The organism is Roseibium suaedae (assembly GCF_900142725.1).
Classification (GTDB): Bacteria; Pseudomonadota; Alphaproteobacteria; order Rhizobiales; family Stappiaceae; genus Roseibium; species Roseibium suaedae.
This window is the reverse complement of the sequence record NZ_FRBW01000002.1, coordinates 679,091-736,761: the sequence shown is the minus strand read 5'-3', so window position 1 is coordinate 736,761 and position 57,671 is coordinate 679,091. Positions and strand designations below refer to the sequence as shown.

Annotated in this window: 46 protein-coding genes and 1 other RNA gene (2 of these 47 running past the window's edge); 32 read left to right on the top strand and 15 right to left on the bottom strand. The window is 60.4% G+C overall.

Annotated features, from left to right (window positions below; genetic code table 11):
• From BUA94_RS10455 to recN, 15 genes are all read left to right on the top strand, one after another.
• A protein-coding gene (locus tag BUA94_RS10455; protein WP_073012715.1) for a UDP-N-acetylmuramoyl-L-alanyl-D-glutamate--2,6-diaminopimelate ligase crosses the window boundary here: on the top strand, positions 1–183 show its 3' portion. 1,302 nt of this gene lie to the left of the window's left edge; the window shows 183 of its 1,485 coding nt (coding positions 1,303–1,485); the start codon falls outside the window, past its left edge; its stop codon occupies positions 181–183.
• On the top strand, positions 180–1,610 hold the full coding sequence (locus BUA94_RS10450; RefSeq protein WP_073012711.1) for a UDP-N-acetylmuramoylalanyl-D-glutamyl-2,6-diaminopimelate--D-alanyl-D-alanine ligase: 1,431 nt from the start codon (positions 180–182) through the stop codon (positions 1,608–1,610). The genes BUA94_RS10455 and BUA94_RS10450 overlap by 4 nt, the downstream gene beginning before the upstream one ends.
• A gap of 9 nt (positions 1,611–1,619) precedes the next feature.
• On the top strand, positions 1,620–2,702 hold the full coding sequence (gene mraY, locus BUA94_RS10445) for a phospho-N-acetylmuramoyl-pentapeptide-transferase (protein WP_073012707.1): 1,083 nt from the start codon (positions 1,620–1,622) through the stop codon (positions 2,700–2,702).
• A gap of 7 nt (positions 2,703–2,709) precedes the next feature.
• Positions 2,710–4,110 (top strand): UDP-N-acetylmuramoyl-L-alanine--D-glutamate ligase, encoded by a 1,401-nt coding sequence (gene murD, locus BUA94_RS10440; RefSeq protein ID WP_073012704.1) that lies wholly within the window; start codon positions 2,710–2,712, stop codon positions 4,108–4,110.
• Entirely contained in the window at positions 4,110–5,267 is a 1,158-nt protein-coding gene (locus tag BUA94_RS10435; RefSeq protein ID WP_073012702.1) for an FtsW/RodA/SpoVE family cell cycle protein, read from the top strand. Before murD ends, BUA94_RS10435 begins: the two co-directional genes overlap by 1 nt.
• Before the next feature lie 19 nt (positions 5,268–5,286).
• Positions 5,287–6,405 carry an undecaprenyldiphospho-muramoylpentapeptide beta-N-acetylglucosaminyltransferase gene (gene murG, locus BUA94_RS10430; protein ID WP_073012700.1) on the top strand — a complete coding sequence of 373 codons (1,119 nt, stop codon included), beginning with the start codon at positions 5,287–5,289 and terminating at the stop codon, positions 6,403–6,405.
• Complete coding sequence (gene murC, locus BUA94_RS10425) at positions 6,402–7,817, top strand: UDP-N-acetylmuramate--L-alanine ligase (protein WP_073012698.1); 1,416 nt, start codon at positions 6,402–6,404, stop codon at positions 7,815–7,817. Before murG ends, murC begins: the two co-directional genes overlap by 4 nt.
• Positions 7,814–8,785 (top strand): UDP-N-acetylmuramate dehydrogenase, encoded by a 972-nt coding sequence (gene murB / locus BUA94_RS10420; protein WP_073012696.1) that lies wholly within the window; start codon positions 7,814–7,816, stop codon positions 8,783–8,785. The genes murC and murB overlap by 4 nt, the downstream gene beginning before the upstream one ends.
• Positions 8,785–9,711 carry a D-alanine--D-alanine ligase gene (locus BUA94_RS10415; RefSeq protein ID WP_073012694.1) on the top strand — a complete coding sequence of 309 codons (927 nt, stop codon included), beginning with the start codon at positions 8,785–8,787 and terminating at the stop codon, positions 9,709–9,711. The genes murB and BUA94_RS10415 overlap by 1 nt, the downstream gene beginning before the upstream one ends.
• Before the next feature lie 32 nt (positions 9,712–9,743).
• A complete protein-coding gene (locus BUA94_RS10410; RefSeq protein WP_235860572.1) occupies positions 9,744–10,610 on the top strand; it encodes a cell division protein FtsQ/DivIB in 867 nt (288 codons plus the stop codon).
• Positions 10,607–11,929 carry a cell division protein FtsA gene (ftsA, locus tag BUA94_RS10405; protein WP_073012688.1) on the top strand — a complete coding sequence of 441 codons (1,323 nt, stop codon included), beginning with the start codon at positions 10,607–10,609 and terminating at the stop codon, positions 11,927–11,929. Before BUA94_RS10410 ends, ftsA begins: the two co-directional genes overlap by 4 nt.
• Positions 11,930–12,029: 100 nt before the next feature.
• The gene (gene ftsZ / locus BUA94_RS10400) at positions 12,030–13,826 is read left to right on the top strand and encodes a cell division protein FtsZ (protein WP_073013815.1); all 1,797 of its coding nucleotides are present in this window, start codon (positions 12,030–12,032) and stop codon (positions 13,824–13,826) included.
• A 244-nt stretch (positions 13,827–14,070) separates the two neighbouring features.
• On the top strand, positions 14,071–15,012 hold the full coding sequence (lpxC, locus tag BUA94_RS10395; protein ID WP_073012685.1) for a UDP-3-O-acyl-N-acetylglucosamine deacetylase: 942 nt from the start codon (positions 14,071–14,073) through the stop codon (positions 15,010–15,012).
• A 227-nt stretch (positions 15,013–15,239) separates the two neighbouring features.
• Positions 15,240–16,097, top strand: coding sequence for an outer membrane protein assembly factor BamD (locus BUA94_RS10390; protein WP_073012682.1), 858 nt, complete (start codon positions 15,240–15,242; stop codon positions 16,095–16,097).
• A gap of 23 nt (positions 16,098–16,120) precedes the next feature.
• Entirely contained in the window at positions 16,121–17,791 is a 1,671-nt protein-coding gene (recN, locus tag BUA94_RS10385; RefSeq protein WP_073012679.1) for a DNA repair protein RecN, read from the top strand.
• A 163-nt stretch (positions 17,792–17,954) separates the two neighbouring features.
• Here the strand turns inward: recN and BUA94_RS10380 are convergent, their stop codons facing one another.
• Positions 17,955–18,140 (bottom strand): hypothetical protein, encoded by a 186-nt coding sequence (locus BUA94_RS10380; protein ID WP_073012676.1) that lies wholly within the window; start codon positions 18,138–18,140, stop codon positions 17,955–17,957.
• Positions 18,141–18,305: 165 nt separating this feature from the next.
• Here BUA94_RS10380 and ligA point away from each other — a divergent pair, with 165 nt between their 5' ends.
• The gene (gene ligA / locus BUA94_RS10375; RefSeq protein WP_073013814.1) at positions 18,306–20,459 is read left to right on the top strand and encodes an NAD-dependent DNA ligase LigA; all 2,154 of its coding nucleotides are present in this window, start codon (positions 18,306–18,308) and stop codon (positions 20,457–20,459) included.
• Between the two features lie 79 nt (positions 20,460–20,538).
• Here the strand turns inward: ligA and BUA94_RS10370 are convergent, their stop codons facing one another.
• A complete protein-coding gene (locus BUA94_RS10370; RefSeq protein ID WP_073012673.1) occupies positions 20,539–21,192 on the bottom strand; it encodes a type II toxin-antitoxin system death-on-curing family toxin in 654 nt (217 codons plus the stop codon).
• Between the two features lie 579 nt (positions 21,193–21,771).
• Here BUA94_RS10370 and BUA94_RS10365 point away from each other — a divergent pair.
• From BUA94_RS10365 to BUA94_RS10350, 4 genes are all read left to right on the top strand, one after another.
• Positions 21,772–23,637: a flavin monoamine oxidase family protein gene (locus BUA94_RS10365; RefSeq protein WP_235860529.1), complete on the top strand. Its 1,866-nt coding sequence runs from the start codon at positions 21,772–21,774 to the stop codon at positions 23,635–23,637.
• A 192-nt stretch (positions 23,638–23,829) separates the two neighbouring features.
• Complete coding sequence (locus BUA94_RS10360) at positions 23,830–24,096, top strand: GIY-YIG nuclease family protein (RefSeq protein WP_073012666.1); 267 nt, start codon at positions 23,830–23,832, stop codon at positions 24,094–24,096.
• Positions 24,097–24,282: 186 nt separating this feature from the next.
• Positions 24,283–26,787 carry an ATP-dependent helicase gene (locus BUA94_RS10355; RefSeq protein ID WP_073012663.1) on the top strand — a complete coding sequence of 835 codons (2,505 nt, stop codon included), beginning with the start codon at positions 24,283–24,285 and terminating at the stop codon, positions 26,785–26,787.
• Between the two features lie 71 nt (positions 26,788–26,858).
• Complete coding sequence (locus BUA94_RS10350; protein WP_073012660.1) at positions 26,859–28,424, top strand: cryptochrome/photolyase family protein; 1,566 nt, start codon at positions 26,859–26,861, stop codon at positions 28,422–28,424.
• An 86-nt stretch (positions 28,425–28,510) separates the two neighbouring features.
• Here the strand turns inward: BUA94_RS10350 and BUA94_RS10345 are convergent, their stop codons facing one another.
• Complete coding sequence (locus tag BUA94_RS10345; protein WP_073013813.1) at positions 28,511–29,011, bottom strand: hypothetical protein; 501 nt, start codon at positions 29,009–29,011, stop codon at positions 28,511–28,513.
• A gap of 185 nt (positions 29,012–29,196) precedes the next feature.
• Between BUA94_RS10345 and BUA94_RS10340 the strand changes: the two genes are divergently transcribed.
• The 3 genes from BUA94_RS10340 (at position 29,197) to BUA94_RS10330 (ending at position 32,227) form a co-directional block, all read left to right on the top strand.
• Positions 29,197–29,916: a response regulator gene (locus BUA94_RS10340; protein WP_073013812.1), complete on the top strand. Its 720-nt coding sequence runs from the start codon at positions 29,197–29,199 to the stop codon at positions 29,914–29,916.
• Positions 29,913–31,265, top strand: coding sequence for an ATP-binding protein (locus BUA94_RS10335; protein WP_073012657.1), 1,353 nt, complete (start codon positions 29,913–29,915; stop codon positions 31,263–31,265). The genes BUA94_RS10340 and BUA94_RS10335 overlap by 4 nt, the downstream gene beginning before the upstream one ends.
• Positions 31,266–31,336: 71 nt before the next feature.
• On the top strand, positions 31,337–32,227 hold the full coding sequence (locus BUA94_RS10330) for a 50S ribosomal protein L11 methyltransferase (protein ID WP_073012654.1): 891 nt from the start codon (positions 31,337–31,339) through the stop codon (positions 32,225–32,227).
• A gap of 108 nt (positions 32,228–32,335) precedes the next feature.
• On the opposite strand, the gene BUA94_RS10325 is transcribed toward BUA94_RS10330, so the two are convergent.
• A complete protein-coding gene (locus BUA94_RS10325) occupies positions 32,336–32,548 on the bottom strand; it encodes a hypothetical protein (RefSeq protein ID WP_139251081.1) in 213 nt (70 codons plus the stop codon).
• 244 nt (positions 32,549–32,792) lie between these two features.
• Here BUA94_RS10325 and BUA94_RS10320 point away from each other — a divergent pair, with 244 nt between their 5' ends.
• Both BUA94_RS10320 and BUA94_RS10315 read left to right on the top strand, forming a co-directional pair.
• Positions 32,793–34,607, top strand: coding sequence for an aminopeptidase P family protein (locus tag BUA94_RS10320; RefSeq protein ID WP_073012648.1), 1,815 nt, complete (start codon positions 32,793–32,795; stop codon positions 34,605–34,607).
• A 29-nt stretch (positions 34,608–34,636) separates the two neighbouring features.
• The gene (locus BUA94_RS10315; protein WP_073012645.1) at positions 34,637–35,677 is read left to right on the top strand and encodes a phytanoyl-CoA dioxygenase family protein; all 1,041 of its coding nucleotides are present in this window, start codon (positions 34,637–34,639) and stop codon (positions 35,675–35,677) included.
• A gap of 15 nt (positions 35,678–35,692) precedes the next feature.
• Here the strand turns inward: BUA94_RS10315 and BUA94_RS10310 are convergent, their stop codons facing one another.
• Complete coding sequence (locus tag BUA94_RS10310) at positions 35,693–37,357, bottom strand: chloride channel protein (RefSeq protein WP_073012641.1); 1,665 nt, start codon at positions 37,355–37,357, stop codon at positions 35,693–35,695.
• A 267-nt stretch (positions 37,358–37,624) separates the two neighbouring features.
• Between BUA94_RS10310 and BUA94_RS10305 the strand changes: the two genes are divergently transcribed.
• The 4 genes from BUA94_RS10305 to BUA94_RS10290 all read left to right on the top strand — a co-directional run bounded on the left by BUA94_RS10305 (position 37,625) and on the right by BUA94_RS10290 (position 48,226).
• Positions 37,625–39,433, top strand: a complete 1,809-nt coding sequence (locus BUA94_RS10305; RefSeq protein ID WP_073012639.1) for a chloride channel protein — start codon at positions 37,625–37,627, stop codon at positions 39,431–39,433.
• 224 nt (positions 39,434–39,657) lie between these two features.
• A complete protein-coding gene (locus tag BUA94_RS10300) occupies positions 39,658–42,414 on the top strand; it encodes a M16 family metallopeptidase (protein WP_073012636.1) in 2,757 nt (918 codons plus the stop codon).
• 133 nt (positions 42,415–42,547) lie between these two features.
• Positions 42,548–43,963 carry an FAD-binding oxidoreductase gene (locus BUA94_RS10295; RefSeq protein ID WP_073012633.1) on the top strand — a complete coding sequence of 472 codons (1,416 nt, stop codon included), beginning with the start codon at positions 42,548–42,550 and terminating at the stop codon, positions 43,961–43,963.
• Between the two features lie 114 nt (positions 43,964–44,077).
• Positions 44,078–48,226 (top strand): AsmA family protein, encoded by a 4,149-nt coding sequence (locus tag BUA94_RS10290; protein ID WP_073012630.1) that lies wholly within the window; start codon positions 44,078–44,080, stop codon positions 48,224–48,226.
• 6 nt (positions 48,227–48,232) lie between these two features.
• Here BUA94_RS10290 and BUA94_RS10285 read toward each other — a convergent pair whose 3' ends face one another.
• From BUA94_RS10285 to BUA94_RS10245, 9 genes are all read right to left on the bottom strand, one after another.
• A complete protein-coding gene (locus BUA94_RS10285; RefSeq protein ID WP_139251080.1) occupies positions 48,233–48,670 on the bottom strand; it encodes a hypothetical protein in 438 nt (145 codons plus the stop codon).
• 77 nt (positions 48,671–48,747) lie between these two features.
• Entirely contained in the window at positions 48,748–48,975 is a 228-nt protein-coding gene (locus BUA94_RS10280; RefSeq protein WP_073012623.1) for a ribbon-helix-helix domain-containing protein, read from the bottom strand.
• 24 nt (positions 48,976–48,999) lie between these two features.
• Positions 49,000–49,242 carry a DUF4169 family protein gene (locus BUA94_RS10275; RefSeq protein WP_073012620.1) on the bottom strand — a complete coding sequence of 81 codons (243 nt, stop codon included), beginning with the start codon at positions 49,240–49,242 and terminating at the stop codon, positions 49,000–49,002.
• 34 nt (positions 49,243–49,276) lie between these two features.
• Complete coding sequence (locus BUA94_RS10270) at positions 49,277–49,831, bottom strand: SspB family protein (protein ID WP_073012617.1); 555 nt, start codon at positions 49,829–49,831, stop codon at positions 49,277–49,279.
• Between the two features lie 214 nt (positions 49,832–50,045).
• Positions 50,046–50,408, bottom strand: a transfer-messenger RNA (tmRNA) gene (gene ssrA / locus BUA94_RS10265).
• A gap of 100 nt (positions 50,409–50,508) precedes the next feature.
• Positions 50,509–52,293: a flotillin family protein gene (locus tag BUA94_RS10260; protein WP_208980046.1), complete on the bottom strand. Its 1,785-nt coding sequence runs from the start codon at positions 52,291–52,293 to the stop codon at positions 50,509–50,511.
• Positions 52,294–52,330: 37 nt separating this feature from the next.
• A complete protein-coding gene (locus tag BUA94_RS10255; RefSeq protein WP_073012611.1) occupies positions 52,331–53,020 on the bottom strand; it encodes a YqiJ family protein in 690 nt (229 codons plus the stop codon).
• 6 nt (positions 53,021–53,026) lie between these two features.
• On the bottom strand, positions 53,027–53,704 hold the full coding sequence (locus tag BUA94_RS10250) for a PspA/IM30 family protein (protein WP_073012607.1): 678 nt from the start codon (positions 53,702–53,704) through the stop codon (positions 53,027–53,029).
• Positions 53,697–54,224: a hypothetical protein gene (locus BUA94_RS10245; RefSeq protein WP_139251079.1), complete on the bottom strand. Its 528-nt coding sequence runs from the start codon at positions 54,222–54,224 to the stop codon at positions 53,697–53,699. The genes BUA94_RS10250 and BUA94_RS10245 overlap by 8 nt, the downstream gene beginning before the upstream one ends.
• 175 nt (positions 54,225–54,399) lie before the next feature.
• Between BUA94_RS10245 and BUA94_RS10240 the strand changes: the two genes are divergently transcribed.
• Both BUA94_RS10240 and BUA94_RS10235 read left to right on the top strand, forming a co-directional pair.
• Positions 54,400–55,194 carry a thymidylate synthase gene (locus BUA94_RS10240; protein WP_073012601.1) on the top strand — a complete coding sequence of 265 codons (795 nt, stop codon included), beginning with the start codon at positions 54,400–54,402 and terminating at the stop codon, positions 55,192–55,194.
• A 57-nt stretch (positions 55,195–55,251) separates the two neighbouring features.
• A complete protein-coding gene (locus tag BUA94_RS10235) occupies positions 55,252–56,154 on the top strand; it encodes a DMT family transporter (RefSeq protein WP_208980045.1) in 903 nt (300 codons plus the stop codon).
• 3 nt (positions 56,155–56,157) lie between these two features.
• Here BUA94_RS10235 and BUA94_RS10230 read toward each other — a convergent pair whose 3' ends face one another.
• Entirely contained in the window at positions 56,158–57,069 is a 912-nt protein-coding gene (locus tag BUA94_RS10230; protein WP_073012597.1) for a LysR family transcriptional regulator, read from the bottom strand.
• A gap of 90 nt (positions 57,070–57,159) precedes the next feature.
• Here BUA94_RS10230 and BUA94_RS10225 point away from each other — a divergent pair, with 90 nt between their 5' ends.
• On the top strand, positions 57,160–57,671 hold the start of the coding sequence (locus tag BUA94_RS10225) for an MFS transporter (RefSeq protein WP_073012594.1). The gene runs 760 nt beyond the window's last position; only the first 512 of its 1,272 coding nucleotides appear in the window; its start codon is at positions 57,160–57,162; its stop codon lies off the right edge, out of view.

The window sequence follows — 57,671 nt, the reverse complement described above, 5'->3', positions numbered from 1 at the left end:
GACCGCGCTGAGGCCATCCGTGAAGGTGTCCGCCAGCTCAAGGCGGGTGATATTCTGTGTGTTGCCGGCAAGGGCCATGAAACGGGCCAGATTGTCGGCAACAGGGTGCTTCCCTTTTCAGACCATGACGCAGTTGCCGAGGCAATTGCGGAGCAGGAAAGTGCCATGGAGACCGGCGCATGAGCGAGCCGCTTTGGACCCGAGACGCATTTGTGGAAGCCACGGGCGGTGAGATCCGCGGTGAGGTCGCAGACCTCGTCACCGGCATTTCCATTGATAGCCGGACACTGCAGCCGGGCGATGCCTTCGTTGCAATTCTTGGCGACCGGTTTGACGGACATGATTTTACTGCGGCGGCTCTGGACGCGGGGGCGTCTCTTGCGCTTGTCGCAGCCGACCGGGTCAAGGATCTGCCGGAAGATGGCCGCTATGTGATCGTGGATGATCCGCTGGACGCCTTGCGCAAGCTTGGCGTGGCAGCCCGTGCCCGAACCCATGCGCGGATCGTTGCGGTCACCGGCTCCGTCGGCAAGACCAGCACCAAGGAAGCGCTGCGCCTGTGCCTTGAGCGGTCCGGCAAGGTCCATGCCTCTGTTGCCTCCTTCAACAATCACTGGGGCGTGCCCCTGACCCTGGCGCGGATGCCTGCGGACACGGAATATGGCGTGTTTGAAATCGGCATGAACCATGCCGGCGAGATCACGCCACTGGTGAAGATGGTGCGCCCGCATGTGGCGATCATCACCACGGTTCAGGCGGTGCATCTGGAGTTCTTTGGCTCGGTGGAGAAGATCGCAAAGGCCAAGGCCGAGATCTTTGACGGACTTGAGCCGGAAGGCGTTGCCATTTTGAACCGGGACAATGTCCAGTTCGATCTGCTCTGTTTCCTGGCCTCCGTCGCAGGCGTGCGCAATATCCGCACGTTCGGTGAGCGTCCGGGTGCCGATAGCGTAGCGGAAAAGGTCTCGCTTCAGCCGGGCAACTCCAGCGTTCAGGCGCAGATCCTGGGACAGGAACTGACCTACAAGATCGGCGCGGCCGGACGGCATCACGTCAAAAACACGCTTGCTGTGCTGACGGCTGTGGTCGAACTCGGCGCGGATCTGGCTCTTGCCGGATTGGCACTTGCCGACATGCGCTCGCCCAAAGGCCGCGGCGAGGTGACCGAACTGGAGGTCCAGGGCGGCACCATCAATCTCATCGATGAGAGCTACAACGCCAATCCGGCGTCCATGCGGGCGGCGCTTGCGGTCGTTGGTGAAGCGCCGGTCAAGCGTCCGGGACGCCGGGTCGCGGTTCTTGGCGACATGCGCGAGCTTGGCGAGGATTCCGAGCGGCTGCATGCGGAGCTGATCGATCCGGTCAAGCAGGCGGCAGTGGATGTCGTCTACTGCGCCGGTCCCTTCATGCATGCGCTATGGGATCAACTGCCCAAGGCGATCCGTGGAGCCTACAGCGACGAAGCCAAGGGCCTGACGGAAACGCTCCTGTCGGAAGTCCGCTCCGGCGACGTGATCATGATCAAGGGTTCCCTCGGCACCCGTATGGGGCCGCTTGTCGACGCCCTGAAGAAAGAATTCCCGCCCGTGGATGATACCGCGGCGGCTTGAGGACAAACGATGTTTTATTTCCTTGGCGATCTTGCCGACCAGATTTCAGCACTGAACGTGTTCCGCTACATCACGTTCCGGACGGGCGGGGCCATCATGACGGCCCTGCTGTTCGTGTTCCTCTTCGGTCCCCGCATCATTGCCAGCCTGCGCATCCGCCAGGGCAAGGGCCAGCCGATCCGTGCGGATGGTCCTGAAAGCCATCTTCTGAAGAAGGGCACGCCGACCATGGGCGGCCTGATGATCCTGTCCGGCACGCTGGCCGCAGCGCTGCTCTGGACGGATCTGAGCAACCCCTATGTCTGGATCGTCATCGGCGTCACCATCGGGTTCGGCCTGATCGGCTTTTATGATGACTACCTGAAGGTCACCAAGGCCTCGCACAAGGGCTTCGGCAGCAAGGCGCGTCTGGGCCTTGAGTTCCTGATTGCCGGGACCGCAGCCTTCATCGTTACCCTTCTGGATTCCCAGCCGTTCTCCACCTCGATCGGCTTTCCGTTCCTGAAGGACCTCACCATCAATCTCGGCATCTTCTTCATTCCCTTTGCAGCCTTTGTGATTGTCGGCGCGGGCAATGCCGTGAACCTGACGGATGGTCTTGACGGTCTTGCCATCGTGCCGGTGATGATCGCCTGCGCTTCCTTTGGCCTGATTGCGTACCTGACCGGTAACGCGGTTTTCGCCAGCTACCTGCAGATCCACCATGTTCCCGGCACCGGCGAACTGGCCGTGATCGCAGGCGCCGTGGTTGGCGCAGGTCTGGGCTTCCTGTGGTTCAATGCGCCGCCCGCCGCCATCTTCATGGGCGACACGGGTTCGCTCGCCCTTGGCGGCATGATCAGCGCCATCGCTGTCGCCACTAAGCATGAGATCGTTCTGGCCATCATCGGCGGCCTGTTCGTGCTCGAAGCCGTCTCCGTGATCGTGCAGGTGTTCTCCTTCAAGCTGACGGGCAAGCGCGTGTTCCGCATGGCGCCGATCCACCATCATTTCGAGCTGCAGGGCTGGACGGAATCTCAGGTCGTGATCCGTTTCTGGATCATTTCGGTGGTTCTGGCCCTTATCGGCCTCGCGACGCTGAAGCTGCGGTGAGGCCCAGATGATCCCGATCACCTGTCTTTCCGGCAAGCGTGTCGCCCTCTTCGGACTGGGCGGCTCAGGCCTGTCCACTGCCAAGGCTCTGGCCGCTGGTGGTGCGCATGTCGTTTGCTGGGACGATGCCGAAGCCCGCACGCAAACCGCCAAGGATGCCGGACTGTCCGTTGCGGATCTGCGCAATGAGGACTGGAGCGGTTTTTCCGCGCTTGTCCTGGCGCCTGGCGTTCCCTTGACCCATCCTGCGCCGCACTGGACTGTCGAGAAGGCACGGGCTGCAGGTGTCGAAATCATCGGTGACATTGAGCTTTTCTGCCGCGAGCGCCGTCTCGTGTGCCCGGAAGCTGTTCTGATTGCCATCACCGGCACCAACGGCAAGTCGACCACCACGGCCCTGATTGCCCATCTTCTGAAGACCCTTGGACGGGACACGGAAGTCGGCGGCAACATCGGCACGCCGGTCTTCGATCTGAAGCCGCTGGAAGCGGGCCGCCATTATGTCGTCGAGTGCTCTTCCTATCAGATCGATCTGGCGCCCTCGCTGGATCCGACGGTTGGCCTGCATATGAACCTGTCGCCGGATCATCTGGACCGGCACGGCAGCATGGAAAACTATGCAGCCATCAAGGAACGCCTGATCGCGGGCAGCCGGATTGCCGTTGTCGGTGTGGATGACGAGATGTCCGAGGCAATCGCCTCCCGTCAGGATCTGGCCCGCATGCCGGTCTGGCGCATTTCGGCCGCCGGTTCCCTGCGCGACGGGATCTATGCCGAATGGCCTGCTCTGTTTGAGGCTCACGATGGCGCTGCCGAAAAGGTCGCGGATCTCAGCGGCATTGACAGCTTGCGCGGCCAGCACAATGGCCAGAACGCTGCTGCTGCTTTTGCTGCGCTCAGAGCGCTCGGCATTCCGGCCACCGAGATCGCGCCTGCGCTTTCCAGTTTCCCGGGCCTGCATCACCGCATGGAGATGGTTGCCCGTGCCGGCAACATTCTGTTCGTCAACGACTCCAAGGCAACCAACGCGGACGCCGCTGCCCGTGCGCTGTCGAGCTTTGACCGGATCTACTGGATTGCGGGCGGCAAGGCCAAGGCGGGCGGGATCACACCGCTGGCCGAGTTCTTGCCGAAGATCGCCAAGGCCTATCTGATTGGTGAAGCCGCAAACGCTTTTGCCGAAACGCTCAAGGGCAAGGCCGAAGTCGAGATCAGCGGCACGCTGGACAAGGCCGTCCGTGACGCAGCCCGCGACGCGGCGCAGGACCCTGCTGCCGAGGTTGCCGTCTTGCTATCGCCGGCCTGCGCGTCCTTTGACCAGTATCCGAATTTTGAAATCCGGGGGACCGCCTTTGCCGAGGCTGTCCGGTCTCTGGATATCATCCGCTCCAGCGAGGAGGTTGCCTGATGGTTAGCCGCGCCGATCGAAGCCGCTTTGCCGAATGGTTGTGGACTGTGGACCACTACCTTCTGGCTGCCTTCCTGCTGCTGATGATCGGCGGTGTCGTGCTGTCCTTCGCCGCAAGCCCCCCCGTTGCCGCGCGCATCGGGGTGGAAACCTTCTATTTCGTCAAGCGCCAGGCCATGTTCATGCTGCCCGGCCTGATGATCATGCTGGCCGGTTCCCTGCTGACACCGCGCATGGTGCGGCGGGTTGCATTGGTGATCTTCATCATCTCGCTGATCATGATGGTGGCGACGCTGTTCCTCGGCATGGAAGCCAAGGGCTCCCGCCGCTGGATCTATGTCGCCGGCTTCTCCCTGCAGCCGTCTGAAACCCTGAAGCCCGCCTTCGTGGTTCTGGTCGCCTTCCTCCTGTCTGAGTCTGGCCGGCGGCGCGAAGTTCCGGGCGTCGCCTTCTCCGTGCTGCTGTTCGTCATGTGTGCGGCGCTGCTGATCGCCCAGCCGGACTTCGGCCAGACCATGCTGCTGGGCCTCGTCTGGGCCAGCCTGTTCTTCCTGAACGGCCTGCCATGGTTCGCGATCATGGGGCTCGGGGTCGCCGGGGTCGGGGGACTGGCGGCAGCCTATATGTTCCTGCCGCACGTGACCAACCGTGTGAACCGCTTCCTTGATCCGTCCTCTGGCGACACGTTCCAGGTGGATACGGCGATGGACTCGTTCCTGTCCGGCGGCTGGTTCGGCCGAGGGCCGGGGGAAGGCACCGTGAAACTGATCCTTCCGGATAGCCACACCGACTTTATCTTCGCGGTGGTCGCCGAGGAATTCGGCATCATCGTCTGCATGTTCATGGTTCTGATCTTCGCCTTCATCGTATTGCGCGGCCTCAGCCACGCCAGCAAGGATCAGGATGCTTTCAGCCGTCTGGCGACGGCTGGTCTCACGGTTCTCTTCGGTTTGCAGGCGGGCATTAATCTGGCGGTGAACCTGCACCTGATGCCGCCCAAGGGCATGACCCTGCCGTTCATTTCCTATGGCGGTTCTTCGCTTCTGTCCTCGGCCATGGTGGCAGGCGGCATTCTTGCGCTCACGCGCAAGCGCCCGCGCCCCAGCCATGTGGATGTGGTGACGATCAGCCGACTTTCCCCTTCGAGCCTGATGTAAGAGGCCGCAGACAAAGAATATGACCAAGCCGATTTTGCTTACTGCCGGTGGTACCGGTGGCCATTTGTTTCCCGCCCAGTCGCTGGCAAGCGAACTGATCCGGCGCGGCTATGACGTCGAGCTGGCCACGGATGAGCGCGCCGACAAATACGGCAGCGCCTTTCCTGCCCGGGATGTTCACATCATTGCCTCCGAAACCCTGCGGGGCCGCTCGCCGGTATCCATCATCAAGACGGGCCTCAGCCTGCTGCGTGGCACCTTGCAGGCCCGTTCGGTGATCAGGCGTCTGCAGCCATCCGTCGTCGTCGGCTTCGGTGGCTATCCGACCTTTCCGCCGATGTTTGCAGCAAGGATGACAGGCACGCCGTCGATCCTTCACGAAGCCAATGGAGTGATGGGCCGGGCAAACCGGATGCTGGCCAAGGGTGTGACAGCGATCGCCATTTCCTCGCCGCTGAAAGGGCTTGATCCTGCACTCGCTCGCAAATGCGTCGAGACTGGAAATCCGGTTCGCGATGCGGTGATCGATGCGGCGCGCGTACCTTATCCCGATCAGCAAGCAGACGGTCTTTTCCGCCTGTTGGTGTTCGGTGGCTCCCAGGGCGCCAAGTTCTTCTCCGATGCACTGCCGCCTGCCTTGAAGCTTCTGTCCGAGCCGCAGCGCGCAAGGCTGCACCTGGTGCAGCAGTGCCGCCCGGAGGATCTGGAGCGGGTGCGCGCCGAGTATCAGGCTCTCGGCATTCATGCGGAGCTGAACAGCTTCTTCACCGACATGCCGTCCCGGATTGCCGCGAGCCATCTAGTGATCTGCCGGTCAGGAGCATCGTCCGTGAGCGAACTGACGGCTATCGGCCGTCCGTCCATCCTTGTTCCGCTGCCCGGCGCGCTGGATCAGGACCAGATGGTCAACGCTCGCGGCCTTGAAGCCGTTGGCGGCGCTTTCGTCATCCCGCAAGGGGAACTGTCGGCCGAACGGCTGGCTCATGAAATCACGTGCCTGATGGGCACACCGGAAACCCTTCGCAAGGCCGCGGACGTGGCCCGCAGCCAGGGCAAGGCCGATGCAGTTCAGCGTCTGGCCGACCTGGTCGAGCAAGTGGCTTCCGGAGCAATCATTCTCAAAGGAGACGGCGCATGAAAATGCCGCAGGACATCGGTCCGATTCACTTCGTCGGGATCGGGGGCATCGGCATGAGCGGGATCGCCGAGGTGTTGAAAACCCTCGGCTATACCGTGCAAGGGTCGGACATGGCTGAAAACGCCAATGTGCAGCGTCTTCGCGAAAACGGCATCAAGGTGATGGTCGGTCATACGGCCGAGAACCTGGGTGACGCCGAAGTGCTGGTTGTCTCGTCCGCCATCAAGCGTGACAATCCGGAGCTGGTTGCGGCCCGCGAGCGTCTGATCCCCGTGGTCCGCCGCGCCGAGATGCTGGCCGAACTGATGCGCTTCAAGCAGGCCATCGCCATTGGCGGCACCCACGGCAAGACGACCACCACGTCCATGATCGCCGCGCTACTGGATGCCGGGACGCTGGATCCGACGGTCATCAACGGCGGCATCATCAACGCCTACGGCACAAATGCCCGCATGGGGGCAGGGGACTGGATGGTTGTGGAGGCCGATGAAAGCGACGGCACCTTCGTCAAGCTTCCGGCTGACGTTGCCGTTGTGACCAACATCGACCCCGAGCATCTGGATCACTATGGCGACTTCGCCGGTGTCCGCGCAGCCTTCCGCCAGTTCGTCGAGAACGTGCCCTTCTACGGCTTTGCGGTCATGTGCCTGGATCATCCGGAAGTGCAGACCCTGATCGGCCAGATCGAGGATCGCCGGATCGTCACCTATGGCACCAATCCGCAGGCGGATGTCCGCTTCACCAATGTCTCCATGGACGGTGGCCGGTCCCAGTTCTCCGTGACCATTCGTGATCGCCGCACTGGCGCGGTCACCGAGATCAACGATCTGGTTCTACCGATGCCGGGTCTTCACAATGTGTCCAACGCGACAGCGGCTATCGCGGTCGCCTGGCAGCTTGGGGTTTCCGCCGAACAGATCCGCAAGGGCCTCAGCGCCTTCGGCGGGGTGAAGCGCCGCTTCACCCACACGGGCAACGTCAATGGCATCGATGTCTTTGATGATTATGGCCACCACCCGGTCGAAATCCGCGCCGTGCTGCATGCCGCACGCGAGTCCTCCAAGGGCAAGGTCATCGCCGTGGTGCAGCCGCATCGCTACACCCGTCTGCACAGCCTGTTCGATGATTTTTCCAACTGCTTCAACGATGCCGATACGGTGATTGTCGCGCCGGTCTATGCGGCGGGCGAGCAGCCGATCGAAGGCGCAAGCCATCAGGATCTGGTCTCTGGTCTCAAGACGCGCGGGCACCGCTCTGTCGTTGCCATCGACGGTCCGGATCAGCTGGCATCTGTGGTGGCGGGTTTCGCCAAGCCGGGTGACTATGTGGTCTGCCTCGGGGCGGGGAACATCACCCAATGGGCCTATGCCCTGCCGGAAGGCCTGAAGAAGGCTCTGGAGGCAGGCGCGTGAGCTTTCCTGATCTCCTGCAAGAGATTTCCGGTCTGGGTGAAGGCATCCGGGGCTCGCTGGTGGCAAATCAGCCGTTGGCCGCGGTGACATGGTTCCGCGTCGGTGGACCGGCGCAGCTTCTGTTCCAGCCGGCGGACGAGGATGATCTGGCGCTGTTTCTCTCCAGGTTGCCGGAAGACATGCCGGTTCTGCCTGTCGGCCTCGGCTCCAATCTGTTGATCCGGGATGGCGGGCTTGAGGGTGTTGTCATCCGCCTGAGCGCCAAGGGATTTGGCAGTATCGAAGAGCTTGGCGGCAATCGTCTGCGGGCAGGGGCTGCTGTGCCGGACAAGCGTCTGGCGGAAGCCGCTGCCAAAGCTGGCCTCGGCGGTTTTGCCTTCTACACGGGCATCCCGGGCGGTGTCGGCGGCGCACTTCGCATGAATGCAGGAGCCCACGGCACGGAAACCTGCCAGCGGATGGTGGAACTGACGGCTGTCGACCGCAAGGGCGCGCGTCACGTGCTGACCAATGCGGACATGGATTACGCCTACCGCCATTCCGGCGCGTCGAAGGATCTGATCTTCACCGGCGCGGTGTTTGAAGGTCTTCCGGCCAGCGAGGAAACGATCCGGACCGAGATGGCCGAAGTGGTTGCGCACCGGGAAAAAGCCCAGCCGATCCGCGAGAAAACCGGAGGGTCCACATTCAAGAACCCGCCCGGCAACTCTGCCTGGAAGGTGATTGATGCAGCCGGTTGCCGTGGATTGACCATAGGCGGCGCACAAATGTCGGAATTGCATTGCAATTTCATGATCAACACCGGTTCGGCCACGGCTCATGATTTGGAGCTTCTGGGCGAAACGGTTCGCCAGCGGGTCTTCGCCGACAGCGGCGTCAAGCTGGAGTGGGAAATCAAGCGGCTGGGAAAGCCGGGCGGGGAGGGCGCGATCAAGCCCTTCCTTGGCAGCCTTGAGGAGCAGGATTGATGGCAGGCAAACACGTTGCGGTACTGATGGGCGGCTGGGTCAATGAACGGCCTGTCAGCCTTTCGTCCGGGAATGCCTGTGCGACGGCTCTGGAAGAGGCCGGCTACCGTGTCACGAGGGTAGATGTGGACCGGGACGTTTCGGCTGTCCTGAAGGCTCTGAAGCCCGATGTGGCCTTCAATGCGCTGCATGGCCCGTTCGGCGAGGACGGCTGCATTCAGGGCATCCTGGAATTTCTTGAGATCCCATACACCCATTCCGGCGTCATGGCGTCGTCTGTGGCAATGAACAAGATCAAGGCCAAAGCGGTCATGGCAGCGGCCGGCGTTAAGGTTACCGACCACTTAATCGTTAACCGTTTTGAAATTGGCAATCAGCACCCGATGAAGCCGCCTTACGTGATCAAACCGATCAACGAAGGCTCCAGTTTCGGGGTGCTGATCGTGAAGGATGACAACCCTTACCCGCCACAGGAACTGACCAGCGAAGAATGGCGGTATCCCGACGTTTTGATGTGCGAACGCTACATTTCCGGGCGTGAGTTGACCTGTGGTGTGATGGGCGACAGGGCCCTTGGCATCATCGACATCATTCCGACGGGGCCGGGCTTCTACGACTACGATGCAAAATATGCAAAAGGTGGGTCAAAACACATTCTTCCTGCAAAACTTTCACCGATTGTTTACCAAGAAGTACAGACACTAGCGTTAAAGGCGCATCAGGCGCTCGGATGCCGGGGAGTCTCCCGGGCCGATTTCCGGTTCGATGAACGGGAAGACGGAAGTTACGAGCTGATTTGCCTAGAAGTGAACACACAGCCAGGCATGACGCCTACCTCTCTGGTGCCGGAAATGGCAGCGCATGAGGGGTTGAGTTTTCAGGACCTGGTCAGCTGGATGGTCGAGGACGCAAGTTGCTGTCGATAGGACGAAACAGGAAACGGGAAGCTTTGTCGCCGGTGGAAGCCCAGTTGGCTCCGCGTGGCCGTGGCGTATCCCGTCTGCATCGTCAGCCGGTGTGGCGGGCGGCGGGGCGGCTTGCCGACCTGCCCCAGTGGACCGGCTCGGCAGCAGCCCTGGCATTCCTTGGATTGACGATTGGCTACGGCATCATTCTCGGCGGTTACGGCCGGGAAGTGTCCGACGCGCTGCTGACCAGCGCCGGTCTCGGCATCGAGACGGTGAAGCTATCCGGCCAGCGCGAAATTGCAGAGTTCCAGATCCTCGAAGCTCTCGAGATCCAGGAAGGCGCCTCGCTGGCGCTGTATGACGCCGAGGCGGCACGCGACCGTCTCGACCATATCGCCTGGGTCAAGAACGCTTCGGTTCAGAAGCTCTATCCGAACACCCTCAAGATCAATCTTGAGGAACGTATTCCCTACGCCCTGTGGCAGCGCGGCGAAACGGTTTCCATCATCACGGAAAAGGGTGACGTGATCACCGATGATGTCGATGGCCGTTACGCCAATCTGCTCCTGGTCGTGAACCACGGTGCGCAGCGCCGTGCTGGTGAAATCATCAACGCGCTGGACAAGGTTCCGGAACTGCGCCCGCGTGTACGTGCAGCCTTCCTGGTTGGTCAGCGCCGTTGGGATCTGATGCTGGAGAACGGCATTTCTATCCGCCTGCCCGAACATGATGTCGATGCGGCATTGGCCGACCTGGTGAAAATGGACGATGAAAGCGGCCTTCTGGCCCGTGACATTCTGGCGGTGGACATGCGGCTCCCGGACCGGGTCGTCGTGCGTCTGTCCGATGAAGCTCTGGAACGGCGCAAGTCCGGGACGAGCAAGGATCAACTCGTGAAGTTGGAGCGCCGCACATGAGCCGTTCCTCTTCCCACATCTATCTGCCGCGCATGCGCCCGCTTCCGGGCCGCCGCGCTGTGGTCATGTCCGTTCTCGACATCGGCTCGACCAAGGTCTGCTGCCTGATTGCCAAGCTGACCCCGCGCGAAGACGGTGACGTTCTCAAGGGCCGCACCCATTCGGTCGAAGTGCTGGGCTACGGCTACCAGCGGTCCCGGGGTGTGAAGTCCGGTGTGATCGTCGACATGGACGCCGCCGAGCAGGCGATCCGCCTGGCGGTGGATAGCGCCGAGCGCATGGCCGGTGTCACGGTTGAATCTCTGGTTGCCAACGTCAGCTGCGGCCGCCTGCAGAGCGAGATCTTCTCCGCTGCCGTGCCGCTGACCGGTGACAGCGTTTCGGAATCCGACATTCAGCGGGTTCTGTCCGCCGGCTCGTCCCATTCGGTCACCGAAGGCCGGGTCGTGACCCACGCGCTGCCGATCTCCTATTCGCTGGACGGCAACCGCGGCATTCGGGATCCGCGCGGCATGATGGGCCACAAGCTCAGTGTCGACATGCAGGTCGTGACCGCAGAAATCCCGCAGGTTCGGAACCTGGAGCTGTGCATCAGTCGTGGCCACCTGCATGTGGAAACCCTGGTTGCCACGCCATTTGCCAGCGGTCTTTCGACCCTGGTCGACGACGAGACCGAGCTCGGTGTCGCCTGTATCGACATGGGCGGCGGCACAACGACCCTTTCCGTGTTTGTCGAAGGCCAGATGGTGCATCTCGATGCCATCGCCGTCGGCGGCAACCACGTCACAACAGATATCGCACGGGCCTTCGCCACGCGCCTTCAGGACGCTGAACGGCTGAAGACCCTGCATGGATCACCGATCGCCAGCAGCTCGGACGACCGTGACATGCTCACGGTCCCGCCGCTGGAAACGGACGGTGATCTGCCCCATCAAATCCCCCGGTCGGCTCTGACGCGTGTCATCCGTCCCCGGGTGGAAGAGATCCTTGAACTCGTAAGGGATCGCCTGACAGCCTCCGGTTTCGCCGGACGGGTTGGCAAGCAGATCGTTTTGACTGGCGGAGCCAGCCAGCTTACGGGTCTGAGTGAAGTTGCGCGCCGGGTCCTGGGGCGTAACGTTCGTCTCGGCAGGCCCTTAGGGGTTGCCGGTCTCCCGGAGGCTGCCAAGGGCCCGGCTTTTGCCGCTGCAGTTGGCCTTCTGATCTATCCGCAGGTCGCCCAGATCGAGCAGTTCGAGCACAGGAACAGCCGTTCGGGGTGGATGCGACAGTCTGGTTATCTCGCCCGGGTGGGCCAGTGGATCAGGGAAAGTTTCTGACGAAATGAGCGCAGGACAGGAACCGCCGGTAACGGCTGAGGAAGTTAGGGAAGAAGCGGAGACCTCCAAGAAGGAGGCTCCATTGGGTCGCGAGGATAATATGACCATCAACCTGAAGATGCCCGATATTCAGGAGCTGAAGCCGCGTATCACGGTCTTCGGCGTCGGCGGCGCGGGCGGAAACGCCGTCAATAACATGATCACTGCCGGCCTCCAGGGTTGCGACTTCGTTGTCGCAAACACGGACGCTCAGGCCCTTGCCATGAACCACGCCGAACGTCTGATCCAGATGGGCGTCGCGGTCACGGAAGGTCTTGGCGCAGGCTCTCAGCCGGAAGTCGGCTGCGCAGCTGCCGAGGAAGTGATCGACGAGATCAACGACCACCTGTCCGGTTCGCACATGGTGTTCATCACTGCCGGTATGGGCGGTGGCACCGGTACCGGCGCGGCTCCTGTCATTGCACGGGCGGCCCGCGAGCAGGGTATACTGACGGTAGGTGTGGTTACCAAGCCGTTCCAGTTCGAAGGCGCCCGCCGCATGCGGATCGCCAACTCGGGCATCGAAGAGCTTCAGCGCAACGTTGACACTCTGATCGTCATTCCGAACCAGAACCTGTTCCGGATCGCGAATGCACAGACCACCTTCGCCGACGCTTTTGCGATGGCTGACCAGGTTCTCTATTCCGGTGTTGCCTGCATCACCGACCTGATGGTCAAGGAAGGTCTCATCAACCTCGACTTCGCCGACGTCCGCTCTGTGATGCGCGGAATGGGCAAGGCGATGATGGGTACCGGTGAAGCTTCCGGTGAAAAGCGCGCCCAGCAGGCCGCTGAAGCCGCGATCGCGAACCCGCTGCTCGACGAATCCTCCATGAAGGGTGCCAAGGGCCTCCTCATCTCGATCACGGGCGGCAACGACCTGACCCTGTTCGAAGTTGACGAAGCTGCGACCCGTATCCGCGAGGAAGTCGACGCAGACGCCAACATCATTCTCGGTGCAACCTTCGACGAAAGCCTGGATGGCATCATCCGCGTCTCCGTCGTGGCCACCGGCATCGACCGCGAAGGCGATCTGGCAGCCATGCAGGCTCCCCAGCATCAGCCGACCATCACGACCCGTCCGGCAGCAGCACCGGCACCGGCTCCTGCGGCCTCTGCTCCGCGCGCCATGGATGCATCTGCCCGTGCAGTTGCCAGCCTGGAACGTGAACTGTCGATCCCGGCAGCTCCGGCTCCGCGTCCGATTGCAGCCGCTTCTGATCCGGAAGTTGAAATCAAGCCGTTTCAGCCGAATGAAGACATGCTGAGCAACAAGGCTTCTCTGGTTGATCTGGAAGAAGCGCCGGTTACCAAGATGGAAGCCGAGCCGGTCAGCCGTCCGTACATTCCGCCGGTTGCCGAAACGCACACTCCGGCCCCGCGCATGCCGCGCGTGGAAGATTTCCCGCCGATCGCTCAGCGTGAAATCCTGCAAAAGGCTGCTGCAAACACGGCTCCGGCACAGGCTCCTGTTCAGGCCCATGCTCCGGCTCCGCAGCCGGTCCAGGCCGCTGCTCCCCAGCCGGTTCAGGCCCATGAGCATCACGCCGAAGACTACGGTCATGAAGATGACCGCCGTCCGATGGGTCTGCTGCGCCGCCTCGCAAGTGGTCTTGGCCGCCGCGAAGAGCATGAAGAAGCCGAAGCTCACCACGAAGCGCCTGCCGCTCCGCGGATGGCCGCTCCGGTTCAGGCACCGCGTCCGGCAGCTGCTCCTGCTCCGCGTCCTGCACAGCGTCCTGCAGCTCACGCTGCCGGTCAGCTCGACACCACCGGCCGTGCAATGCCGAAGGCTCCGAGCGCTGCTGACGACGACCAGCTGGAAATCCCGGCGTTCCTGCGCCGCCAGGCCAACTGAGTCGCGACCGACCCTGCTTCCCTGCCTCTGCAGCCCGTTACATTCGTAACGGGCTGCTTTGTTTTTCTGGAAATTTCCGTATTTGCTTCAATGGCTTACGGTTGCGCGAAGCGTAACAAACCGTAATAAAGCTTTATTTCAGCTTCAGGGCCTGCCCGAGTATGTTCATGCTCAAATTTGAACGTTAACCCTCCGTAAGGGACGATCGTCCCCGGTTGACGTGGGCAGAACCAAAGGCAACAGCATGACACAGTACATTGATCGCCAGACCACTCTCGCGGATCAGGTCACGCTGACGGGTATTGGTGTTCACTCCGGCAAGCCCGCCTCCATCACCCTTGTTCCGGCCGATGCCGGCACCGGTATCCTCTTCCATCGCACGGATGTTGAAGCCGCCGCTGAAATGCCGGCGCTCTGGGACCGGGTGACACAGACCTCTCTTCAGACCGTTCTTGGCGATCCGTTCCAGAACGGCCTGTCCACCGTTGAGCACCTCATGGCTGCCCTGCGCGGCCTCGGCGTCGACAATCTGATTGTCGAGATCGATGGCCCGGAAATGCCGATCATGGACGGCAGCAGCGCGGACTTCGTTGAAGCCATCGACCAGGTCGGCCTGAAGCGCCTTGACCGTGGCCGCCGCTACCTGCGCGTCAAGAAGCCGGTTCGCGTGGACAATGGCAATTCCTGGTGTGAGCTTCTGCCCCACGAAGGCAGCCACTTCGACATCACCATCGAGTTTGATACTCCGTTGATCGGTCGTCAGCGCTTTGCATCCGACATGACGCCGGATGTGTTCCGCAATGAACTTTCCCGCGCACGCACGTTCGGCAACGTCAGCGACGTCGAGCAGCTCTGGAAGATGGGCTTTGCGCTCGGCTCTTCCCTTGAGAACTCCGTTGCCATCAAGGACGACAAGGTCCTCAATCCGGAAGGCACCCGCTGGGTGGACGAGTTCGTTCGTCACAAGGCGCTGGATGCTGTTGGCGATCTCGCGCTTGCCGGTCTGCCGATCCTTGGCCTCTACCGCTCCTACAAGGGCGGTCACAAGATGAACAACGCGATTCTGATCAAGCTGTTCGCCGACAAGAGCGCTTACGAGATCGTCGAGATGCCTGCATTCCGGGAAGTCGGGCATGCGGAAAAGGTTGGTCTGGCAATGGCCGCCTTCGGTCCGGACGTTTCTTAAGGTTTTCCGAAGCTTTTCCAGAGAGGCCGCCTACGGGCGGCTTCGACGTTTCAGGAGCCAATTTCGAGCCGCCGCCACAAAATTGCTCAAAAAAAACGACAGATGGCCAATGAGGGGCGTGACGAAGGCGGTTCATATCCGTTAAACAGCCACGATACATCTGCCATGAACATCCGCCGGTGGCCATTTGGAGCCGAGCGGCGTGAGGAGTGCCTGGGGTGATTTTTATGAAGTCTAACGGCAAGGATTTTCGCGAAGGCCGGACCGCACTGATGATGCGGATCGCGCTTCTGGGCTTGCCGCTTGCCCTTGGTGCTTGTGCCTCGTCGAAGGATGACGACGATCTGGCTCTCAATGATGTTCCGGCTGCCACCCTTTATGATGAAGGCCTTGCCCTTCGTTCCCAGGGCAAGCTGAGCGCCGCTTCCAAGAAATTCGAGGAATTGGACCGCGTTTATCCCTATTCGGAATACGCGAAGAAGTCCCTCGTCAACATGGCGTATCTGAACTACAGCCGCGGCAAGTACACCGAGGCCATTTCTGCTGCTCAGCGCTTCCTGACCCTGTTCCCGGGCAATGAAGATGCAGCCTACGCGCTCTACATCATCGGTCAGAGCTACTTCAAGCAGATGCCGGACATCACCCGTGATCAGGGCATGACGGAAAAGGCTGCTGCTTCCTTCAACGAGCTGCTGCAGCGCTACCCTGATTCGGAATATGCCGAAGACGCGGAAAAGAAGCTGCGCATTGCCCACGACCAGCTCGGCGGCAAGGAAATGCAGGTTGGCCGTTTCTATCTGGAACGCCGCAACTATGTCGCGGCAATCAACCGCTTCAAGACGGTTGTCCTGCAGTACCAGACCACCCGCCATGTGGAAGAAGCGCTGTTCCGCCTCACCGAGTCCTACTATTCGCTGGGCGTCGTGACCGAAGCTCAGACCGCTGCCGCGGTTCTCGGCCACAACTTCCCGGACAGCAACTGGTACAAGGATGCCTACGCCCTGCTAAGCAAGGGTGGGTATGAGCCGTCCGAAGACACTGGCAGCTGGATCAGCAAGGCATTCAAGGGTATCACAGTCTTCTGACATCGTTCGGAGCTCTGTAATCCATGCTGGTGACGCTGGCCATTCGCGACATCGTCCTGATTGACCGCCTTGATCTTGAGTTTTCTGCAGGCATGAGTGTCCTCACCGGCGAGACCGGTGCGGGCAAATCCATCCTGCTGGACTCGCTGTCGCTGGCTCTTGGCGGGCGCGGCGATGCGGATCTCGTCCGTCATGGTGAGGCACAGGGGCAGGTGACTGCCGTCTTTGATGTCCCCGCAGATCATCCAGTCCGCAGTCTGCTGCGTGAGAACGATGTGGCCGACGATGGCGATGTGATCTTGCGCCGGATCCAGACCGCAGACGGACGAACCCGCGCCTTCATCAATGATCAGCCGGTCAGTGTGGGTCTGATGCGTCAGGCGGGTCTTCTGCTCGTCGAAATTCATGGTCAGCATGATGACCGGGCGCTTGTCGATCCCGAATCCCACCGGGAGCTGGTGGACAGTTTCGCCGGGCTCAGCGGTGATGTGGCCGGTGTCTCCGAAGCCTGGATGGCCATGCGCCAGTCCGAAAAGGCCGTGAAGGATCATCTGGCCCGCATCGAGACTGCCCGCAAGGAAGCCGATTTCCTGAAGAGCGCCGTCGAGGAGCTTTCCCGCCTCGCCCCCAAGCAGGGCGAGGAGGATGCGCTGGCCGAGCGCCGTGCGTCCATGATGCAGGTGGAAAAGATCGCTGGCGATCTCAACGAAGCCTTCGACACATTGAACGGCACGTCCTCTCCCATCCCGGAACTTGCCAGCCTGTTGCGCCGGATGGAGCGCAAGGTCGAGCATGCGCTGTCCATGCTGACCGGACCTGTTGCCTCGCTGGCCTCCGCGCTCGACAGCCTGGAAGAAGCGCGTTCCGGCCTCGAAAGCGCCCTGCGCGAGACGGATTTCGATCCGCGTGAGCTGGAAAATGTCGAGGAACGCCTGTTTGCTCTGAGAGCGGCCAGCCGCAAGTTCTCCGTACCGGTGGATGAGCTCCCTGTCCTTGCCAAGCGCATGGCCGAAGATCTGGCCGAGCTGGATGCGGGTGAAGACAAGCTTGCAGCGCTTGAAGCTGCTGCCGTCAAGGCGCGTGAGGTCTATGACGCCAAGGCTTTGAAGCTCTCGGCCAAGCGTGAAAAGGCAGCCCGCAAGCTGGAGCAGGCGGTGGCAGGTGAGTTGCCGTCGCTGAAACTTGAGCGTGCCCGTTTCATTGTCGAGATGGCAAGCGATGCGGACAACCGCGCCCGCACCGGCATCGATCAGCTGGAATTCCACGTTCAGACCAACCCGGGCACCCGTCCGGGGCCAATGATGAAGGTTGCGTCCGGCGGTGAATTGTCCCGGTTCCTGCTGGCCTTGAAGGTCTCCCTTGCGGACAAGGGCTCTGCGCCAACGCTTGTTTTCGATGAAATCGATACGGGAGTTGGCGGTGCGGTCGCCGAGGCGATCGGCGTGCGCCTTGCCCGGCTTGCGGCCACCGTTCAGGTGCTCACCGTCACCCATGCGCCGCAGGTGGCTGCCCGCGCCGAAGGGCATTTCCTGATTTCCAAGGAAGAAGCAGACCCGAGCCGCGTTGCGACACGCGTCCGGCAGATCGAGGAAAGCCATCGCCGCGAGGAAATCGCGCGGATGCTCGCAGGCAGCGTCATCACGGAAGAGGCCCGGGCAGCGGCCGGAAAGCTGTTGCTGGAAGCGGCAAACTGACGGGCAAACAGACGTGAGCATCTTGCCTGGCTGCGATGCGGCGAAGATCGGTGACTGCAACAAAAGAAAACGGACTGACCTTGTGGTCAGTCCGTTTCGCGTCCGGGTGGGGAGGGAGCCCGGGTTTGGTCGCGTGTTTGGGGACTGCTTGGAGGCGCCGGGGTTACGGCAGCTTCACATCAGGAACCTTCAGTTCGATGCTGACTTCCTTTTCCTGATGAAAATAGCCGTTGTAATAGAGGATCCCGCCACCGATCATGGCTGCAACAAGAATGCCTGCGATGAACCAGCCTGCGCCGGAACCGCTGCGCGGGGTCGTCACATAGGTGTTACGGTCCTGATAGGCCATGATGTATCTCCTTGTCTTTACCGGTGTTAAGTGCCGGTTTGTGAAGGGGTAACTCTTGAGGGGCCGGAATGGTTCCGTTATCGAGAGAAGAAAAATGCTCAGGGATGTTTGCCTAGACTGGCAGGCGTTCCGTTTTGCTTGAATGCTTGCCCGGATATGCTTCTGATGACCGAAACCGCTGCCCCCCAAATCGCTGTCGAAAACCTGACGCTGGAGGAGGCCCAGGCCGAACTGGCGCGGCTTGCAGAAGAGATTGCCGGTCACGACAAGCGCTATTATGGGCAGGACGCGCCGACCGTCTCTGACGCGGAGTATGATGCCCTGCGCCAGCGCAATGCGGCGATTGAGGCGCGGTATCCGGAACTGGTCCGTGAAGACAGCCCGTCGGCCCGCGTCGGCGTGGAGCCTTCCGATGGCTTCGGCAAGATCACCCACAAGGTGCCCATGCTGTCGCTGGACAATGCGTTTGACGACGAGGATGTGCGGGATTTCGTTGCCCGGGTGCGCCGTTTCCTGAAGTTCGATCCGCTGATGGGCGCGCTTGGTGTGACCGCGGAGCCGAAGATCGACGGCTTGTCTCTGGCATTGCGGTATGAAGGCGGCAAGCTGGTGAGCGCCGCCACCCGGGGGGATGGCTCCGTGGGGGAAAATGTCACCGCGAACGCGCGAACCATCGCCGATATCCCGCACAGCCTGCCTGAAGGTGTCCCGGACGTGGTCGAGGTGCGCGGCGAAGTCTACATGTCCCACGCGGACTTTCAGGCGCTCAACGCCCGCATGGCCGGGAACGGCGGCAAGACCTTCGCCAATCCGCGCAACGCGGCGGCCGGATCGCTCCGCCAGCTCAATCCGGACATCACTGCCTCCCGGCCCTTGCGTTTCTTTGCCTATGCCTGGGGGGAGATAAGCGAGATGCCGTCCGATACCCAGATGGGAATGGTCGAGGCCTTCGGCCGCTGGGGCTTCGCGGTCAATCCGCGCATGAAGCGCTGCGAGACCGTGGACGAGTTGATCAGCGTTTACCACGGCATCGAGGAAGAGCGGGCAACGCTCGGCTATGACATCGACGGGGTCGTCTACAAGGTCGACCGGCTGGACCTGCAGCAGCGGCTCGGTTTTGTCTCGAGATCTCCCCGTTGGGCGATTGCCCATAAATTTCCGGCCGAGCAGGCTTTCACCATACTCCGGGACATTGAGATCCAGGTCGGCCGGACGGGTGCTCTGACCCCGGTTGCCAAGCTGGAGCCGGTGACGGTTGGCGGTGTTGTCGTCTCCAATGCGACCCTGCACAACGAGGACTATATCAAGGGCATCGGTCAGGACGGGGAACCGATCCGGGGTGGCAAGGATATCCGCGTTGGTGACACGGTTCGCATTCAGCGGGCAGGGGATGTCATTCCACAGATCGTGGATGTGGATCTGGACAAGCGTCCCGAGGGTTCGGAAGCTTTTGCCTTCCCCGACACTTGTCCTGCCTGCGGCAGCCATGCAGTTCGTGAAGAAAACGCCAAGACCGGCCGGATGGATGCGGTGCGACGTTGCACCGGCGGGCTGGTCTGTCCCGCCCAGGCGACCGAAAAGTTGAAGCATTTTGTCTCCCGCAACGCTTTCGACATCGAAGGTTTCGGGGACAAGCAGGTGGATGCGTTCTTTGCCGAAGGACTGGTGAAATCCCCGGCAGACATCTTCACTCTGGAAGAACGGGACCGTCAGGCTCTGACCAAGCTGCGCAACAGGGATGGCTGGGGCGCTGTTTCCGCCAAGAACCTGTTCGAGGCCATCAGTGCCCGGAAGATCATCGACCTCAACCGCTTCATCTTCGCCCTTGGCATCCGCCATGTGGGGGAGGGCAATGCCAAGCTGCTCGCCCGTGCCTATGGCTCCTGGGGTGTGTTTGCGTCTGCCATGGAAGCCGCTGGAGATCACGGCAGCGAAGCCTGGGCAGAGCTGAACGATATCGACGGGGTTGGCTCGATCGTTGCCGAGGCTGTCACTGAATTCTTTGCAGAAGAACACAACCGCGAGCAATTGGCTGCGCTTCTGGAGCATGTCACGCCGAAGGACGCGGAAAAGATCGAGGCGGGAGACAGCCCGGTTGCGGGCAAGACGGTCGTCTTCACCGGCTCTCTGGAGCGCATGACCCGGGATGAGGCGAAGGCAATGGCTGAACGGTTCGGTGCCAAGGTCGCGGGTTCCGTGTCTAAGAAGACCGATCTGGTGGTGGCAGGTCCCGGCGCCGGCTCAAAGCTGAAAAAGGCGGAAGAGCACGGCGTCGAGGTGATCACGGAAGATCAGTGGTTCGATCTGGTCGGGGCGTGAGCTCTGGAACGAAAGCTGGAAGGCAGTCAGACCTGACTGCATGTCCTTGCGCCCACAAATAAGGGCGCAAGGCTTCACATTAGAGGGTTGCCAGCACTTCCCGGGTCGAGACCTTTGGTGTTTCTGGTGGGAAGACCATCTCGGCCTTGAAGTTCGGCTTTGAGCCCGGGACAGATGGCCGTTCCCGAACGAAATCCCGAAGCCAGGTGGCAAACTGGCCCGCGACAGCGGGTTTGGTTCCTGCGCGCTCCAGGAAGTCGATCATGGCGATCTTGCCGCAGGGCGTCTTGGCGCTGTCCAGCTTCGTGCTGAAATCATAGCCATTGGCGACCAGAAGCGTCCGGCCCGCCGAAAAGGCGGTGACCTTGTTGGCGGTCGAGAAAGGCCGCAGTTCGCAGATGCCGACCATCATGTGCACAGCAAGCGTCAGAATGTCGTTTTCGCCATCTTCATAGTGACATTCCTGCGGGCGCAGCACGGCGGCTTCCAGGCGGCTGCGGTTGGGAATGCCAAAGGTGCCGTTGACTGCTTCCACATGAACCCGGTTGATGAGAACAAGGTCTTTGGCTTCAAGCCAGTTGAAACGTTCGGCAGGCACGGCGTTTCCTTGGCCAATTGCGGCTGTGATGGTGGGAAAGGCAGAGAGCGTGTTTCTCGCCAGGAGAATGGTATTGATGCGCTGCTGATTTGGTTTCGGGGCAAAAATCAGTTTCTTGGACGACTTGCCAGGCATGCCTGATCCTTTGAGTGCTCAGTGATCCGCGTTTGCGGTGTTCTCATTTTTTCAACTAGATACCTGCCTGGATGACGCTGGAGAAGTTCGTATTTTCCAGTAGTCTGCCTCAGAGTTAATAGATTGACATTGAAGTGTTTTTTAGGGTCTGACGGCATTACCCAAAGGTCGGCTTATCATTGGTTGTTTGTTTTGCTGGCTCAATTTTTCTGTACTTAATTTATCTTTGAATTCCGGTGTTTTTCTGAAATCCTTGGGTGAATACTCGGAAGTTTGGGATTTTCGGAGAGTTTTATTTACGCTCAGTCTCAACGAGGCGTGAGGCCACGCATCTGGCCGGGTGGGGGCGAGGCCGTCAGGACTGCTTGCTGCGGCTCGGGTTTCCTGAGGCTTTTCATGATTGATTGTAAAAATTGAATGGAGATAATCAGGAGTTGTAATCGGGTTTGGAGAAGGATTACTCTCTCGTGGCCTGCATTTTTATTTTGAGTTCCAGAGCAAACGCTAGGGGAGGTTGGGATGAAAAGACCTATATCACGTAGACTTTTTCTTCGCGGGGTTGCCGCTTTTTCGGGAGGCTTGGCGGCCCCCTCACTTCTTACGGGACTGAAGCCTGCCCGCGCTGGCTATCAGACGACCCGGCCGGACCTGCCGCCTGATTTTGGAAAAGGCAAGACAGTCGCCATTCTGGGCGCTGGCGTTGCAGGCCTGACGACGGCGTATGTGCTGGCCAATGCCGGCTTCAAGGTTGCGGTCTTCGAGGCAGACAACAGGTTCGGCGGGCGCAGCCTGACGGCTCGGCCGTCCGATGACCGCTACAAGGACTGGTGGTTCGCCAAATACAATCCGGACCGGCTCTTCCCCGAAATGTATGCCGACCGCTATCAGGAGCGGCCCGAAAGTCCCTCGCCGGACGAGCAGGTCTGTACCTTCATGGATGATGTCTGGAAGGACAAGGGCTACGAGGGCAATCCGGTCGAGCTGTTCCTGAATGCCGGACCCGGCCGGATCCCGTCTAACCATTTCAATCTGATCGCCCTGTGTCAGGAAATCGGTGTTGCGCTGGAGCCCTATTTTTTCCAGTCCATGTCCAACGTGATGCAGAGCGGCAAGTTCAACAGCGGTCAGCCCATTTCCATGGGGCAGGTGACCTACAGCCTCTTTGCCGAGATGGCCGAAATGATCGCCAAGGTGAACCTTGAGGCCTGCAAGCTGAAGGGCAATACGGCTATCCAGATCGCGGAACTCTCGCAGCTCTTCGGGGATCTTGCGCGCAAGGATGCAGGCGATCCGTGCAATCTGGTGATGAATGATGCGTCGACCCGTGTCGGCTTCACCCATTTTCCAGGCGGATGGCGCGATGCGGGGACAGTGCGCGAAAGGGTGCCGCTGCAGTCGATCTTCGATTCCGGCTTCATCGGCAATCCGGAGGAGAATCCGGAACTGTCGCCGGGTTCCTTCCTGTTCAACAGCTATAATCTCGACTGGCAGCCAGCCTTGATGCAGCCGGTTGGCGGCATGGACCGGATCTGGCAGCAGCTGCTTCTGCAGAATGTGCAGGACACGTCGCCAATGTTCGAGCATCTGCCCGTGGGATCTCGCGGTACGCGGGTGGGAGATCTGGTTTATCTCAACACCCATGTGACTCGGATTGTTGCCAATGAAGGTGGAGTGACCGTGGAACTGGAAGGCGGCAATCAAAGTGCCTCCTGGTCTGGCTCAGCCGTACCCTTCGACTTCTGCGTCTCCACCATGGCGCCGTCCCTGCTCAATGGCATCCTGGACCGGGAGAATATGCCGGCGGAGTTCCTGGCGGGTCTCGAGGCTTTCAGCGTCACCGGAGAGTGGAACCAGTTTGCTCCTCAGGGCAAGACGGACCCGACGCCGGATCTGTGGACCCCGGCCATCAAGGTCGGCTGGCAGGGCAAGAACCGGTTCTGGGAAACCGATGACGAGATCTACGGTGGCATCTCCTGGACCGACGATATTATCAGCCAGATCTGGTACCCTTCCGAGGACTTCACCGCACATACTGGCGTTCTGACCGGCGCCTATAACCGGGGTGGCGGCGCAGTGGAATTTGCCGCACGCGATCAGCAGACCCGTATTTCCGACGGGATCAATGGTCTTGGTCTTCTTCATCCAGGCCACGAGGGAGATATCTACGTCGACCGCGGCCTGACCATTGCCTGGCAATACATGCCCAATCAGGTCGGAGGTTGGGCCTCGGACACGGCGACCACCAATCCTGCCGTCTATGAGCAGATCACCACCTTCTCCGACAAGGTGCCCTTCTTCTGCGCGGGCGACACCTGGAGCTACTGGCCCGGCTGGCAGGAGGGCTCTGTCGCCTCCGCCTATTGCGCCATCTCCGCCATCGCCCTGATGCTCGATCCGGGCAACCAGGGCTACGCAGACAAGGCTTGCCATATGAGCAGGTCTTGAGTGTCGTCATCGCTTCAAAGAGGTTGATGGTTACTGGATCCCGGTCTTGCCGCTTGGCGGCAAACCGGGATGACGGCAAAGAGCGTGGCGGCTAGGAGAGATGCGATCGGAAAGTGGCTACTACGTCTATATTCTCGCCAACCAAATAGGTGGCACGCTCTAAGTGGGGTTACGAATGATCTGCCGAGGCAGATGTTTGAGCATCAGTCCGGGACAGGAAGCGTCTTCACCGCAAAATATGATATTCATTCCCTGGTGTTCTTCGAAGTGCACACAGGCCCTGAACAGGCAATCCGCCGGGAAAAGCAGATAAAGCGATGGAGACGGGCCTGGAAAGTCCGGCTGATCGAGGAAAACAATCCCAACTGGACCGATCTTCAAAAGCACTTTTCTAAACCCGAAAAACCTCACCACGTCATCCCGGTTTGGCGCGAGAGCGCCAAGACCGGGATCCAGTAGCCCCTGAGTGGGGTGTTCGATCAAGGTCTAGGGTGATCAGTCTTTGGCGAGGTGCTGTGCGAAAAGAAGTTCTGGCTGCCGTCTCTCTCCTTGTCCCCGCAAAATCTGCCCGGTCCGCCTCGCATCGGCCGCTTTTGTTGCTATATTGTTCCTGTTTGAATTCTCGAGAATCGCACGGCAGGGACCATGGCTGACCCGAACGGGTATCACGACGATATTGGCGACACCTTTGTGGATGGCTTTGACGATGACGGATTTCCGGGCGACCGGTCACCCCGTCAGCCGGGCCCTGCACGGGGGATTGAGCCGGCGCCGGCCCCTTCCGCGGGTGGAGGCATTGCTGCGCGGGCGATGGCTGCCCGCCGGTCCAATGCGCCCGATTATCTGGAAGGCCTGAACCCGGAACAGCGGCTGGCGGTGGAAACCATCGAAGGGCCGGTGCTGGTGCTGGCTGGGGCGGGAACAGGCAAGACCCGCGTTCTGACCACCCGTATCGCGCATATTCTGGCGACGGGGTCTGCCTATCCGTCCCAGATCCTGGCGGTGACCTTCACCAACAAGGCTGCGCGCGAGATGAAGGAGCGCATCGCGCATTTCATCGGCGGCAATGTGGAAGGCATGGCCTGGCTCGGCACGTTCCACTCCATTTGCGTGAAGATCCTGCGCCGTCATGCGGAGCTGGTGGGCCTGAAATCCAGCTTCTCCATTCTGGACACGGACGACCAGTTGCGCCTGATCAAGCAGATCATTCAGGCGGAAGGTCTCGATGACAAGCGCTGGACGCCGAAGGCCTTTGCCGCCCTGCTGGATGGCTGGAAGAACCGGGCGCTGACGCCCAAGGAAATCTCGGAGGGCGAAACCCGGGCCTTTGCCGGTGGCATGGGCCGCAAGCTATATGAAGAGTACCAGGACCGTCTGTCGGTGCTGAATGCTTGCGACTTCGGTGACCTGCTTTTGCATGTGATCACCCTGTTCAAGACCAATCCGGATGTCCTGAAGGACTATCAGCGCAAGTTCCGCTTCATGCTGGTGGATGAGTATCAGGACACCAACATTGCCCAGTATCTGTGGCTGCGGCTTCTGGCGCAGGGCAATCCGAATGTCTGCTGCGTGGGCGATGACGACCAGTCGATCTATGGCTGGCGTGGTGCTGAGGTCGATAACATCCTGCGCTTCGAGCACGATTTCCGTGGTGCTGTCGTCATTCGTCTTGAGCGTAACTACCGCTCGACCAGCCATATTCTGGCTTCTGCCTCTCATCTGATCTCTCACAACGAGGGACGGCTGGGCAAAACCCTCTTTACCGACTTCGAAGATCCGGAAGACGAGAAGGTGGCCGTCGCCTCCTGCTGGGATTCGGAGGAAGAGGCCCGCTCCATCGGCGATGAAATTGAGGCCCTGCAGCGCCACGGCCACAAGCTCAATGACATTGCCATTCTGGTTCGCGCGTCGTTCCAGATGCGCGAGTTCGAAGACCGGTTCGTGACACTGGGCCTGAACTACCGGGTCATAGGCGGTCCGCGCTTTTATGAGCGCATGGAAATCCGCGATGCCATGGCCTATTTCCGCTGCGTGGTGCAGCCGGCTGATGATCTCGCCTTTGAGCGGATCGTCAACACGCCCAAGCGGGGTCTGGGCGATGCGACCTTGAAGCTGGTGCATGAGCTGGCTAGGGCCGAGCGTATTCCGCTCATTCAGGCCGCCAACCAGCTGTGCCAGACGGAAGAGCTGAAGCCCAAGGCGAGAAGTGCGCTCAAGGGTGTTCTGGATCATTTCGAGCGCTGGCGCCGGGATCTGGAACACACCAAGCACACGGAAATGGCCGAGATCATCCTGGATGAGAGCGGCTATACCGAGATGTGGCGCAAGGACCGGTCTGCGGAAGCGCCGGGCCGTCTGGACAACCTCAAGGAACTGATCCGTTCCATGGACCAGTTCGAATCCATGGCCGGGTTCCTGGAGCACGTCTCTCTGGTGATGGACCGGGACAGCAACGATACCAATGATGCGGTGTCGATCATGACGCTGCATTCGGCAAAGGGACTGGAGTTCGACACGGTCTTCCTGCCGGGCTGGGAAGAAGGGCTGTTTCCCCATCAACGGGCGCTGGACGAGAGCGGCCGCGCCGGTCTCGAGGAAGAGCGGCGGCTTGCCTATGTCGGGGTAACCCGCGCCAAGAAGCGCGCCAAGATCTGGTTTGCCTCCAACCGGCGTATTCACGGCACCTGGCAATCCACGATTCCCTCGCGGTTTCTGGATGAGCTGCCGATCGAACACGTCGAGATCGTCGAGCAGGCGTCGAACTATGGCGGATACGGCGGCGGCGGATATGGCCGGGGCGGTTATGGGGCCTCCCGGTTCGACCGCAGCGAGCCGTTCCAGAACAGCAGCTATTCCACGCCGGGCTGGCAGCGGGCCCAGAAGGCAAAGGCCGCTCAAGAGGCCATCACTGGCCGCAGCAGTGACTTCCGCTCTGCCGGAACGCGCCGTCAGGGGCCGATGACCATCGAGGGCGAGCTGGTGGCCAAGTCCGTCAGCGACATGCCGTCGGCCTATTCGCTCGGGGAGCGGGTGTTCCACATCAAGTTCGGCTATGGGGCGATTGTTGCCATTGAAGGCAACAAGCTGACCATCGACTTCGAGAAAACCGGGCAGAAAAAGGTCATCGACAGTTTCGTTGAGAAACATTGATGTCAGGCAGCTGGGAGTGAACCTGTCCGGGCTTTGAGGCGTAAGCAGAAAAACGCTTCAAGGGACAGGTCATGCACCCGGACGACCCTCCGAAAGATTTCCGGAATCTGCTTCTTGTGCTCGGCGATCAGCTGAGCCCTGGACTGGATATCTTCAAGGACGCAGACCCAGAGCGGGACCTCGTTCTGATGGCTGAGGTTGCGGAAGAGGCGACCTATGTAGGTCACCACAAGAAGAAGATCGCCTTCGTCTTTTCTGCCATGCGCCATTTTGCGCAGGAGCTGCGCGAGAGCGGCTGGCGGGTTCATTATATCCGGCTCGACGATGAGACATCCTGCGCTTCGCTCAAGGAGGCCGTGGCCCGCACCTTGAAAGGGGCGAGGGCGGAAGCTGTCAGGATAACCGAGCCCGGAGAGTTTCGGCTTCTTGATGACATGCGCAGTTGGCAGAGCGAGCTGGAGGTTCAGGTCGATCTGCTGCCGGACACCCGCTTTCTCTGTACGCTTGCCGATTTCAGAAAGTGGGCAGATGGCCGCAAGCGCTTCCTGATGGAGGATTTCTACCGCCACATGCGGCAGAAAACCGGCTTCCTGATGGATGAGGGAAATCCGGCAGGCGGCCAATGGAATTTCGACAAGGACAACCGGAATTCGGCGCCGGCCGGTCTTGTCTGTCCAGAAGTGATGCGAAGCCCGCCGGACGCCATCACCAAAGACGTGCTGGATCTTGTCGGGGGGCGGTTCGCGCATCATTTCGGTGCTCTGGAGCCCTTCTGGTTCGCGGTCACGCGGGAAGGGGCGGAGGCGGTCTTCGAGAGTTTCCTGGAGCATGGTCTGGCAGATTTCGGGACTTACCAGGATGCAATGCTGCGGGAGGAGCGGTTCCTTTTTCACTCTCTGATCTCAATGTATCTGAATGTCGGCTTGCTTGACGCTTGGGATATTTGCGTCCGCGTGGAGAAAGCCTGGCGATCCGGTGATGTGCCACTGAACTCGGCTGAAGGTTTCATCCGGCAGATTCTGGGCTGGCGCGAGTATGTGCGAGGCATTTACTGGCTCAAGATGCCCGAGTACCGGGAGGAAAACTTCTTCGGTGCGACGAGAGCCCTGCCCGATTTCTACTGGACCGGCGAAACCGATATGGCCTGTCTGAAGGCCGTGATTGGCCAGACCCATGAAGAGGCCTATGCCCATCACATTCAGCGGCTTATGGTCACCGGCAACTTCGCGCTGCTGATTGGTGCGGACCCGGTTCAGGTGCACGAATGGTACTTGAGCGTTTACGCGGATGCCTATGAATGGGTGGAGCTGCCCAACACCCTGGGAATGAGCCTTCACGCGGATGGCGGATTCCTGGGGTCAAAGCCCTATGCGGCCAGCGGCAATTACATCGACAAGATGTCGGACTATTGCTCCGGCTGTTCTCATGATGTGAAGAAGAAGACAGGGGAGGGCGCCTGTCCGTTCAATGCGCTTTACTGGGACTTTCTCTATCGCAACAGGCCAAAGCTCAAGGACAATCACCGGCTGAGAACCATCTATAGCAGCTGGGACCGGATGAGCGAAGACAAGCGGATTGACTATCTAAAGAGCGCTGGCGACTTCTTGTCGAGCCTTCCAGGTGCCTGGAAAGGCTGACACATTCCTGATGGTGAAATGCAAAAAGACCGGCAGCGGAGGGCTGCCGGTCTGGAGCTGCTGCCGACCGAAAAGGGTCGGTCGAATCAAGCTGTGTAATCGACCAGAAGCGAACTGGAGGTCGATGTGGTGGAGCCGCTGGCCGAATAGCCGGAGGTCTGGGAACTGGAAAGCTGCGCCAGAAGCTTCTGGACGAGATCTTCGCTTTCATCGTCTTCGGAAGACGCGCTCATGTCTCCGGACGGAGGAGGTCCCATCGGGCCTTCGCCTGGCGGCGGGGGCGGTGGGCCCATTTCTCCGCTTTCAAACATGGCGGACAATTCGTCGGCCTGGTCCTGAGTGAGGGTGCCTTCTTCAACCTGTTCGGACAAAAGGCTTTCCAGCTTCGACTGCATTTCCTCCTTGCTGGGAGGTTCGCTCGAGCCAGTTGCCTCGGGTGCCATGTCGTCATGAATGGCGTCCAGGGCAGACAGCATGGCGTCCATGTCGTCGGAGGTAATTTCACCGGCGCTGACCTGTTCGCTCAGTTTGCTCTGTATGGATTTCTGAGGAGGCGGTGGCGGTAGCGCCGTGCTGATGGATGTCATGATCCAATCCTTTCCCAAAGTAATTCCCGCAATTAAGACACTCTGTTACTTCCGGTTAATAACCTGTTAACGACTTGTTTCTGTATATTTTCTTTGCATTTCTAAAATGTGTTTTGGAAACAAATAGAAACAATTTGGTGCAAAAAAGATGATGCAAAGGAAAATGATTGCTGCATATTGGCGGCATGATGCGTACCGAACATATTCTTGTCGTTGAAGACGACCCTGAAATCGGCGCTCTTATCGAGCGTCACCTGACCTCCAACGGCTGGAAAGTTTCCCTCGCCAAAGATGCGTCCGAGATGGACCGGATCCTGTCCGGTGCCCGGATTGATCTCATGGTGCTGGATCTCATGCTGCCGGGTGAAGACGGGCTGAGCATTTGCCGCCGTGTGCGAGCAACCAGCACGTTGCCGATCATCATCGTATCGGCCAAGGCGGATGATTTCGACCGGGTGGTTGGCCTGGAAGTCGGGGCGGATGACTATTTGCCGAAGCCCTTCAATCCGCGTGAACTGACTGCGCGTATCCGTGCCATGTTCCGCCGGGTCGACATGGGGGCAAATACTCCGGCCGTCACAGGCCGCAAGTTGTCCTTCGAAGGCTGGATGATGGATTGCACATTGCGCCAGTTGACCAATCCGAGTGGCTCTGTGATCAGTCTGACGCCCGCAGAATTCGATCTGCTTCAGGTTCTGTGCGAACGCCATGGCCGTGTGCTTGGCCGTGACCAGCTCACTGATCTGACTCATGGGTCCAATGGCGCTGCTTCCGGCGGCCGGAACATCGATATTCTCATCAGCCGCGTGCGCAGCAAGATGGAAGCGGGCGGCGCGCCCTATCAGTTTATCCGGACAGTCCGGTCCGGCGGTTACGAGTTCATCGCAGAGGTGACAACCAGTTGACGAGACTGATCTCCCGGCTCTGGCCGGAAAGTATTGCAGCGCAGTTGCTGCTTGTCATGCTGACGTCCCTCGGGATGCTGGTCATGCTCTTTTATGCTGCTTTCCGGATTTTACAGCCAGGCCCTCCGGGGGAGGATGCCTTCGCATACGCGATGAAGGCCGCCGTGCTCGTCGCGCAAATGAACGAAGCAGATGCGGGGCGCCGTGAGACGCTCGTCGCTGATTTCACTCGCCGGAATCCGAATCTTCATCTGCGCCTGATGCCTTCCGGTAGCTATGACCCGCCCTCTCGTGAAGGGGACAGGTCTCGTGTTCCCTTCTGGATGCCTTTCCGGGTGGCTGACTTCGGGAGTGGTCTGAAGTCTCTGGGCCTTGGGCCGACCGAGATTGATGAGGCGGGCGAGGAGCGGGCAAACCTGGTGTTTGAACTGGCTGACGGTCAGCAGGTCTTTGCCCGAATGCCACCGCGCAAGGAGCCGCCGATCTGGGGTAACCCACTGTTGCAGCTGATCTTCTTCCTCGTTCTCAGCTTGGTCATGCTGCTGATCTGGGGAACCCGGATGCTGGTTCAACCTCTGTCTCAGCTGGCATCAGGTGTCGGGAACTTTGGCAAGACCTCTATGCGGGCTGTTCCAATCGCGGCGCATGGTCCTCTGGAAGTGCGCAAGGCGGCCCATGCCTTCAACAGGATGCAGAACCGGATCCAGGATCTGGTTGAGCGCCGGACCCGGATGCTGGCAGCCATCAGTCATGACCTGAGAACTCCGCTGACGCGCTTGCGCCTGCGCACGGAACTGATGCCGGACGGGGATATCAAGCAGCGCAATCTGGCTGATCTTTCCATCATGGAAGGTCAGCTTGGCGGGGCACTGACCTATCTGAGTGAAGGCCGCACCGGGGAACCGGACGTCAAGATCGACGTTGCCAGCTTCCTGCAGGGCATTCGCGATCAATATGAGGATGTCGGGGCAGAACTTGCGCTGGATTGCGAGGTTGGATTGTCTGTACTCGGCCGGTTCAGTGAATTGACCCGCGCAATGACCAATCTCATCGACAATGCCCGTCGCTATGATGACCGGATTCGGCTGATCAGTTGTTACGCTGACGATCGGGTTATCATCGAGGTCGAGGATCATGGTCCGGGCATTCCGATCAAAGACCGGGAAAGAATGCTGATGCCTTTCGAGCGTGGGGATGAAGCCCGCATGCTTGGCTCGGATTCCAGTTTCGGCTTCGGCCTGGGGCTGGCGACAGCCTGTGCCATTGTCGAGGCTCATGATGGCAACCTTTACCTCAATGACACAAAGGGTGGCGGGCTGACGGTTCGCATCGAACTGCCACAGGCATAAATCTGGCCTTTGGTCTGGCTGTTTTCCCTCGCCGCAGGTATACGGACGCCAGATCAAATCCAGAGGACCTTATGCAGACCGTCCGAGTCCGTATCCCCGCCGCAGAACTGGAAGCCAAGCGCATCGCCGACGTGCTCGAGCGTGCCTTCGAAGATGATGGCTTTCCGGTCACGATTTTTGAATCCTCCGCCGATGGCAAGACGTGGACGGCGGAAGTGCTGGTGTTCGACCTCGAGCCGGACGAAGCCGCTGACCTTGTCAGGGACCGTGTCGGCTCAGACGGCTTTGCCGCTCCGGTTCACGCTGAAATCCTGCCGGACCAGAACTGGGTGGCCAAGAGCCTGGAGGGCCTCGCGCCTGTCCGTGCCGGCCGTTTCGTGGTTCATGGTGCCCATGATCGTGGCAAGGTTCCTGCAGGCTGCCTTGGCCTTGAGATCGAGGCAGCGCTGGCTTTCGGTACGGGCCACCATGGCACGACCGCAGGGTGTCTTGAGGAAATCAGCCGCTTGATGACCCGCCGCCAGTTTCACCGGGTTCTGGATCTTGGAACGGGCACGGGCGTGCTGGCAATTGCCGTTGCCCGTCTGACCCGCCAGTTCGTGCTGGCGACGGATATTGATCCGGTCGCAACGCAGACGGCTGCCGAAAATGCCAGGCTCAATGGGGTTGGCCCGCTGGTCAGTACATTCACGGCCAATGGCATGGATGACCGCCGCTTTGGCGAGTTCGGCCCGTTCGATCTGGTCGTGGCGAATATTCTGGCACGGCCTCTGATGAAAATGGCCAAGAGCATTGCGGCCCAGATGACCCCGGTTTCAACCCTGGTCCTGTCGGGCCTGCGGGTGGAAGACGGCCCGCGCATTCTGTTTGCATATCGCGCGCAGGGCTTCCATCTCGTGAAGCGCGGCGAAAAGAACGGCTGGCTGACCCTGACCCTGACACGGGGGCAGCAGGACGCCTGATAGGCGTCTAACGCTTTCAAACTGATCTTGAGGGCATCGAGAAGACAAAAAAAGAGCGCGGAGGGCGTACCCTTCGCGCTTCTTTAATTGGGCGGTGTGGGCCGATCCTTAGAGGATCATGCCTGCAGAACCTTCGCGTTCCAGCTCGGCGCGGTTGAAGCCGTGAGCGGCCAGGGTCGCGTCGTCGAGGGACAGAAGGTAGCCGTTTACATAGCGGCGAGCCTGCTTTTCGCGGGCTTCAACCATACGGCTCAGAGCGCGGCGCACGAAGCTGCCGGAAGCGCGGTTGGTCACGCCAAAGGATGCGGTTGCAGTAGCCATGGTCATTCTCCATGTTCGGTGATGGGGCGGCCTGCTTGGGAGGAGCGGTGCCTGTTTCTTGACTGAGTTCAATATGGAGGCAATCGAGCTATTCAGGTAGAGCGCATCTTGCATGACAGGCCTGCAGATTTTGCATGTGCGAATTCCATGGTGCGTTGCGGGATCGTCTTGAAACTATGGGAGACATGTGCCCCCCATTGTTTTCCAGCTTGATTGGCATCTGGAGCGGGCATAGCTTCAGCGCATGTTCCAGTCCTTCGAAGATCACACCGATCCTTCTGTCGGGGCGCCGCGGGCGGCGCTCTTGCGGTCCGAACTCAAGCGTCTCGCGCTTGATGGCTTTCTCATTCCGCGGGCTGATGCCCATCAAGGCGAATATGTGCCGCCCTGTGACTGCCGGCTGCAATGGCTGACCGGCTTCACCGGCTCGGCGGGGATGGCAGCTGTTCTCGGTGATGAGGCAGCGATCTTTGTTGACGGGCGCTACACGATCCAGGTTGCCGATCAGGTCGATCTTGGTGTCTTTCCTGCCCGCCATCTGATCAATGAACCGGTGACGGACTGGCTTTCTTCGCGGCTGCGCAAGGGGCAGAGGCTCGGCATTGACGCCATGCTGCACACGGTGCGTGAAGTGCGGCGCCTGCGTGAGATCTGTTCGGCCGCAGGTGCGGAGCTGGTGCTGCTGGAGGACAATCCGGTCGATGCAGTTTGGGAAGGGCGTCCCGAGGCTCCGGTTGGAGCGGTAAAGCTGCATCCGGAGAAATATGCGGGCGCAGACGCTGCCGGAAAGATCGCCCGGATCCAGGCGGATGTGGCGGCCAAGGGTGCGGATGCCTGTGTGCTGACACAGCCTGACTCCATCGCCTGGCTTTTCAACATTCGCGGCTCAGATGTGTCGCACACTCCCTTGCCCCTGTCTTTTGCGCTGTTGCCGGACACGGGCAAGCCGACCCTGTTCATCGATGGGCGCAAGCTGTCGAACTCGGTGCGCGAGGCGCTCAGCGGCCTTGCCGAGATCAATGAGCCGTCCGGCTTCCGTCCTGCCCTGGAAGCGCTTGGTGCTGAAGGACGGGCTGTCATGCTCGATCCAGGTCTTGCGGGCGAGGGGATTGCCCTGGCCGTGACCGGCAAGGGCGGCCGAGTGATCGAGGCCAGCGATCCGGTGCTCCTGCCGAAGGCCGTGAAAAACGACGCCGAAATCGCCGGCAGCAAGGCGGCACATGTCCGTGATGGGGCCGCCTTTGTCCGCTTCCTGGCCTGGTTCGACGATATTGCCCCGTCCGGGGAACTGGATGAAATCGGCGCAGCTGAAAAGCTGGAGCATTTCCGCGCCGAAACCGGCGTGCTCAAGGACATCTCCTTCGACACGATTTCCGGTGCAGGCAAGAATGGCGCGATCTGTCACTACCGCGTCAGCCGTCAGACCAACCTGATGATCCCTGTTGGCCGTCCGTTCCTGATCGACAGCGGCGCCCAATACGTGGATGGAACCACCGATATCACCCGCACCATGGCGGTGGGGAAATGCTCCGCGGAAATGAAGCGGCATTTCACTCTGGTTCTGAAGGGGCATATCGCCATTTCTTCTGCCCGTTTCCCGGCGGGCACGACGGGCGCACAGCTCGACACGCTTGCCCGGATCGAACTCTGGAAGGCGGGGCTGGATTTCGACCATGGTACCGGCCATGGCGTCGGGTCCTATCTGTCGGTGCATGAAGGGCCGCAGCGGATCGCCAAGACCGGCGTTGTGCCTCTTCAGCCTGGCATGATCCTCTCCAATGAACCGGGCTATTATCCGGAAGGCCAGTATGGCATCCGCCTGGAAAATCTGGAGCTGGTGACAGCTGCTGCCGGCATTCCCGGCGGCGAGCGGCCGATGCTGGGGTTCGAGACGCTGACCCTCGCGCCTTTCGACCGGCGGCTTGTCGATGTGGCGCTCATGACTGCCAGCGAACTGGCCTGGCTGAATGCCTATCATCGCAAGGTGCTCGACACGCTCGCGCCTCATCTCGACGACAAGTCTCTGAGCTGGCTTGAGGAAGCGACCGCTCCTCTGTAAAAGAGGAGTGTTTCATTGAGGATTTGGGCATGCGCGCGATTGATATTCTGAAGGCTCCGCTCTGGGCAGCTTCCCTGGCCAGCGGGGCAAAGTCCTTCAAGGACAATCCGCTGATCGGCAGCACCTGGCTCAATGAGCGGGGATTGCACGAAAAGCGGCTGATGACAGCCGAGCGCATGTCTGACTTCCGCCGCAGCCTCATGCGGCGCATGGTGTCCAAGGAACATGCGGAAGCCTATCAGCGCGATGGCTATGTCATCGTGCGTGATGTGCTGCCGCCTGAAGCCTTCGAGCAGCTGAAGCATGAGGTGATCGAGAACGCCTTTGCCGCCCAGGAAATGCTTCAGGGCAATGCGGTCACGAGGTTCACGCCCATCACCCGCAAGATGATCCGGGAGCTGCCGGAGTTTGGCGCGCTGGTCACCGGTCCCCTGTTCCAGGGTCTGTTGCGCTATGTCGGGTCCTGGAATGCGGACCCGATCACATTCATCCATACGGTGTTTGCCGAACCGGATCGCGGCCCGCGGGATCCCCAGACGGTTTTCCATTCCGACACGTTCCAGCCCACCTCCAAGTGCTGGTATTTCCTGTCGGACGTGCCGGAAGATGGCGGGCCTTTCACCTATGTTCCCGGATCGCACCGCATGACGCCGGAGCGGCTTGCCTGGGAGCGGGAGCAAGCCTTGAGCGCGTCCAGCGGCGCGCGCAGCATGCATTCTCTAGGCTCCTTCCGGATCACCGACGAGGAACTGGCCACCCTTGGATACCGGGCTCCGGTCAAGGTGGCTGTTCCGGCCAACACGCTTGTCGTGGCCGATACCCACGGGTTCCATGCCCGCGGCCTGAGCCTTCGCCCAACGGTCCGTCTCGGTATCTATGGGTCCCTGCGCCGCAATCCCTTTGCGCCGCTGCCCGGGCTGGATGTGTTCAACATTCCGGGTCTGCGCTGGCGTCAGGCGGAAATCCACGATGCGGTGAACAACTGGAAAATGCGCACCGGCCGCCCGACCGGCCAGCCTGGCGTTGGCGAGGTCAAGCCGCTCGATCCGCCGCGCAGCTGGAACGGTTAAGCCGCAGCAAGGGGCCTATCTGTGGGCCTCTTCGCTCTCTTCGATCAAGGCCTTGTTGAAGTGGCCGAGCGCCCGCACATGCCGGGCAAGGCCGATCACCACATCGGGCGTTGAAGGGGCGACAACCGGCAGGACACTTGCACCGCTTTCATCGAAACTCCTGAGCGCCTTTGTCAGGGTGTCCGTTGTCTGCAGGGCTGAGGCGCTATTGGCGTGAGCCGACAGCTCATTGGACATGTCCTCCGGCAGCGGCTCCATGAAATCGCTAACCCTTGCCCTGTCCCGGAAATAGGTGTGGCTGCCACTGCCAAGGCTGAGGCCGCGCATTTCCAGCTGCCAGACGAAGAAGGACTTGCCGTGAATGGCCTGGGTCAGACCGGTCGCGATGGAGACGGTGAGGAGCAGCGCGATGGACAAGGCGTAGCCGCCGGTCAGTTCGAACACGATCATGGTCGTGGACACAGGGGCGCCCAGCACCGCTGCTGCCACAGCGCCCATGCCGAGAATGGAATAGAGCCCCTCGCTTGACGCCAGCTCCGGAAAGGCTGAGGCGGCGATCAGCCCGAAGGCACCGCCGGTCATGGCTCCGAGGTAGAGGGAGGGCGAAAAGATGCCGCCGCCGAAACGGGAGGCTAGCGTGATGGCCGTTGCCGCAGTCTTGACCACCAGGAGGGTCAGCATCAGATCCAGCGGCAGATTGTTCTTGAGGGCATCATCCGTCGTCTCATAGCCGACGCCAAGGATCTCCGGATAGGCAAGGGCAATGGTTCCGACGGCTGCCCCGCCCACCATCGGTCTTGCCCAGGTCGGCATGTGAATGTGACGGGCAACCCAGTCTGTGCCGATCAGCGCGAATTGTAGAAGGATGGCCACGACAGCGCAGGTCAGGCCGAGCAGGGCAAAGGCCGGCAGTTCCAGATAGGACGTGATCTGGTGACCCGGAATGACAAAGGCGGCGACGTCTCCGAACCAGAGGCGGGTGAGCAGGGTTCCGACCACTGCAGACACGGCGATGGGGCCAATTGCAGACAGGGCGTAATGTCCGAGGATGACCTCATGGGCAAAGAGAACGCCTGCAATCGGGGCATTGAACGAGGCTGACACGGCGCTGGCAACGCCGCAGGCCAAGAGCAGGCGCCTTGCAGAATGAGGCAGGTTGAAAGCCTTGCACAGGGCGGTGCCGATGGTCGCACCAAGATGCACGACCGGCCCTTCACGTCCGGCGCTGGCGCCTGAGCCGAGGGACAACATGGTGATCAGGGCTGAGCTGATGCCCGCCCAGAAGGGGAGGCCTTCACCGCCCCGCGCCCGCGCCTCGATCACATCCGCGACCGAGTAGGTGCGCTGCATGGGCTGGAGGAATTGCAGGATCAACCCGACCGCAAGACCGCCGGCGCAGGGGGCGGCGACAACCCAGTACCAGGGAATGGAGGCAGCGGCGGTGACCACCGTTTCCGAGCGGGTGCCAAGCCAGAGCAGCTGCACCAGGCCGATCCCTTCGCGGAAGAGAATGGCGGCCAGGGCAACGAAAGCGCCGATGAAAGGTGCAAGCGCCCAGACAACCGGATGCTTGAGGGCAGAGAACGTCCGAAGGTTTGCTGCGGAGGTCGCAACAATGATCCGGCTTGCTGTGGCGAGCGGCTCGATGAGCCTCCGCCCGGCTGTCTTGTTCTGCGCCATGATCCCGGCCGCAGCCCTCCCAAACTGGTCTTTGATCAAGAATCTCAGTGAAAAGAGCGGCTTGCAAGGCCCATTGCATTGCTTTCAGGGATCGGCTCAAAAAAAACTTTGATCATCCCTTGATTTTCAAGGGCACAAGAGTCAGGACGAAGCCTCACCACCCGATCTGCTCGTTGACGTGCCCGGCAGCCGCCCCGCGCGCCGGGGGCAGTCCATTCTGGCGGTTTATGCCGTCATTTCCCCCTGACCCGTGAAAGCTGGGCTATAATGTCTTCACCAGAACCTGCGGCTGCCAAAGCCGTGAACATCGACAGTCAGCTGCCGGAAGGCCGTGTCTTCTCCGTTCCGACCATGTGCATGATCGCCTTCGTGATCGGCCTGGTCGCTTCCTTCGGAGCCGTGGTTTTCCGCTATCTGATCTCCTTCGTGCACAATCTCCTCTACTACGGAACGATCTCGTTCGAATATGATGCAAATCAGTTCGGCGATCCGAGCCCGTTCGGCATCTTCATCATTCTGGCCCCGGTAATCGGTGGCCTGATCGTGGTCTTCCTGGTGAAGACCTTTGCGCCGGAGGCCAAGGGCCATGGCGTGCCGGAAGTGATGTTCGCGATCTATCACAAGAATGGCGATGTGCGCGGCATTGTGGCTGTGGTGAAGTCTCTGGCTTCTGCCATTTCCATCGGCAGCGGCGCCTCCGTCGGCCGTGAAGGCCCGATCATCCAGATCGGTGCCTCTTTCGGCTCGTCCATCGCCCGCATGCTCAATCTTGTGCGCTGGCAGAAGATCACCCTGCTGTCCGCTGGTGCTGGCGCAGGTATTGCCGCGACCTTCAACACGCCGCTGGGCGGGGTGCTTTTTGCCGTTGAAATGCTGTTGCCGGAAGTCAGCAACCGCACATTCCTGCCAGTGGTCGTTGCGACGGCAACCGCCACCTACGCCGGCCGGATCGCCTTCGGCCTGGACCCGGCCTTCCTCGTTCCGATCGCCAATATCGACGTGCATGAAGCCATCGATCCGGTGCAGCTGGTGTTCTTCGCGATCCTCGGCGTTCTGGCTGGTATTGTGTCCTGGGCCTTCATTCGCGTTCTGGCAAAGTGCGAGGACATCTTCCCGGCGCTTCCGGGCAATGACTACACCCAGAACATCATCGGCATGCTGATCATCGGCACGCTGAGCTATGTGTTCTTCACCACCACCGGCCAGTACCATACCGCTGGTGTTGGTTATGCGACCATTCAGGACATCCTGAACGGCACGCCCTACACGTTCATCCTGCTCGGCTGTCTGCTGGTTGCGAAGGTGTTTGCAACTTCCGTCAGCCTGGGTGCGGGCGCCTCTGGCGGCGTGTTCTCGCCGTCGCTCTTCATCGGCGCGACCCTTGGCGGTCTCGTGGGTGTTGCTGGCGCCTATATCTTCCCGGACCATGGCTTCATGGCGGCCGAGTTTGCTCTCGTCGGCATGGGGGCTCTTGTCGGCGGGGCGACCGGTGCCTCGATGACCGCGATTGTCATGATCTTCGAGATGACCCGCGATTATAACGTCATCGTGCCGCTGGTTCTGGCCGTTGCCGTTGCCGTGGGTGTCCGCCGCTGGCTGATCCAGGACAACATCTACACGATCAAGCTGCGCAACCGTGGCAAGCCGATCCCGACGAACCGACACACCAACATGTATCTGGTGCGCCCGGCGACCGAACTGATGGCGACCAATTTCAAGGTTCTGCCGCAGGACATGCCGGTGCGTGATGCGCTCGAAGCCGTCGCACAGGATGGTTCCGAGCACGTGATCGTGGCGGACGGTTCCCGCATTGCCGGTTTCGTGCGCTTCGGAACCGTGCCCTATCTGGCGGACCGGATTTCGGGCCAGACCCTGAAGGATCTCTTGAGCACGGACTATGTGATCTCGCCCAAGAACTCGATCCTGAACACGATCATCACCCGTATGAACCAGCGTGGCCGCAGCTATGCGATCATTCTGGATGGCGGCTCCGGTGTGCCCCGCGTCGAAGATGTGGTCGGTATCATCGACCGCACCGAAATTGCCGATGCGGTGATCGCCAACCACTACGACTGATCCTGGATCCGAGGATCACGCCAAGTCTGGAAAGCCGCTTCGGGAGACTGAAGCGGCTTTTTGTTTCCAGGGACAAGGTGTGACGCAATGCCGGTGGAAAAGGAGGAGAGGGATCAAGCTGCTGCGCTGACTGTGGTTTTCATTAGTTGAGTTTATTACTCCTGTTTTATAGGGTCCGGCCGACAGATCTGTCCGTTTCCGCCCAAGACACAGGAACACTCCCCATGCAGCGCATGAGCCGTTTGCTCGCCTTCTTCTTTCTGGTGATCCTTGCCGGGCCGGTCGCATCGGCGGCAGAACCCGAATGGGACGCGCGTGTGGTTACTGGCGAACTGGGCAATGGCCTTCGCTATTTCATCCATGACAGCGGCAAGGCGGGCGAACCTTTCAATATCCGCCTGATCGTTCATGCGGGGTCTGCAGATGAGCAAGGCCCGAGTGGTTTGGCCCACGGGCTTGAACACATGGTGTTCCAGTCGACAAAGGATCATCCGGAAACCCTGCATCGCTACTTCCAGAAGATCGGCTGGCGTACGGGCGTTCAGATCAATGCCCTGACACGGGAAACGGAAACCCAGTTCATGGTGAGAACCCGGCCAGATGATGCGCTGGATCTGGACCAGTCTCTCGCTTTCCTTGCGGACATGTTGTTCGACGCGCAGCTCCTGCAAGAAGACTGGGACAAGGAGCGTTTCGTCGTTCTTGAAGAAATGCGCCGGGGAGAGGGGGCGGCCAGCCGCCTCAGCCGTCAGAAGAAGGAACTTCTTCGGGTCGGCTCCCGGTTTGTCGGCAGACCGACGATCGGCACGTTGCAAGATGTCGAAGCCATGACGGCGGCAGACATGCGTGACTTCTACTACCGGTTTTATGTGGCGTCCAACATGAGCGTGGTGATCTCGGGCCGTGTTGATCCTCAATTGGCTATAGCTAGCCTGGAACGGCATTTTGGCCCGGCGGAGAGCAAGCCGCGTCCGGACCGCAGCTATCTGGTTCTCCCGCTCAAAGACACGCTGACGACGGGGTTGGTTCAGGATCCGGCCGGCAGCAGCTCGCAGGTGACCTATGCCTTCCGGGTCAAGGTTCCTCCCCGGATTTCAGAGGCTGGCCAGCGTGCCTATCTGGAGAAGTATTTCCTTTCCAAGCTGATGCGTGAGGAGATGCAGGAACAGGCTAACCACTATGCCCGCGATGTCGATTCCTTGACCTTCGTGGTGCAGGAAACGACAGAGGAGCGGCTTGTTCTGGCCTTCAACGCACGGACCAATGATCATGACCGTGGCTGGAAGATCCTGCTTGAAGCCGTCGAAAGGCTCCGCCGGGACGGCTTGGATGAAAAGGCCTTCGAGGAGCTGATGGCGCGGGCCCGCCGCATCAACCAGAACAACATCAAGGCGGCTGAAAGCCGGACCTTTGCCGAATGGGAAGACAAGATCACGTCGGCGATCCTGACGAATTCCGTGCTGGATGCTCCTGCCGCAAAGTCCCGGCGCACATCCCTGTTGCTGGATCAGATCACCCTTGAAGGATTGAACGAGCGGATGCGTGCCCTGCTGGCCGAGCCGGATCAGGTGCTTTTCTATCAGGTGCCGGGCGGCCAGAAGCGCGTTTTGCCGCAGGCGGCTGACATCGCCGCCTTGCGTGATCAGCTTGCGTCTATGGAGACACTGCCGGATCTGCCGCCAATCCCGGAGGCCGCAAATACGCCCGAGGACATTCCACTGCCTGTGTGGCCGGAAGCCGCTCAACTCGGCCGGGATGGTAAGATCGTCGCTACGCGGGAAAGCGGCGGGCCGAATGTGATGGACTGGACGCTTTCCAACGGCGACCGTCTGATCTGGCTGGAGCGGCCGACGCCGGATGGCAAGGTCTATCTCTCCGGCCGCTCGGCGCCCGGATACATGAATGCCGAATTTGGCAGCGCTCTCTCACAGGCCGCCCTGCAGCTTTGGGAACAGAGCGGGTTCAGTTTCTGGTCACAGCAGGAAAATGAACGCTGGTCAAAGGATCAGGCACCTGGTTGGAGCTGGGCCCTGAAGGATGGCGTGCTCGACATTGGTCTTGCAATGAATCCGGAAAAGCTTCCGGAACTTGCCGAACGCTATGCTGCGATGGTCCGTTTCGGCTTCATCCGGGAAGAGGCAGTCGCGGACCTCGCGGAACAGGCTGGCCATGCCAGTGAGGAAGGGCAGGCATATTCCGAGTTCGTTTTCGGGGACACGGCCGCTCGCACCGGCGTCGAGAGCCTGCGGGATGTCTCCGGGGATCAGCTTGCAGCTGCCGCCGAAGGATTGATCAATGCGCCTGTGGAGTGGTTTGCCGTTGGGCCTGCTCCTCAAGGCAAGTCGCTGGAAGATTTTGTCTCTGTGATTGGTGCGCTTCCCCGTTCTGCATCGCTCACACCTGCTCCGGCCCTGCAACGCCCCGGTGTCCATCAGACAGAGGTTCGTGAACTTCCCAGCAATCGGGCCGAGGTGAAGGTTTCGTTCTTTGCGCCAAGGTCCTGGACACCTGAAGACAGTTTCCTGTTGTCGACCATTACGCCGCTGACCCAGGAAGCCTTGAAGACCGAGCTGCGCTATGAGCTCGGCGGAGTTTATTCCACCCGCTTCGAGCTGGAGCTTGATCCTGATACGGACAGGATCATCGGCACCTTGTCCTTTGTCTGCGATCCGGCGCGCAGCAAAGAGCTGGTTCAGGCCGCACTCGGTGTTCTGAAGCAGATGCCGGAAACGGTTCTGGCTGCCGATCTTGAGCGGATCCGTTCCGATATCGCCTTTGCGGAAGAGACCAGGTTGCGCGATCCGAACACCTGGTTGCGGCGTCTTGCGCTGAGCTACCGCCGCTATGGGGACGCAGGATATCTCGACCGTATGACCGGATTGGGCGCTGAACTGACGGCTGACCGGCTTGCGGGGTTTGCCCGTGAAGCTTTCCAGCTCGACAATCTCTCGATCATGGTCCGGTTGCCAAAAGACGGCTAATGCCGGACCAGAGCTCAAGTTGATTGAAACGCCCAAGAAGAAGTCTTTGGTGAACAAGGTAACTTTGCTAGGGTGCTGCAAAATTTGATCTTGTCCCGGATCCAGGGGCAGGCACTCTGGAGGAGTAGAACGAATGTCGCTGGCGGCCATGCAAGTTTCCGTTTCCCGCAATGAAGATGCAGTCGCAGCTGTCGTCGATATCCTGAGCAGCAAGTTCGGCGATCGCTGCTCCACCTCCGGTGCGGTCCGCCAGCAGCATGGTCACACCACCACCTGGCTTCCGAACCAGGCACCGGACGCCGTGGTGTTTGCCGAAAGCACGGAAGAGGCTGCTGAGGTCGTGCGCCTGTGCCATGAATATGGCGTACCGGTGATCCCCTTCGGCACCGGTTCTTCCCTCGAAGGCCATGTGAATGCGCCGGGCGGCGGCATCTCGCTCGATCTTTCCCGGATGAACCAGATCCTCGAAGTTCATGCGGAAGATCTGGACTGCCGGGTCCAGGCCGGCGTGACCCGCAAGCAGCTCAATGCCTTTCTGCGCGATACCGGCCTGTTTTTCCCGATCGATCCGGGTGCCGATGCAAGCCTTGGCGGCATGGCTGCCACCCGGGCCTCCGGCACGAACGCTGTGCGTTACGGCACCATGAAGGATGTGGTTCTGGGCCTGACAGTGATCACCGCCCGCGGCGAGATCATAAAGACCGGTGGACGGGCAAAGAAGTCGTCGGCCGGTTACGATCTGACCCGTCTGTTCGTGGGCTCGGAAGGAACGCTCGGCGTGATCACCGAACTAACGCTCCGTCTCTTCGGGCAGCCGGAAGCGATTTCCGGCGGGGTCTGTCCTTTCCCGGATATCGAATCTGCCTGTAATGCAGTCATCATGACCATTCAGTGCGGTCTTCCGGTCGCTCGTATCGAGCTTCTCGATGAATTGCAGGTGAAGGCCTGCAACGCCTATTCCAAGCTGAGCCTTGAGGAAACGCCGACGCTCTTCCTGGAATTCCACGGCACGGAAGCCGGTGTGAAGGAACAGGCTGAGCTGTTTGAAGCCATTGCCCAGGATTGCGGTGGTGGCACTTTCCAGTGGACTGCTCAGGCCGAGGAGCGCACCCAGCTCTGGACTGCCCGTCATGATGCCTATTGGTCGTCCTTCGTTTTGCGTCCGGGCGCCAAGGGTGTTTCCACGGACACTTGCGTGCCGATTTCGCGCCTTGCCGAATGCGTGATGGAGACCAAGCAGGATCTTCTGGACAACAATCTTCTGGGCACGATCGTGGGCCACGTCGGTGACGGCAATTTCCACGTTCTGGTGCTGGTTGACGAGAACAATCCGGACGAGATCGCTGCGACAGAAGCCTTTGTAGAGCGGCTCAACTGGCGTGCGATCGATATGGGCGGCACCTGCACCGGCGAGCATGGGGTCGGGCAGGGCAAGATGAAGTATCTGAAGCGGGAACACGGGCCAGCGCTCGACACGATGCGCGCCATCAAGGCAGCGCTTGACCCGAAGAACATCATGAACCCGGGCAAGGTTCTTCCCCCGGCCTGAGGCGTTCCCCGCCCGCGGGTATGGCCCGCGGGCGGGACATGTCATGATATCGTGACGATTCGAGTGGAAACCGCTTGAACAGTGGAGTTTTGCCGAGGGCAGGAAGTCGAGGGAATGGGTCTGAATTCGGTCTACATCACCATTGGTGTCGCGATCATTCTGGTGCTGGTCACGGCGCTGGTAGGCCCGTTTTTCGTTGACTGGTCCATGTACCGGTCCACTTTCGAAAGCTATGCGGAGCGGACACTCGGTCACAAGGTCACGGTGCTTGGCGACGCGGACCTTCAGCTTCTGCCGTCGCCCTCGGTGACCTTTACGGATGTGCGCGTGGGGGAGGCGGAAGATCCGCTTCTCGTCGTCTCGCGTTTTCAGATGCGGATCGAACTGCCGCCGCTTCTCAAGGGCGAGATCCGCGTGCTCGACATGGAGCTGGAGCGGCCGCACCTGACCCTCGGTCTGGATGAGGATGGCCGTCTCGACTGGCTGACTGCCATGGGCCATGAAAGCGCTCTTTCTGGCCTTCCGGACGATGATGTTGCCTTCGAGAATGTGACCATTACCGATGGGGCCGTCTCGATCATCGATGCCCGCAATGGTATGACCCGCAGACTGGATGATGCCAATCTCCTGGTGTCTGGCCGTTCGCTGGCTGGACCCTTCAAGGTGGACGGCACCTTGTCGAGCGAGGGAGATCCCTATTCCCTGCGCATTTCCACAGGCCGCCGCCAGGAAGATGGATCGATCCGCGTCAAGGCGGACCTGACCCCGTCCAACATTCCCGTGACCTTTTCCTCGGATGGGGTGCTGGCACATGAGGAAGCCTCTCCGGTCTATGAAGGATCTTTCTCCATGGCCTTGCTGGCTCCTGCGGCTGAGGGGGCGAATGGCTGGTCTGCCAAGGGGCAATTCAAGCTGGATGCGGAAGAACTGGACGTTCCGTCCTTTGATTTCCGCTATGGCCCGGAAGACCGGACAGCGAGCCTGGAAGGGCGGGCCAATCTGACACTGACCGGCGCGCAGCGGTTCGATATACGCGGCAAGGCAAACCAGCTGGATCTGGACCGCCTGTTTGGCGGCGGCCCCCAGAAACCGGCCAGCCTGCCGGATGCGGTCAATGAATTGACGGCAGCCCTCTCGAAGGTTCCTGTCCCGGATATCCGTGGCGTCATTGCACTGGATGTGCCCTCCGTTGTCGTCGGTGGCGGGCTGGTTCAGGATGCAAGGCTGGATCTTGAGACGATGCTGGGGGGCTGGCGGGTCGCCCGCCTTGCCGCGCGGATGCCCGGCCGGACCACTGTTGCCACTGATGGTGATCTCGGTCTGCTGCCGGATGTGACCTATCGCGGAAATCTGGCACTCACGTCCGATCAGCCGGGCAGTTTCGTTTCCTGGTGGAAGGGCACGGGCGACGGGGTGTCGACCATGCAGCCCGTATCCGTTCAGGGGCGGGTGAGCATCGTTCCGGGCGGTGCCGCTCTGGATGATCTTCGTCTTGGACTGGATGGGACCAGCGCCAGGGGTGGACTTTCCTACCGCCAGCCAGTCAGCGGCAATCCGGAATTCTCGCTGAGCCTTGATGCCGATACGCTTGATGTGGACCAGCTGGAGACACTTGCGGGCCTTTTCCCGAACACGGCGGGTGAAGGGGGGCAGCCGGATGTGTCGCTCAGGGTGAGTGCGCGGCAGGTGAAGCTGCGCGGCGCGGAAGGCCGCAGGCTGGAGCTGGAGGCAGGCTATGCCGATGGCAGCCTTCGCATCGACCGGCTCTATGCGGATGACCTTGCAGGTGCCCAGGTGGATGTCTCCGGTCAGGTGACCAATCTTGACAGTGCGCCAGAAGGGGCCCTGAGCGGTACGCTTGCGGCAACCGATCTGGAGGGGATCGTTTCTCTTCTCAGGCAGGCCCTGCCGGACAATGTCGTGGTTGGCCAGCTCGCCAAGGCTTCCGATTTTCTGGTGCCTGCCCGTTTCAACGCCCGGCTGGATGCTTCGGCGGCCGGGGACAGCTCCGATGTCAACGTATCGCTGGACGGCACGGCGGGCGGTGTGAAAACCAGCTTCAAGGGCAGCCTGAAAGGCCGTGTCGATCAGTGGCATGATGCGGATGTCGATGGATCCCTGCATCTGAGTGGTCCGGATGGCGGACAGATCTTCCGCCAGCTTGGCTTCGACATTCTGCCCGTCGACGACTTGGGGCAGGGGGATCTGACCGTGACCGCTCGTGGCCGCCCCGAAGATGGGCTGGATGTTGCGCTTCAGGGCAATGCAGGTGAAGCGGCCCTGACTGCTGATGGATCTCTGCGGTTGATGGCGGGCAAGGACCCTGTCTATCAACTGGCGATCACGGCTGCCGTGCCGGATATCTCCCCCTTCGCTCTGCTGGCAGGCCACATGATGCCGGTCCTGTCCGGTGAGATCCCTGCTGATTTGAGCCTTGATCTGAATGGCAAGGGCACCGCCTTCACAGCGGAGAATGTCGCGGGGACCGTTGCCGGGGTTTCAGCCGATGGCCGCCTGGAAGGCGACTTTCAGCCTCCGTTTGGGGAAACCAGCCGCCGGGTGAAGGGCACGTTCAATCTGTCGTCCGTCGATTTCCAGGACTTGAGCGAAGCCATTCTTGGTGCGGATCAATGGGCTTCTGCCGGCAACGGCAGCAGCGCCTGGCCTTCCAGCTCCTTCGGTAACCCGCTGTTCGGCAATACGGACCTGACGGTCGATCTCAGCGCCGGTGAGATGCTGTTCGACGAGGATGTGCTTCTGGAGAATATGCGCACCGAGCTGCGGCTGACACCTGGCATGATGCGGCTGGACGGAGTTTCCGGGGACTACGCCGGAGGCAAGCTGAATGGCACGGTGGCGATCCGCCGGTCAGGTGCAGAGGCGTCTGTTTCCGGCCATCTGAAGCTGACGGATGCGGCACTTCAGTCTCTCGTCTGGCAGAGCGCCGGGCGCTCCGTCGCGACGGGCGATCTCAATCTCGTCGCCGACTTCGAGGGAGCGGGCCGCTCCATTTCTGCCATGGTCTCCGGCCTGACCGGGGGCGGGACTTTCCAGATCCGGCAGGGGGAACTCAGGAGCCTGAGCCCGCAAGCCTTTGGTCTGGTCATGCGGGCAACCGACGCCGGGATGGATCTGAACGAAGACAAGATCCGGGATCTGTTCCTGAGCTATCTTGATGCGGGCAGCCTGTCTTTCGACACGCTGGAAGGTGCCTTGACCATTGTCGGCGGACGGGCAAGCGCGAGAAACATCTCCGTGGATGCCAAGGATGCAGGCATCTTCGGTTCGGCCCAGGTCGATTTGAACGATTGGACGGTGGAGTCCGATTTCTCCCTCAAGGTCGATTCGGGCGAGAATGCTGTTACTGGCGCCGACCCTCAGGTGGGGCTGCTCTTCAACGGCCCGCTGGAAGCTCCGGTCCGGACAATCGATACGTCGCCCTTCACTGCCTTCCTGACCCTGCGCGCCTTTGAGCAGGAAGTGGAGCGCGTGGAGAAGCTTCAATCCGAAATCCTGGAACGGGATCGCCTGATGCGGGAGCTCAAGCGGGAGAAGCAGGAGCGCGACCGCAAGGCCCGCGAGGCTGAACTTGAGGCGCAGCAGGAGGCAGATGCCGCCGCCGCCCGCAAGGAAGACGAAGCGCGGCAAGCGGAAGAAGCCGCGGCGCGTGCCAAGCAGGAGGCGCTGGACAAGGCAACTGCTGAAGAGGCTGCCCGAAAGGCCGCAAGAGAGGCCTCCCGGAAAGCTGCTGAGCAAGCTGCCAGGCAGGCCGCTGAAAAAGCCGCTGCCGAGAAGGCGGCCGAGGTTGAGGCTGCGAGGCAGGAAGCAGAGCGCCAGGCTGCCGAGGCTGCCAGGGAGGCAGAAGAAAAGCTCCGCCAGCAACAGACCACGCCCGCTGGCCGGACATCGGCTCCGGCGGTCGAGGAAACCCCCGCAGAGTTTGCGGACCGGATCCGGTCTGTCATCCAGAACAACGCAAATGACAATTCGGCTGCAGGACCTCTCCGGGGAACGGAAGATGCGACAGGCTCCCTGCCGCCTCTGGACGCACCCCAGTCTGTGGAAGATCTCCTGAACCGTGAATTCGGCCTGCCCGCGGCGGGCAGCACAGATCTGCCGCCGCCGTCTCAGGAGGCCCGCGAGCCCGCACCGGCAGCCGATGCATCCGGTGCGGTCATTAGGCCCCGGCGTCCTGCATCCTCAGCCCCACCGCGTTACAAGACCCTGCCCAATGGCATGGTCGTGACCTACCCGTCGAACTGAGAAGCCTCAGGTCTGCTCAATCCCGGCCTCTGCGGTGATCCTGCGGATTTTGAACTGCACCATCAGCACATAGAGACTTCCCCACACAGCCCCTGGGATCAAGCTGGTCAATGCGGCGGGGCCCCTGACATAACCATAGGGCAGTGCGCCGAGGCTGTAGCTGGTCTGGAACGTGAGGGCCTGCAGGCAGCTGATCACGGTCGCTGCGATGAAGAGCGCAGGCAGCACCTGCTTTGGCGGCTGTCGCCTAAGGAGGGCGTGGAGCAGAAGGGTGCCAGGCACACTCAGAAGCAGGGCATAGGGCAGTGCAAAGACTGGAATGCCCAGCCTGCGCCAGGTCAGCGGAACAAACCCGTAGCTCTGATAGGTCGCGATGGCCTTTGGTACCACATAAAGGCTCCAGAGCAGTCCTTCCGTGAAAAGCAAAGCCAACAACACAAGCATGATGCCCGGCAGCGGGGTACCGCGGGAGGCTTTGCAGGCAGAGGTTTTTGGACTTTGAGACGCGGTCTGGCTGCTGGTCACGAGCCGTCCGGTGTTTCTGAAAGGGCTTCCTTCAGGGCAAAGACCCTCAGAGCCGATGACAGGGCGTCGTCCGGATCCCGCCCCTCGTCGATCTCGGCAACAAGTCCCGCAAGGGACATGGTGCGGCGGTCAACCGCCCGGTCGATCACCGCCCAGAATTCGGGCTCCAGAGCGACGCTGGTGCGATGTCCATGAAGGCTGAGGGACCGTTTCGACAGGGTCATTGGAATGGTCTGGGCCTTGACGGATCAGTCCGGCTTTTCCGGAGACGTCCTGGATGCCGGATGGTCGAGGCTCTGATGGTCAAGACCCCGTTGGTCAAGTCGGTGAGCCTCAAGCCGTGAGGTTTCAAGCGCCTTGCTTTTTTCGGAATGCTGCCGCTCTGCCTTGGTGCGTCCGAAGGCGGCACGGTTGGCGTCAGCAGTCTTCTCCCGTTCGCTGCGGGCCTTGCGCTTGCGGGCCTGGCGGAGATTGACGATCTCGGCAGTCATGGCGCATTCCCTCCAGACCGGATATGGCCGGGCGTCAGGTCTTCTTGCGGAAAGCGTCCAGCGAGACGACTTCACCGCCGGTGTCAGCCTTCGGGCCCTTCGGAGAACCGTCGGTGCCGTCGTCGCCGCCGTCTTCTCCGCTGGTTGTCTTCAAGGTGGCGTTGGCGGTTTCCTCGGCGCGGGCGAGTTCCTCGACCGCTTCCAGAAGGTCTTCCGGCAGCTCTTCGGCTGTCTTGCCCGGGTCGAATTCAAGCGCGAACTGGACGGACGGATCAAAGAAACCCTTGATCGCGGTGTAGGGCACCAGCAGCTTTTCCGGCACGCCGCCAAAGGACAGGCCCACTTCAAAAGCGTGTTCGCCGATGTTCAGGTCCCAGAACTGATGCTGCAGGACGATGGTCATCTCCTGCGGATACCGGTCCTTCAGGCGCTGTGAGATGCGCACGCCCGGCGCGGTGGTGTCGAAGGCGATGTAGAAGTGATGCTCACCGGGCAGCCCGGTCCGGCCCACTTCGGCGAGGATCTTCTTTACGGCGCCGCGCAGCGCGTCCTGAATGAGGATGTCGTATCTGAGAAGGTCTTCGGCCATCGTCTCGTCGTGAAAGTGTGTTGTGTACTCAAGATTCTGTCGCACATTGCCGTCTGGCGGCCCAAAAGGAAAGGCCCGATTTGGCTGCGCCCCCGTATTATTGCCAGGACAGGCAGACGAAAAGCACAGTTGCATCGCAGCAAACGCACATGACCTTGGAGAAGGTTTGTCAGTGTTCGGCGAAGTCCGGCAATCAGAAGCGAATATTTGGGAAAGTGGAGGCTTCTGTTGCCAGGTGCCTCCGGACCCCGCCTTCCGGTGCTACCCGGAAGGGCTTTAGTGGACTACTGGCACCGCATTACGCAGCGACAGCGACGTCCGAAGCATAGTTGTCGTTTGCAACTATTAAGATAGCCCGATGACGGTGGTACAATGCCGAGCAAAAGTACAGTCTTTACGCCCTCGTCGATCCTATTTCGCCCCCGCCGCAAGGCACCTGGCTCTTGCCTGATGCCCTGTGGTGGAGGCGCCGGGTACCGCCCCCGGGTCCGATAGGTTTATTGCACTGACCGTTTATTGCCGTAGCTGGTTACCCAGCAGCCCTGATATAGGCGCTCTCCCCGGCAAAGGAAACCCCCTCGCAACTTTGTGCCCAATTGGGAGGGCGGAGGCCCGGAGTTTCGAGTGGACCGTCCCGGCAGGTATGCTGCCGCCGGGACGCGTATTCACCGCTGGCGTCAGGCCTTCTTCTCGGCTTCCGGCTTCGGCGCGTTCTGGGATTTGGAAACTCCCTTCGCCAGATCTGCGGAAAGACCTTCAAGTCCGCCGGTGAGGCCAACTTCAGACAGAATCGCATCCACAAGTGGTGCCTGTGTGCGGTATCGCAGAGCGGAAGAAACCACCTGATCTGCCAATCCTGCCGGCTGCGGGGTCTCGGCGCTTGACGAGCCGCCTGCTCCGGAGCTGGCGCCGCCATTCAGCCCATCGATGTGGAAGATCTTGATGCCATCGATGTTGGACATCGGTTTCACCGACTGAGCGATAATCTCGCTGAGGCGCTCGATCAGAGACAGGCGGATCTTCATGTCGATGATTTCCTGGCTCAGCAGATTGTCAGCCTGGTTGAGCGCTGTCTTACCATCAGCATCGACCTTGTAGCGGAGCTCTGCTGCGGCAGCGCGCAGCTTTTCGGCTTCAGCCTCACCTTCCGCTTCAATGCGGAGTTTCTCTGCCTCGGCATTGGCCCGTGTTCTCAAGGATTCCGCGATATCAAGCGCGGCATTCTTTTCGGCCTCGGCTGCCACGGTGATCTTGATGGCTTCCTGCTCGGCAAGGCGGCGGGCTTCGATCAATTCAACGGCACGCTGACGCTCTGCTTTTTCACGTTCGCGGACAGTTACGACGTCTTCCTCGGCCTTGACCGCGAGAGACCGCGCACGATCGGCTTCGGCTTCGGACTCGGACAGAGCGCGGGACTTTTCGGCAATCGCAATGGACTGTTCCTGGCGGGACAGCTCGATTGCCTTGTGGCGCTCGATATTTGCGGTTTCGACAGCCCGTTCGCGTTCGATCCGCTGCTCCTCGATCTGTCGTTCAGCGAGAATGCGGGAGGATTCGACTTGCTGTTCCGCCTCGATCTCAGCCTTGCTGGCATCGCGCTTCTTTGCAGATTGCTCCGCAGCGATTTCAGACATCTGTGCGGCGCGGCGGATCTCGATCTCGCGTTGCTGTGCCAGCTTTGCGTATTCGGTCTCTCTCTGGATCTCAAGCCGCTGGCGCTCTGCCTCCAGGTTCTTCAGTTCGATGGCAACGCGGGTGTCCTGTTCGATTTCATTGCGCTGTTTGCGCTTGTTCTCGATCTCGTTGGTCAGGCGGGTCAGACCCGCCGCGTCAAATGCGTTGTCGGGGTTGAAGTACTCGCGGTTGGTCTGGTCGAGGCCGGTGAGGGAGACGGACTCGAGTTCCAGGCCGTTTTTCAGGAGATCTTCGGAAACCGCCGCCTGCACCTTTTGAACAAAGGCGACGCGCTGTTCATGAAGCTCTTCCATCGTCATCTCGGCGGCGACCGCACGAAGGGCGTCGACGAACTTTCCTTCGACGAGCTCCCTGAGGGCGTTGGGGTCCATCGTTCTCACGCCAAGTGTTTGGGCTGCGTTTGCAATCGATTCCGCTGTTGGCTGGGCGCGGACATAGAACTCTGCAAGCACGTCCACGCGCATACGGTCGCGGGTGATCAGGGCTTGGTTGTCGGCGCGGCGGACTTCCAGCCGCAGGGTGTTCATGTTGACGGGGATGGTTTCATGCAGGACCGGAAGCACGATTGCGCCACCATTCATGATGACCTTTTGCCCTCCAAGGCCGGTTCTGACGAAGGAGACCTCTTTCGAGGCCCTGCGATAGAGCCGCGCGAGAATGAGGCCGATCGCCAACAGGGCGATGATGATGACGCCGGTGACGATAAGAACCGATATCAATGTGTCGATCGTGGAAACTGGTTGATTGTACATGGAATCATTCGGCATTTTGAGCCGCTCCCAAGGAAACGCGAGTGGTTTGAAATTACGATCCGTCGCTCATTGCCGAGCTTGGGTTTCTGATTGCGCGGTAGATTGCTCCCTGGCGCGAGACGACCAGTAGAGTTTCTCCCGCTTTGAACTCTTCAGTGTCGATGTCCGGTTCAAGAAGGATGTAGTGAGCTGCCCTGTGCTGGTCGAACAGCTTGGCTTCTGCTGGACTGCCTCTTGTTGCTGAACCGCGAATGATGACTGCCATTCTTCCGATGAAGCTGTCCCCGGAAACTGCGCTTGTTTCATCGCTTGGAAGAATGCGCCCGAGAAGACCGCCTAGAGCGCGCACGGTCAGGATGGCCAGAGCTGTAGCCGCCGCTACCGCAATGATCTGAGGAGCGTAGATACGGGTCACGCTCGAGAATATCGCCTGCAGCACATATCCGCTGATCCCGAAGCTGGTCAGGAACAGGACGAGGAGAACCAGAACAGGGACCCGGCCGATGTGGAGCCATCCAAGCAGTTTGGAAAGCGCAGAGTCGCCCAGGGCAGGCTCGCCGTCGATGGCTTGCGGGCCATCGACGTCAATGCCTGCGTCCATATCTGGCAGAAACCCCTCAATCAGGCTGGACAGGGCCTGCCCGAAGATGGATGTCACGCCTTCGAGAGCCGCGATTGCCAGCATCACCGCCAGAGCGACGGCGAAGGGTGTATTGGCAGGAGCCAGAAGGAAATTCAGCACTTTGGCCTAGTCCTTTGTCTGGAAGGCCGCGAGGCGCTCCTTGATCCGATTGTTCCTGGCCAGTTCGTCAAGTTCAGCGAGCTTCGCAGCATCAGCTTTTTGTGACTGGAAGGTGCTCTGGTTCGCAATTCCACCGGCCTGCGTCATTGCCCGGTTGAAAGCGTCTTCGGCGCGTTCGACAGAAGCGCTGAGGCCATTCGGGGAAGCTGCGGCTTCATCCTTGCCGGCAATGGACTGGGAAGCCTTTTGCGCCCGGAATTCCTGCAGGTCTTCATTCATTTCGCGCTTTCGGCCTTGAAGTGCCTTGATGAACCCTTCGAATTCAGCCTGGGCTTCGCGGGTTTCTGCGATCGTGCTTTCCAGAAGGGGGACCTGGGCTTCAATGTCCAGAAGCCGCGCAACTGCAGTTTCAGCAAGATCTTCCCGGCCTTCCGCCAAGGCAATCCTGATCTTCTCGGAAAGCTCGTCGTGCTTGCGGTTTTCGTCTGCCAGACGGGTATTGGCCATATGCGCCTTCGACAGCACTTTGCCCAGTTCCGCGCGGACGTCATCAATCGCCCTGTCGACTTCCCGGATAGCTTCTTCCATGACCATTTCTGGTGCCATGTTTTCAACCGCGGTCACAAGGGAGTGGGCCGTTCCGGATATGAGCCGCGACACGCGGCCAGAAATATTCTCAGCCATGGTTTTCCTCATGTTTCTGAATATGTTTTGCGACGAGGGCGGCAAGATCACAAGTTGTTTTGCTGTTTGCCACAATCAAATTGGGGTCGTAGCAGGGACTTTTCCCTGTGACTGCAAGCCGAAGCGTGTTCTCGAGAAGCAGAAATTGACGCGCTGCGATCTCCAGTTCCAGTTCATTCAGATGCTTGTCAGAAAAGGGTGGTTCCAGATCCGATAGAATTAAACGGAAATGAGCGGTCGTGTTCGAAAGCCATTGGAGGAAATAGCTGACGAGCTCCGAGTGCTGCTTTTTCTCCTGCTCGGCTTGCTGAATGAGGCTGAGCAGATGGGTCATGACATTCTCTGCGCTTTTCAGATGTGCAGAGGGGTCGTTGTTCAGCGCTTCTCCGTCTTTTGCTCTCCGGATCAAGGTTCGAATTTTGTCGCTGGGCGTCGAGGCTTCGGGGATGTTCAGTGTTGCGAGTGCGGATGCATCCTCCGGCGATAACCTGACGCTGAGCGAAATCGATTTCTGGGTCATGAGGGGTATCTGCCATTGTGTTGCAATATCGTGTTTGTAATGCATTTTGTATGATTTTGCAATTCCTTTGTAATTCAAATGTAATTCATTTGCCGATTTGGGAAAGTGACTGGGATTTCCGGCGGAGATTTGCTAGCAGACTCCCCTTGGTGAAGAATCCTGTCAGGTCTGAAAAATGCAGCAGTATCTCGATCTTCTGGCGAAAATTCTTGATGAGGGTGCTGACCGGGGGGACCGGACGGGAACCGGGACGCGGTCCGTTTTCGGTCATCAGATGCGCTTCAATCTGGAAGACGGATTTCCGCTGGTCACGACCAAGAAGCTGCATCTGCGCTCCATCATTCACGAACTGCTGTGGTTCCTGAAAGGCGATACCAACATTGCCTATCTGAAGGAGCACGGGGTCAAGATCTGGGATGACTGGGCGGACGAGAATGGGAACCTGGGTCCGGTCTATGGCTATCAGTGGCGCTCCTGGCCAGCGCCGGACGGCCGCTCCATCGACCAGATTTCCAATCTCCTGGACATGATTGCCCGGAACCCGGAAAGCCGCCGGCTGATCGTTTCTGCCTGGAACCCGGCGCTGGTTGACGAGATGGCCCTGCCTCCCTGCCATGCCCTGTTCCAGTTCTATGTGGCCAATGGCCGGCTCTCCTGCCAGCTCTACCAGCGCTCCGCAGATGTGTTCCTCGGCGTGCCGTTCAACATCGCCTCCTATGCGCTGCTGACCATGATGATCGCGCAAGTGACCGGCTTGACGCCGGGCGACTTCGTCCACACGCTGGGCGATGCGCATCTCTATTCCAACCACTTCGATCAGGCCCGCGAACAGCTGACCAGGGCGCCGCGCCCGCTGCCTCAGATGAAGCTGAACCCGGATGTCACGGATCTCTTCGCCTTCCGCTATGAAGACTTCGAGCTGACCGGCTACGATCCCCATCCGCATATCGCCGCACCGATCGCGGTCTGATCAACCAAGGTCTTGCATTCAGGGCGGTGATCCTCCCTCGACGGAACAGGTGCCGCCGTGCCTCTTGTTGATACTCATCCCTCCGGCTCCAGAGCCAATTTCATCGGCAGCCTGTTCATGGTTCTGGCCATGGCGCTGTTTGCTTTGGAGGACACCTTCGTGAAGGCTGCCGCAAGGCAGCTTCCCGTGGGCGAGATCCTGATGCTGTTCGGCCTGGGCGGTGCGGTTGTCTTTGCGGCAACTGCTACCTCTCGCGGCGAGCGGCTCTTTGTTCCGGACGTACTGTCGAAAGCCATGCGGATCCGCTTCGTCTTTGAGCTGACGGGCCGCCTGTTCTACATCTTCGCTTTGGCTCTGACGCCCTTGTCTTCAGCCACGGCCATTCTTCAGGCAACGCCGATTGTCGTGGTCATGGGAGCAGCTCTCGTCTTTGGCGAAAAGGTGGGCTGGCGCCGCTGGACGGCCATCGCGATCGGACTGCTTGGGGTGATGATCATTCTGAGGCCCGGGGCTGAAGCCTTCTCGCCGCTGTCCATTCTGGCGGTTCTTGGGATGCTGGGCTTTGCCGGCCGTGATCTCGCCAGCCGTGCAGCCCCGCGCACGCTGGGCACCAATGTCCTTGGCTTTTACGGCTTCGTCACGGTGCTGATAGCCGGCATTATCGTGTCTGTCTGGGAGGGCGTGCCGCTGGTCGTACCTCATCTCGCGAGCGGCGGATTCATCGCCCTGGCGGTTCTTGTCGGCGCCTGTGCTTATTCCTCGCTGATGAAGGCCATGCGGACAGGCGAAGTCGCCAGCGTGACGCCTTTCCGCTATTCCCGGCTGATCTTCGGTGCGGCGCTTGGCATTTTCCTGTTCGGAGAACAGCTGGATCTGCCGATGGTGACGGGCTGTATCCTGATCGTTGCCTCCGGACTGTTCATCCTCTGGCGTGGACGCAAGGTGGCGAAATCCGCCTGAGTGTCACTCAAGCGATGTGGTGAGTGAGGCGGCCGTCGCCCGGGCAATGCGGACGAAATTCTGCGGCAGGGCTGCGATTGGGCTCCTGCGCCAGGCAACCGCCAGACTGACCGGGTCATGGGCATCCTTAAGCGGGCGCAGGGCGACGCCATGGACATTGAGCCTTGCCATGGAGGCAGGGACCAGTGACACGCCAAGATCCGCCGCCACGAGGGACAGGATGGAGGCGATTTGAGGAGCAGGAGGGCCGAGCTTCGGGTTGAAGCCAGCCTCGACGCAGGTCTTCAGGATCGCATCGTGCAGGCTCATGCCGGCATCGCGGGGCGTCAGGATGAAGGCATCATCCCGGAGCAAGGCCAGATCGATCACCCCTCCGGTTTCTGCCAGCGGATGATGCTCGGGCAAGGCAGCGAAAAGTCCTTCCTCGATCAGGGTTTCCTCGGCCAGTTCTTCCGGGTCGAAGCGGGAAGGGCGCAAGATCGCTGTATCAAGCTTTCCTTCCGACAGGGCGGAGGCCAGCACCACGGAGTTTCCCTCGGTGATTTCAATGTCCACATCCGGATAGGCTGCCCGGTAGGCGCGGATACAGGCGGGAATGACCGGGTTAAGCGCAGCAGTCCCAGTCAGGCCCATCCGTAAGGTGCCGCTCTGACCGGCCGCGACCTTGCGGGCAAGAAGAGCAGCCTGGACCGCGATGTCCGGCAGGGCCGCGACCTTTTCCTGAAAGGCCAGACCCGCAGCCGTCAGCTCAGTTCCATGGGACAGCCTTCGAAACAGCCGCGTACCGACTTCCTCCTCCAGCGCCTTGATCTGCTGGCTCAAGGGGGGCTGGCCGATGCCGAGCCGTTCGGCCGCGCGGGTGAAGCTCTGCTCCTCCGCGACCGCCAGGAAGTAACGGATATGCCTCAGTTCCATGTGGTATCTGTTCTGTATATGAAGATCGATAGTTTCATATATTAGATTGAATATCCGGGCGGCGCTATACCATGGGCAAAGGATATCGCCATGCGCCCGCTTACCCATTCTGACGTTCAGCCTGTTTCCACCGCGCCAGCGTCTTCTGGCCTGTCTCTGTCATCGGCGGCAGACGCAAATCCCCGCTGGATTGCCAAGGATACACCGGACTTCAAGAGAGCGAGCTGGGCACTGTTTCTGGCCGGCTTTGCCAGTTTCTCGCTGATCTATTGCGTGCAGCCCTTGTTGCCTGCCTTCCGTGGCACCTACGGGGTCAACGCGGCGACCGCCTCCCTCGCACTGTCCCTGACCACCGGCACGTTGGCTTTTGCCATTCTGGCAAGCGGGGCCTATTCGCAGAGCATCGGGCGGCGGGGTGTGATGTTCGTCTCCATGCTTCTGGCGGCCGGGTTCAACTTCGTCGCCGCCGTGGTTCCGGGCTGGCACTGGCTGCTGGCAGCCCGCGCCTGCGAGGGGCTGGTTCTCGGCGGGGTGCCGGCTGTCGCAATGGCCTATCTTGCCGAAGAGATCGATCCGCGGCATCTGGGCAAGGCCATGGGTCT

Excerpts from the sequence above, each read along its gene's own strand:
- BUA94_RS10450 (WP_073012711.1), top strand. The coding sequence starts at position 180 with ATGAGCGAGCCGCTTTGGACCCGAGACGCATTTGTGGAAGCCACGGGC.
- mraY (WP_073012707.1), top strand. The coding sequence starts at position 1,620 with ATGTTTTATTTCCTTGGCGATCTTGCCGACCAGATTTCAGCACTGAAC.
- murD (WP_073012704.1), top strand. The coding sequence starts at position 2,710 with ATGATCCCGATCACCTGTCTTTCCGGCAAGCGTGTCGCCCTCTTCGGA.
- BUA94_RS10435 (WP_073012702.1), top strand. The coding sequence starts at position 4,110 with ATGGTTAGCCGCGCCGATCGAAGCCGCTTTGCCGAATGGTTGTGGACT.
- murG (WP_073012700.1), top strand. The coding sequence starts at position 5,287 with ATGACCAAGCCGATTTTGCTTACTGCCGGTGGTACCGGTGGCCATTTG.
- murC (WP_073012698.1), top strand. The coding sequence starts at position 6,402 with ATGAAAATGCCGCAGGACATCGGTCCGATTCACTTCGTCGGGATCGGG.
- BUA94_RS10415 (WP_073012694.1), top strand. The coding sequence starts at position 8,785 with ATGGCAGGCAAACACGTTGCGGTACTGATGGGCGGCTGGGTCAATGAA.
- ftsA (WP_073012688.1), top strand. The coding sequence starts at position 10,607 with ATGAGCCGTTCCTCTTCCCACATCTATCTGCCGCGCATGCGCCCGCTT.
- ftsZ (WP_073013815.1), top strand. The coding sequence starts at position 12,030 with ATGACCATCAACCTGAAGATGCCCGATATTCAGGAGCTGAAGCCGCGT.
- lpxC (WP_073012685.1), top strand. The coding sequence starts at position 14,071 with ATGACACAGTACATTGATCGCCAGACCACTCTCGCGGATCAGGTCACG.
- BUA94_RS10390 (WP_073012682.1), top strand. The coding sequence starts at position 15,240 with ATGAAGTCTAACGGCAAGGATTTTCGCGAAGGCCGGACCGCACTGATG.
- recN (WP_073012679.1), top strand. The coding sequence starts at position 16,121 with ATGCTGGTGACGCTGGCCATTCGCGACATCGTCCTGATTGACCGCCTT.
- BUA94_RS10380 (WP_073012676.1), bottom strand. The coding sequence starts at position 18,140 with ATGGCCTATCAGGACCGTAACACCTATGTGACGACCCCGCGCAGCGGT.
- ligA (WP_073013814.1), top strand. The coding sequence starts at position 18,306 with ATGACCGAAACCGCTGCCCCCCAAATCGCTGTCGAAAACCTGACGCTG.
- BUA94_RS10370 (WP_073012673.1), bottom strand. The coding sequence starts at position 21,192 with ATGCCTGGCAAGTCGTCCAAGAAACTGATTTTTGCCCCGAAACCAAAT.
- BUA94_RS10360 (WP_073012666.1), top strand. The coding sequence starts at position 23,830 with ATGTTTGAGCATCAGTCCGGGACAGGAAGCGTCTTCACCGCAAAATAT.
- BUA94_RS10355 (WP_073012663.1), top strand. The coding sequence starts at position 24,283 with ATGGCTGACCCGAACGGGTATCACGACGATATTGGCGACACCTTTGTG.
- BUA94_RS10350 (WP_073012660.1), top strand. The coding sequence starts at position 26,859 with ATGCACCCGGACGACCCTCCGAAAGATTTCCGGAATCTGCTTCTTGTG.
- BUA94_RS10345 (WP_073013813.1), bottom strand. The coding sequence starts at position 29,011 with ATGACATCCATCAGCACGGCGCTACCGCCACCGCCTCCTCAGAAATCC.
- BUA94_RS10340 (WP_073013812.1), top strand. The coding sequence starts at position 29,197 with ATGATGCGTACCGAACATATTCTTGTCGTTGAAGACGACCCTGAAATC.
- BUA94_RS10330 (WP_073012654.1), top strand. The coding sequence starts at position 31,337 with ATGCAGACCGTCCGAGTCCGTATCCCCGCCGCAGAACTGGAAGCCAAG.
- BUA94_RS10325 (WP_139251081.1), bottom strand. The coding sequence starts at position 32,548 with ATGGCTACTGCAACCGCATCCTTTGGCGTGACCAACCGCGCTTCCGGC.
- BUA94_RS10320 (WP_073012648.1), top strand. The coding sequence starts at position 32,793 with ATGTTCCAGTCCTTCGAAGATCACACCGATCCTTCTGTCGGGGCGCCG.
- BUA94_RS10315 (WP_073012645.1), top strand. The coding sequence starts at position 34,637 with ATGCGCGCGATTGATATTCTGAAGGCTCCGCTCTGGGCAGCTTCCCTG.
- BUA94_RS10310 (WP_073012641.1), bottom strand. The coding sequence starts at position 37,357 with ATGGCGCAGAACAAGACAGCCGGGCGGAGGCTCATCGAGCCGCTCGCC.
- BUA94_RS10305 (WP_073012639.1), top strand. The coding sequence starts at position 37,625 with ATGTCTTCACCAGAACCTGCGGCTGCCAAAGCCGTGAACATCGACAGT.
- BUA94_RS10300 (WP_073012636.1), top strand. The coding sequence starts at position 39,658 with ATGCAGCGCATGAGCCGTTTGCTCGCCTTCTTCTTTCTGGTGATCCTT.
- BUA94_RS10295 (WP_073012633.1), top strand. The coding sequence starts at position 42,548 with ATGTCGCTGGCGGCCATGCAAGTTTCCGTTTCCCGCAATGAAGATGCA.
- BUA94_RS10290 (WP_073012630.1), top strand. The coding sequence starts at position 44,078 with ATGGGTCTGAATTCGGTCTACATCACCATTGGTGTCGCGATCATTCTG.
- BUA94_RS10285 (WP_139251080.1), bottom strand. The coding sequence starts at position 48,670 with ATGCTTGTGTTGTTGGCTTTGCTTTTCACGGAAGGACTGCTCTGGAGC.
- BUA94_RS10280 (WP_073012623.1), bottom strand. The coding sequence starts at position 48,975 with ATGACCCTGTCGAAACGGTCCCTCAGCCTTCATGGACATCGCACCAGC.
- BUA94_RS10275 (WP_073012620.1), bottom strand. The coding sequence starts at position 49,242 with ATGACTGCCGAGATCGTCAATCTCCGCCAGGCCCGCAAGCGCAAGGCC.
- BUA94_RS10270 (WP_073012617.1), bottom strand. The coding sequence starts at position 49,831 with ATGGCCGAAGACCTTCTCAGATACGACATCCTCATTCAGGACGCGCTG.
- BUA94_RS10260 (WP_208980046.1), bottom strand. The coding sequence starts at position 52,293 with ATGCCGAATGATTCCATGTACAATCAACCAGTTTCCACGATCGACACA.
- BUA94_RS10250 (WP_073012607.1), bottom strand. The coding sequence starts at position 53,704 with ATGGCTGAGAATATTTCTGGCCGCGTGTCGCGGCTCATATCCGGAACG.
- BUA94_RS10245 (WP_139251079.1), bottom strand. The coding sequence starts at position 54,224 with ATGACCCAGAAATCGATTTCGCTCAGCGTCAGGTTATCGCCGGAGGAT.
- BUA94_RS10240 (WP_073012601.1), top strand. The coding sequence starts at position 54,400 with ATGCAGCAGTATCTCGATCTTCTGGCGAAAATTCTTGATGAGGGTGCT.
- BUA94_RS10230 (WP_073012597.1), bottom strand. The coding sequence starts at position 57,069 with ATGGAACTGAGGCATATCCGTTACTTCCTGGCGGTCGCGGAGGAGCAG.